The sequence below is a fragment of the Rhodococcus sp. NPDC078407 genome, from assembly GCF_044542515.1.
In the GTDB taxonomy this organism is placed as follows: domain Bacteria; phylum Actinomycetota; class Actinomycetes; order Mycobacteriales; family Mycobacteriaceae; genus Rhodococcoides.
In genome coordinates this window covers 343,717-401,387 of record NZ_JBITUQ010000001.1, presented here as the reverse complement: position 1 = coordinate 401,387, position 57,671 = coordinate 343,717, and the positions used below count along the sequence as shown (strand labels likewise).

At 64.6% G+C, this 57,671-nt stretch carries 52 protein-coding genes, 2 tRNA genes and 1 pseudogene (2 of these 55 only partly in view); 34 read left to right on the top strand and 21 right to left on the bottom strand.

Annotated features, from left to right (window positions below):
• Positions 1–973, bottom strand: partial view of an aminopeptidase N gene (pepN, locus tag ACIGGF_RS01900; protein ID WP_397519732.1) — the start only. 1,601 nt of this gene lie to the left of the window's left edge; 973 of the gene's 2,574 nt are visible here — the first part of the coding sequence; the start codon lies at positions 971–973; its stop codon lies off the left edge, out of view.
• Between the two features lie 157 nt (positions 974–1,130).
• Here pepN and ACIGGF_RS01895 point away from each other — a divergent pair, with 157 nt between their 5' ends.
• A complete protein-coding gene (locus ACIGGF_RS01895) occupies positions 1,131–1,748 on the top strand; it encodes a DsbA family protein (RefSeq protein ID WP_397519731.1) in 618 nt (205 codons plus the stop codon).
• Positions 1,749–1,807: 59 nt separating this feature from the next.
• Here ACIGGF_RS01895 and ACIGGF_RS01890 read toward each other — a convergent pair whose 3' ends face one another.
• Entirely contained in the window at positions 1,808–2,470 is a 663-nt protein-coding gene (locus ACIGGF_RS01890) for a DUF429 domain-containing protein (RefSeq protein WP_397519730.1), read from the bottom strand.
• A 16-nt stretch (positions 2,471–2,486) separates the two neighbouring features.
• On the opposite strand from ACIGGF_RS01890, the gene ACIGGF_RS01885 reads away from it, so the two are divergent.
• Together ACIGGF_RS01885 and ACIGGF_RS01880 are read left to right on the top strand one after the other, a co-directional pair.
• A complete protein-coding gene (locus ACIGGF_RS01885) occupies positions 2,487–2,966 on the top strand; it encodes a ribose-5-phosphate isomerase (RefSeq protein WP_397519729.1) in 480 nt (159 codons plus the stop codon).
• Positions 2,967–3,761, top strand: a complete 795-nt coding sequence (locus tag ACIGGF_RS01880) for an Fpg/Nei family DNA glycosylase (RefSeq protein WP_397519728.1) — start codon at positions 2,967–2,969, stop codon at positions 3,759–3,761.
• Here ACIGGF_RS01880 and ACIGGF_RS01875 read toward each other — a convergent pair.
• Complete coding sequence (locus ACIGGF_RS01875) at positions 3,758–4,531, bottom strand: DUF1542 domain-containing protein (protein WP_397519727.1); 774 nt, start codon at positions 4,529–4,531, stop codon at positions 3,758–3,760. The two genes, ACIGGF_RS01880 and ACIGGF_RS01875, sit on opposite strands and share 4 nt — an antisense overlap.
• Positions 4,532–4,639: 108 nt before the next feature.
• Positions 4,640–4,713, bottom strand: a tRNA-Gly gene (locus tag ACIGGF_RS01870).
• A gap of 170 nt (positions 4,714–4,883) precedes the next feature.
• Between ACIGGF_RS01870 and ACIGGF_RS01865 the strand changes: the two genes are divergently transcribed.
• The 6 genes from ACIGGF_RS01865 (at position 4,884) to clpX (ending at position 9,448) form a co-directional block, all read left to right on the top strand.
• Positions 4,884–4,957, top strand: a tRNA-Pro gene (locus ACIGGF_RS01865).
• A gap of 112 nt (positions 4,958–5,069) precedes the next feature.
• Entirely contained in the window at positions 5,070–6,449 is a 1,380-nt protein-coding gene (tig, locus tag ACIGGF_RS01860) for a trigger factor (protein WP_397519726.1), read from the top strand.
• 83 nt (positions 6,450–6,532) lie between these two features.
• Positions 6,533–7,183, top strand: a complete 651-nt coding sequence (locus ACIGGF_RS01855; protein WP_397519725.1) for an ATP-dependent Clp protease proteolytic subunit — start codon at positions 6,533–6,535, stop codon at positions 7,181–7,183.
• Between the two features lie 47 nt (positions 7,184–7,230).
• Entirely contained in the window at positions 7,231–7,872 is a 642-nt protein-coding gene (locus ACIGGF_RS01850; RefSeq protein WP_008715342.1) for an ATP-dependent Clp protease proteolytic subunit, read from the top strand.
• A 206-nt stretch (positions 7,873–8,078) separates the two neighbouring features.
• Positions 8,079–8,201 (top strand): hypothetical protein, encoded by a 123-nt coding sequence (locus tag ACIGGF_RS01845; RefSeq protein WP_397519724.1) that lies wholly within the window; start codon positions 8,079–8,081, stop codon positions 8,199–8,201.
• Complete coding sequence (gene clpX, locus ACIGGF_RS01840; RefSeq protein ID WP_032379220.1) at positions 8,168–9,448, top strand: ATP-dependent Clp protease ATP-binding subunit ClpX; 1,281 nt, start codon at positions 8,168–8,170, stop codon at positions 9,446–9,448. Before ACIGGF_RS01845 ends, clpX begins: the two co-directional genes overlap by 34 nt.
• Positions 9,449–9,520: 72 nt before the next feature.
• Here clpX and ACIGGF_RS01835 read toward each other — a convergent pair whose 3' ends face one another.
• Genes ACIGGF_RS01835 through pcaH form a run of 6 tightly spaced genes read right to left on the bottom strand, consistent with a single transcriptional unit; the run spans position 9,521 to position 15,420 of the window.
• Entirely contained in the window at positions 9,521–10,732 is a 1,212-nt protein-coding gene (locus ACIGGF_RS01835; RefSeq protein WP_397519723.1) for an acetyl-CoA C-acetyltransferase, read from the bottom strand.
• Complete coding sequence (locus tag ACIGGF_RS01830; protein ID WP_397519722.1) at positions 10,725–11,543, bottom strand: IclR family transcriptional regulator; 819 nt, start codon at positions 11,541–11,543, stop codon at positions 10,725–10,727. The genes ACIGGF_RS01835 and ACIGGF_RS01830 overlap by 8 nt, the downstream gene beginning before the upstream one ends.
• Positions 11,540–12,703: a 3-oxoadipate enol-lactonase gene (pcaD, locus tag ACIGGF_RS01825; protein ID WP_397519721.1), complete on the bottom strand. Its 1,164-nt coding sequence runs from the start codon at positions 12,701–12,703 to the stop codon at positions 11,540–11,542. Before pcaD ends, ACIGGF_RS01830 begins: the two co-directional genes overlap by 4 nt.
• Entirely contained in the window at positions 12,700–14,049 is a 1,350-nt protein-coding gene (gene pcaB / locus ACIGGF_RS01820; RefSeq protein ID WP_397519720.1) for a 3-carboxy-cis,cis-muconate cycloisomerase, read from the bottom strand. The genes pcaD and pcaB overlap by 4 nt, the downstream gene beginning before the upstream one ends.
• A gap of 23 nt (positions 14,050–14,072) precedes the next feature.
• Positions 14,073–14,711 carry a protocatechuate 3,4-dioxygenase subunit alpha gene (gene pcaG / locus ACIGGF_RS01815; RefSeq protein WP_397519719.1) on the bottom strand — a complete coding sequence of 213 codons (639 nt, stop codon included), beginning with the start codon at positions 14,709–14,711 and terminating at the stop codon, positions 14,073–14,075.
• Positions 14,704–15,420: a protocatechuate 3,4-dioxygenase subunit beta gene (pcaH, locus tag ACIGGF_RS01810; RefSeq protein ID WP_397519851.1), complete on the bottom strand. Its 717-nt coding sequence runs from the start codon at positions 15,418–15,420 to the stop codon at positions 14,704–14,706. Before pcaH ends, pcaG begins: the two co-directional genes overlap by 8 nt.
• A 109-nt stretch (positions 15,421–15,529) precedes the next feature.
• Between pcaH and ACIGGF_RS01805 the strand changes: the two genes are divergently transcribed.
• The gene (locus tag ACIGGF_RS01805) at positions 15,530–16,279 is read left to right on the top strand and encodes a CoA transferase subunit A (RefSeq protein WP_397519718.1); all 750 of its coding nucleotides are present in this window, start codon (positions 15,530–15,532) and stop codon (positions 16,277–16,279) included.
• Positions 16,276–16,923, top strand: a complete 648-nt coding sequence (locus tag ACIGGF_RS01800; protein ID WP_397519717.1) for a CoA transferase subunit B — start codon at positions 16,276–16,278, stop codon at positions 16,921–16,923. The genes ACIGGF_RS01805 and ACIGGF_RS01800 overlap by 4 nt, the downstream gene beginning before the upstream one ends.
• Here ACIGGF_RS01800 and fdhD read toward each other — a convergent pair.
• Positions 16,900–17,745: a formate dehydrogenase accessory sulfurtransferase FdhD gene (gene fdhD / locus ACIGGF_RS01795; protein WP_397519716.1), complete on the bottom strand. Its 846-nt coding sequence runs from the start codon at positions 17,743–17,745 to the stop codon at positions 16,900–16,902. The two genes, ACIGGF_RS01800 and fdhD, sit on opposite strands and share 24 nt — an antisense overlap.
• 60 nt (positions 17,746–17,805) lie before the next feature.
• Complete coding sequence (gene malQ / locus ACIGGF_RS01790; RefSeq protein ID WP_397519850.1) at positions 17,806–19,950, bottom strand: 4-alpha-glucanotransferase; 2,145 nt, start codon at positions 19,948–19,950, stop codon at positions 17,806–17,808.
• Positions 19,951–20,165: 215 nt separating this feature from the next.
• On the opposite strand from malQ, the gene ACIGGF_RS01785 reads away from it, so the two are divergent.
• The 12 genes from ACIGGF_RS01785 to proB all read left to right on the top strand — a co-directional run bounded on the left by ACIGGF_RS01785 (position 20,166) and on the right by proB (position 35,902).
• On the top strand, positions 20,166–20,597 hold the full coding sequence (locus tag ACIGGF_RS01785) for an ATP-binding protein (RefSeq protein WP_397519715.1): 432 nt from the start codon (positions 20,166–20,168) through the stop codon (positions 20,595–20,597).
• On the top strand, positions 20,597–21,379 hold the full coding sequence (locus ACIGGF_RS01780) for a SigB/SigF/SigG family RNA polymerase sigma factor (RefSeq protein ID WP_397519714.1): 783 nt from the start codon (positions 20,597–20,599) through the stop codon (positions 21,377–21,379). Before ACIGGF_RS01785 ends, ACIGGF_RS01780 begins: the two co-directional genes overlap by 1 nt.
• Positions 21,380–21,423: 44 nt before the next feature.
• Positions 21,424–23,415, top strand: a complete 1,992-nt coding sequence (locus tag ACIGGF_RS01775; protein WP_397519713.1) for a prolyl oligopeptidase family serine peptidase — start codon at positions 21,424–21,426, stop codon at positions 23,413–23,415.
• Positions 23,416–23,424: 9 nt separating this feature from the next.
• Positions 23,425–26,094 (top strand): valine--tRNA ligase, encoded by a 2,670-nt coding sequence (locus ACIGGF_RS01770; protein ID WP_397519712.1) that lies wholly within the window; start codon positions 23,425–23,427, stop codon positions 26,092–26,094.
• Positions 26,095–27,525, top strand: a complete 1,431-nt coding sequence (locus tag ACIGGF_RS01765) for a bifunctional folylpolyglutamate synthase/dihydrofolate synthase (RefSeq protein ID WP_397519711.1) — start codon at positions 26,095–26,097, stop codon at positions 27,523–27,525.
• Entirely contained in the window at positions 27,522–27,911 is a 390-nt protein-coding gene (locus ACIGGF_RS01760) for a DUF4233 domain-containing protein (protein WP_397519710.1), read from the top strand. The genes ACIGGF_RS01765 and ACIGGF_RS01760 overlap by 4 nt, the downstream gene beginning before the upstream one ends.
• 68 nt (positions 27,912–27,979) lie before the next feature.
• Entirely contained in the window at positions 27,980–28,399 is a 420-nt protein-coding gene (gene ndk / locus ACIGGF_RS01755; RefSeq protein ID WP_397519709.1) for a nucleoside-diphosphate kinase, read from the top strand.
• Positions 28,400–28,888: 489 nt separating this feature from the next.
• Positions 28,889–32,302: a translation initiation factor IF-2 N-terminal domain-containing protein gene (locus tag ACIGGF_RS01750; RefSeq protein WP_397519708.1), complete on the top strand. Its 3,414-nt coding sequence runs from the start codon at positions 28,889–28,891 to the stop codon at positions 32,300–32,302.
• A gap of 199 nt (positions 32,303–32,501) precedes the next feature.
• Positions 32,502–32,813 carry a 50S ribosomal protein L21 gene (gene rplU / locus ACIGGF_RS01745; protein WP_032394581.1) on the top strand — a complete coding sequence of 104 codons (312 nt, stop codon included), beginning with the start codon at positions 32,502–32,504 and terminating at the stop codon, positions 32,811–32,813.
• A 59-nt stretch (positions 32,814–32,872) separates the two neighbouring features.
• Positions 32,873–33,136, top strand: coding sequence for a 50S ribosomal protein L27 (gene rpmA, locus ACIGGF_RS01740; protein WP_032379202.1), 264 nt, complete (start codon positions 32,873–32,875; stop codon positions 33,134–33,136).
• Between the two features lie 172 nt (positions 33,137–33,308).
• A complete protein-coding gene (gene obgE, locus ACIGGF_RS01735; protein ID WP_057479882.1) occupies positions 33,309–34,760 on the top strand; it encodes a GTPase ObgE in 1,452 nt (483 codons plus the stop codon).
• Positions 34,761–34,762: 2 nt separating this feature from the next.
• Positions 34,763–35,902 carry a glutamate 5-kinase gene (gene proB, locus ACIGGF_RS01730; protein ID WP_397519707.1) on the top strand — a complete coding sequence of 380 codons (1,140 nt, stop codon included), beginning with the start codon at positions 34,763–34,765 and terminating at the stop codon, positions 35,900–35,902.
• Here the strand turns inward: proB and ACIGGF_RS01725 are convergent.
• The 5 genes and pseudogenes from ACIGGF_RS01725 to ACIGGF_RS01705 all read right to left on the bottom strand — a co-directional run bounded on the left by ACIGGF_RS01725 (position 35,875) and on the right by ACIGGF_RS01705 (position 41,443).
• Positions 35,875–36,741, bottom strand: coding sequence for a Sir2 family NAD-dependent protein deacetylase (locus tag ACIGGF_RS01725; RefSeq protein WP_397519706.1), 867 nt, complete (start codon positions 36,739–36,741; stop codon positions 35,875–35,877). The two genes, proB and ACIGGF_RS01725, sit on opposite strands and share 28 nt — an antisense overlap.
• A gap of 147 nt (positions 36,742–36,888) precedes the next feature.
• Complete coding sequence (locus ACIGGF_RS01720; protein ID WP_397519705.1) at positions 36,889–37,287, bottom strand: ectoine synthase; 399 nt, start codon at positions 37,285–37,287, stop codon at positions 36,889–36,891.
• Positions 37,288–37,325: 38 nt separating this feature from the next.
• The gene (ectB, locus tag ACIGGF_RS01715) at positions 37,326–38,585 is read right to left on the bottom strand and encodes a diaminobutyrate--2-oxoglutarate transaminase (protein ID WP_397519849.1); all 1,260 of its coding nucleotides are present in this window, start codon (positions 38,583–38,585) and stop codon (positions 37,326–37,328) included.
• A 66-nt stretch (positions 38,586–38,651) separates the two neighbouring features.
• Positions 38,652–39,152, bottom strand: a pseudogene (ectA, locus tag ACIGGF_RS01710) (diaminobutyrate acetyltransferase); the annotation flags it as partial.
• Between the two features lie 173 nt (positions 39,153–39,325).
• Complete coding sequence (locus ACIGGF_RS01705; protein WP_397519704.1) at positions 39,326–41,443, bottom strand: RecQ family ATP-dependent DNA helicase; 2,118 nt, start codon at positions 41,441–41,443, stop codon at positions 39,326–39,328.
• Positions 41,444–41,550: 107 nt separating this feature from the next.
• Here ACIGGF_RS01705 and crcB (ACIGGF_RS01700) point away from each other — a divergent pair, with 107 nt between their 5' ends.
• Positions 41,551–41,970 (top strand): fluoride efflux transporter CrcB, encoded by a 420-nt coding sequence (gene crcB, locus ACIGGF_RS01700; RefSeq protein ID WP_397519848.1) that lies wholly within the window; start codon positions 41,551–41,553, stop codon positions 41,968–41,970.
• On the top strand, positions 41,967–42,341 hold the full coding sequence (crcB, locus tag ACIGGF_RS01695) for a fluoride efflux transporter CrcB (protein WP_397519703.1): 375 nt from the start codon (positions 41,967–41,969) through the stop codon (positions 42,339–42,341). Before crcB (ACIGGF_RS01700) ends, crcB (ACIGGF_RS01695) begins: the two co-directional genes overlap by 4 nt.
• 22 nt (positions 42,342–42,363) lie before the next feature.
• On the opposite strand, the gene ACIGGF_RS01690 is transcribed toward crcB (ACIGGF_RS01695), so the two are convergent.
• The 3 genes from ACIGGF_RS01690 to ACIGGF_RS01680 are packed head-to-tail and all read right to left on the bottom strand — an operon-like array spanning position 42,364 to position 44,105.
• Entirely contained in the window at positions 42,364–42,768 is a 405-nt protein-coding gene (locus ACIGGF_RS01690; RefSeq protein ID WP_397519702.1) for a VOC family protein, read from the bottom strand.
• A gap of 9 nt (positions 42,769–42,777) precedes the next feature.
• Positions 42,778–43,236 (bottom strand): helix-turn-helix transcriptional regulator, encoded by a 459-nt coding sequence (locus ACIGGF_RS01685; protein WP_397519701.1) that lies wholly within the window; start codon positions 43,234–43,236, stop codon positions 42,778–42,780.
• The gene (locus tag ACIGGF_RS01680) at positions 43,233–44,105 is read right to left on the bottom strand and encodes a ribokinase (protein WP_397519700.1); all 873 of its coding nucleotides are present in this window, start codon (positions 44,103–44,105) and stop codon (positions 43,233–43,235) included. The genes ACIGGF_RS01685 and ACIGGF_RS01680 overlap by 4 nt, the downstream gene beginning before the upstream one ends.
• Before the next feature lie 92 nt (positions 44,106–44,197).
• On the opposite strand from ACIGGF_RS01680, the gene ACIGGF_RS01675 reads away from it, so the two are divergent.
• The 9 genes from ACIGGF_RS01675 to ACIGGF_RS01635 all read left to right on the top strand — a co-directional run bounded on the left by ACIGGF_RS01675 (position 44,198) and on the right by ACIGGF_RS01635 (position 56,997).
• Positions 44,198–45,463, top strand: a complete 1,266-nt coding sequence (locus ACIGGF_RS01675; protein ID WP_397519699.1) for an aspartate aminotransferase family protein — start codon at positions 44,198–44,200, stop codon at positions 45,461–45,463.
• Positions 45,460–48,372: an FAD-binding and (Fe-S)-binding domain-containing protein gene (locus ACIGGF_RS01670; protein WP_397519698.1), complete on the top strand. Its 2,913-nt coding sequence runs from the start codon at positions 45,460–45,462 to the stop codon at positions 48,370–48,372. The genes ACIGGF_RS01675 and ACIGGF_RS01670 overlap by 4 nt, the downstream gene beginning before the upstream one ends.
• Complete coding sequence (locus ACIGGF_RS01665) at positions 48,369–49,844, top strand: NAD-dependent succinate-semialdehyde dehydrogenase (protein ID WP_397519697.1); 1,476 nt, start codon at positions 48,369–48,371, stop codon at positions 49,842–49,844. The genes ACIGGF_RS01670 and ACIGGF_RS01665 overlap by 4 nt, the downstream gene beginning before the upstream one ends.
• 15 nt (positions 49,845–49,859) lie before the next feature.
• Complete coding sequence (locus ACIGGF_RS01660; protein WP_397519696.1) at positions 49,860–50,573, top strand: GntR family transcriptional regulator; 714 nt, start codon at positions 49,860–49,862, stop codon at positions 50,571–50,573.
• A gap of 223 nt (positions 50,574–50,796) precedes the next feature.
• The gene (locus ACIGGF_RS01655; protein WP_397519847.1) at positions 50,797–51,975 is read left to right on the top strand and encodes a M24 family metallopeptidase; all 1,179 of its coding nucleotides are present in this window, start codon (positions 50,797–50,799) and stop codon (positions 51,973–51,975) included.
• Positions 51,976–51,977: 2 nt separating this feature from the next.
• Entirely contained in the window at positions 51,978–53,237 is a 1,260-nt protein-coding gene (locus ACIGGF_RS01650; RefSeq protein ID WP_397519695.1) for a PLP-dependent aminotransferase family protein, read from the top strand.
• Entirely contained in the window at positions 53,234–54,496 is a 1,263-nt protein-coding gene (locus ACIGGF_RS01645) for a M20 family metallopeptidase (RefSeq protein ID WP_397519694.1), read from the top strand. Before ACIGGF_RS01650 ends, ACIGGF_RS01645 begins: the two co-directional genes overlap by 4 nt.
• 114 nt (positions 54,497–54,610) lie before the next feature.
• Positions 54,611–56,038 (top strand): MFS transporter, encoded by a 1,428-nt coding sequence (locus ACIGGF_RS01640; RefSeq protein ID WP_397519693.1) that lies wholly within the window; start codon positions 54,611–54,613, stop codon positions 56,036–56,038.
• 2 nt (positions 56,039–56,040) lie between these two features.
• Complete coding sequence (locus ACIGGF_RS01635) at positions 56,041–56,997, top strand: D-2-hydroxyacid dehydrogenase (RefSeq protein ID WP_397519692.1); 957 nt, start codon at positions 56,041–56,043, stop codon at positions 56,995–56,997.
• A 52-nt stretch (positions 56,998–57,049) separates the two neighbouring features.
• Here ACIGGF_RS01635 and ACIGGF_RS01630 read toward each other — a convergent pair whose 3' ends face one another.
• A protein-coding gene (locus ACIGGF_RS01630) for an NADH:flavin oxidoreductase/NADH oxidase (RefSeq protein WP_397519691.1) crosses the window boundary here: on the bottom strand, positions 57,050–57,671 show its 3' portion. Its footprint extends 491 nt past the window's final position; only the last 622 of its 1,113 coding nucleotides appear in the window; its start codon lies beyond the right edge, outside the window — the gene reads right to left on this strand; its stop codon occupies positions 57,050–57,052.

The following is a 57,671-nucleotide window of genomic DNA, read 5'->3' as shown; positions in this document are numbered from 1 at the left end:
ACGATTCGTTGAGCCACAGGTCGTCCCACCACGTCATGGTGACCAGGTCGCCGAACCACATGTGCGCCATCTCGTGCAACACGGTCTCGGCGCGACGTTCGTACGAGGCGCGCGTCACCTTGGACCGGAAGACGTAGTCCTCCAGGTAGGTGACCGCGCCGGCGTTCTCCATCGCGCCTGCGTTGAACTCCGGCACGAAGAGCTGGTCGTACTTGCCGAAGGGATAGGGGGTGCCGAAGTTCTCGTGGTAGAAACCGAAACCCTGCTTGGTCTCGGTGAACAGGCGCTCGGCGTCCATGTGATCGGCCAGCGTTGCGCGGCAATAGATCCCGAGCGGAATGGTGCCGTGTTCGTCGGTGTACGAGTCGGTCCACTCCGCGTAGGGACCGGCGATCAGCGCGACGAGGTAGGTGCTCATCACCGGGGTCGTGTCGAAGACGTGCTCTCCGGCAGCAGGCTCGGCTCCGTGCGCGGCATTGGAGATCACGGTCCAGCTCTCCGGAGCGGTGACCTTCACGTCGAAGGTGGCCTTGAGATCGGGCTGATCGAAGCAGGCGAACATGCGCTTGGCATCGGCAGTCTCGAACTGCGAGTACAGGTACACGGACGCGTCGGACGGGTCGACGAATCGGTGCAAGCCCTCGCCGGTGTGCGAGTACAGGCAATCCGCGTCGATGACGAGTTCGTTGTGCTCGGTCAAATTCTCGAGCGTGAGGCCCGTGGACTCGTCGTAATCCGCGGTGTCGATGTCGGTGCCGTTGAGGGTCGCCGATCGAATTGTGCTCGCGATGATGTCCACGAAAGTCGACGCTCCGGCGGTGGCCGCGAACGTGATGGTGGTGAGCGAGCGGAACGTCTTCTCGCCGGGATTGCCCTCGCCGTCGGTGAGATCGAGAACGATCGCGTACTTCGTTTCCCCGATGATCGCCGAACGTTCGGAGGCTTGGTCACGCGTCAGGTTGGGAGCAACCACTTCAGTCGACACCTCTTCGTGTAGTTATGGGTAGTGCTGTCCATCCCATCACGTCGGCCGTGTCGCGCGCTGGCTGACGGGTCGCGCGGAATGTCCGCGCGGTGGACGGTTGTTACGACAAGATGAGACAGCGACCTCGACTTTCAAGGAGCAGACAGTGGCCGGTTCAGGACAGAAAGACACTGCGGATTTTTGGTTCGACCCACTGTGCCCATGGTGCTGGATCACCTCGCGCTGGATTCTCGAGGTGCAGCAGGTGCGCGATATCGACGTGAATTTCCACGTCATGAGCTTGGCCGTACTCAACGAGGGCCGCGATCTGCCCGAGGAATACGCCGCAATGATGAAGAAGGCGTGGGGCCCGGTGCGAGTGGCGATCGCCGCAGCCAAGCTGAAGGGCAACGAGATTCTCGCTCCGCTGTACTCCGCGATGGGAACGCGGATTCACAACGAGGGCAACAAAGAATTCGACGTCGTGATCCGAGAGTCCTTGGCCGAACTCGAGTTGCCTGCCGACCTCGCGTCGGCAGCCGAGAGCACCGAGTACGACGATGACTTGCGCACCAGCCACCATGCGGGCATGGACAAGGTCGGTCCCGATGTGGGCACCCCGACCATCCACGTGAACGGTGTCGCATTCTTCGGCCCTGTGCTCTCGCGCATTCCCCGTGGCGAAGAAGCAGGCAAGTTGTGGGACGCGTCGGTGATCTTCGCGTCGTACCCGCACTTCTTCGAGCTCAAGCGCACCCGCAACGAAGACCCGCAGTTCGACTGATCGCGTCACCCTCGTGCGTGGAATTTCGTAGCAGGAGTCGAACTTTCGTGCACGAGGGGCTAGGCGACGATTCGATCCGAGCCGTCCGCGGTACCGAACGTCAGATGCTCGCCGAGGTGGAACCGCCTGGCCGACCACGCCGCCGCGGCCGCGTCGAGAAAGTCGTCGACGGCGGGTCCGGCCGGTAGATCGGCCAAGTCGAGAGGTTCGCTCCACCGCGCCAGGGCGGCCAGTCGTTGCCCGACGCCGCGGCCGGTCTTCTTCGACGAGAAGACCGTCGTCGGCGACATCGCTCGAAACGAGCATTCGGGATGTACTTCGACGTACCGGTCCCGATCCACATCCGCATGCCGCCACGCCTTCACCGACGGCAGGATGTGCCACGTTTGCTTGCTGATCGCCTTGCCGGTGAGCTGGCGAGAAATGGCGCACGCGTCGGGGTACGACTCGGCATCGAGGACGCCGAGTACGGGCGTGTGGAATATCGAGCTGCGCGCCGGACCGAGGAACTTCTTGGCCTGCAGTTCGCTGATGCGATAGCCGTCTTCGGGCAGAGACAGTGGCATGTCGACACCCACACGAGTGCAGTCTCGTGTGTGCTTCAACACCTCGGCGACCGAGCTGCAGCCGGTCCACGTCATTCCGGTGCCGTCGAAAACAGCGACCACCCACGCACCCTTGGCACCGTCCACGCCGGCGAATTTCTCGGCTCGTGAGTTCACCTGTCAGACTCTAGGCATGCGCGTATACCTGGGTGCCGACCATGCCGGCCTCGAGTTCAAGAACCAGATCATCGAACACCTGACGGCAACCGGGCACGAGCCCGTCGACTGCGGTGCCTTCGACTACGACCCCGTCGACGACTACCCGGCCTTCTGCATCGACGCGGCCCTGCGTGTGGTCGCCGATCCGGGCAGCCGCGGACTCGTGCTCGGCGGATCCGGGAACGGCGAGCAGATCGCCGCGAACAAAGTGCCGGGTGCGCGCTGTGCCCTCGCGTGGAGTGTCGAGACTGCGAAGTTGGCTCGCGAGCACAACGACGCGCAGCTAATCGGCATCGGTGGCCGTATGCACACGCTGCCCGAAGCACTGGCCATCGTCGACGCATTCCTCGCAACCCCGTTCTCGGGCGAAGAGCGTCACCAGCGCCGCGTCGACATCCTGTCCGAGTACGAGCGCAGTGGCGACGCACCCGAGGTTCCGGGAAAGCCCGCGTAGGTGCCCGAAGGCCACACCCTGCACCGACTCGCTCGGCTGCATCAACGACGGTTCGGCGGGGCACCGGTGGAGGCGAGCAGTCCTCAGGGACGGTTCACCTCCGGTGCTGCGTTGATCGACGGCCTCGTGCTGGAGAAAGCAGAGGCCTGGGGAAAGCATCTGCTGCACCGCTACGAGACCGATCTGATCGTGCACATTCACCTGGGTCTGTACGGGAAGTTCACCGAACAAGCTGTGCCACTGGACGGTCCGGTGGGTGCGGTGCGTCTGCGCATGGTGGGGGAGAAGTACGGCGCGGATCTTCGCGGCCCGACTGCCTGCGAGATCTACACCGAGGAACAGGTCGACGCACTCGTGGCGCGACTCGGTCCGGACCCGTTGCGTAAGGATGCAGAACCGGACAAGGCGTGGGTGCGAATCTCCAAGTCGCGCACCGCGATCGGGACGCTGCTCATGGATCAAACCGTGCTGGCCGGCGTCGGCAACGTCTATCGAGCCGAGATTCTGTTCAGACACGAGATCAACCCGATGCGACCGGGCAAAGACCTCGACCGAGCCGAATGGGATGCGATCTGGTTCGACCTCGTCGAACTGATGAAGATCGGAGTTCGGCGCGGGCGCATCATCACCATCCGGCCCGAGGACGATCACGGCGACACCTACGGTGCTCGCCGACCCCGCTCGTACGTGTACCGCCGAGAAGGCCTGCCGTGCCGAGTGTGCGGCGCCGAAGTGTTGCACTCGACGATGCAGGCGCGAAACCTGTTTTGGTGCCCCGTGTGTCAGGCGTCCTAGAACCCGCCGAAGTCCATGCTTCCGCCGTCGCCGCCGAACATCCCGTCGTCCCCGCCGAACATCCCGTCGCCACTGTCTCCGGCGTCGCCGCTGTCGTAATCGTCACCGGCACCCCCGTCGGAACCGTCGGCACCCAGGTCGCCGCCGGCCGCGGTCTCGGCCGGAACCCCGGCCATGCCGGAGAACATCGCCGAGAACAAGAACATCGATCCCATTCCCCACGCGCCGGCGACCAGGGCAGGACGCCACCACGGCTCCGAGTACCAGCCCGCGGGAACCGGGCGACCGGCCACTCGGCCGCCCGGGTAGTAGTTCGGGGTGCGGTCGGACGGATCGGGTGACGCGGTGACCTCGCGGCCCTCGAAGTCGACCTTGCGTTCCTCGGTGACCCTGCCTGCTTGTTGCTGGCCGTCGATGCCTTGGACTTCCGGTCCGGGATCCATGCCCATGGCCAGGCGGGCGGCGCGGATGTAGTACAGGCCCTCGAGTGCCGTTTGCTTCGCCAGTCTCGCCTGCTCGGGAGTGGTGGCCTGGTCGATCTGCGATCCGGCGGCGATGTTGCGCTCGGACGCGTCGGCCAGGGCCTGCTTCGACGGAGTGTCGGTGCCGATCAGGTTGTAGACTTGGCCGCCGAGGCGTTCGATGGATTGGCGAGCGTCGGCCTTGGCGTCGGCGAGAGCCGTGGCGGCGGCCTCCGCCGATTTCTTCTTGCTTCGCAGTACCAACAGCGCGACCGCAGCAATGACGAGAACGATCAGGACTATTTCCACTCCGGGCCTTTCGCCGACGTTGTGTGTCCGATCTCCGGACAATTCGGACCGACTTCAGGGTACGCGGACACGAAAAAGCCCCGCACTCGCGAGTGCGGGGCCTTTCGGTGGAGCCGATGACGAGAATCGAACTCGCGTAGCCTGTTTGGAAGACAGGGGCTCTACCATTGAGCTACATCGGCATGCAAACAACAGTCGTGGGATCGCCAGTTCCGTCGCCTGCGTTTCAAGACTGTACCCAAAGCCGTCGCCGGATTCCAAACCGGCATGCCGCGCCGGGTTCACCCGAACGCCATCGGTGGGGCGCCGATGAGGGGCTACTATCGGTTGCTGTTCAATGGTGTGGGTACGACGGGGTGTGGCGCAGCTTGGTAGCGCATCCGCTTTGGGAGCGGAGGGTCGCAGGTTCAATTCCTGTCACCCCGACAAATGAGGGCCGCAGGCAGGGTTCGCCGTGTTCGCGGCGAGCGAGTCAAGACCGCAAGCCAGCACCGTAAGCACCACCGGCAAGCAAGAATTACCAGAAGGAGCATGTCCCGTGAAGAGCACCGTCGAGCAGCTGAGCCCGACGCGAGTCCGTATCAACGTTGAGGTGCCCTTCGAGGAGCTCAAGCCTGATTTCGACCGCGCGTACAAGGCTTTGGCTCAGCAGATCCGACTTCCCGGATTCCGTCCCGGCAAGGCTCCGGCCAAGTTGCTGGAGGCTCGGGTGGGTCGTGGTGCGGTTCTCGAGCAGGTAGTCAACGACGCTCTTCCCGCTCGTTACTCCGAGGCCGTGACCAACGAGAAGGTCAAGGTCATCGGCCAGCCCGAGATCGAGATCACCAAGATCGAGGACGGCACCGAGCTCACGTTCACTGCCGAGGTCGACGTGCGGCCCGAGATCGATCTGCCCGACTACTCGACCATCAGCGTCGTCGTCGATCCGCTCGAGATCAAGGACGAGGCCGTCGACGAGCAGCTGCAGTCGCTGCGCCAGCGTTTCGGCACCCTGACCGGCGTCGATCGTCCCGTGCAGACGGGCGACTTCGTCTCGATCGACCTCTCGGCCACCGTCGACGGAGAGAACGTCGAAGAAGCCACCGCAAGCGGACTGTCCCACGAGGTCGGCTCCGGCCAGCTCATCGAGGGCCTCGACGATGCGATCATCGGTGTCTCCGCGGACGAGTCCAAGGAGTTCACCTCGACTCTGGTCGCCGGCGAGTACGCAGGTAAGGAAGCCGTCGTCACCGTCAAGGTCGTCTCCGTCAAGGAGCGCGAACTGCCCGAGGCAGACGACGAGTTCGCGCAGTTGGCCAGTGAGTTCGACACGTTCGACGAGCTGCTCGAAGACCTGAAGGCACGCGTGGAGCGCGTCGCGAAGGTCGAGCAGGCCGGCCAGATCCGCGACAAGGTGCTCGAGACGCTGCTCGAGACCATCGAGATTCCGGCTCCCGAGGCCGTCGTCAAGGCCGAGGTCGATTCTCAGGTGCACGAGGCCATCCACGGCCTCGATCACAACGAGGAAGCGCTCGCCGAGTTGCTCGAGTCGCAGGGTTCGAGCCGCGAGGAGTTCGACAAGGACGTCAAGGAAGGTGCCGAGAAGTCGGTGCGGACCCAGCTCCTTCTCGATGCGATCGCCGAGGCCGAGAACACGCAGGTCGGCCAGGACGAGCTGACCGAGCGGATCATTTTCCAGGCCCAGCGCTACGGCATGCCGCCCGAGCAGTTCATTCAGCAGGTGCAGCAGGCCAACCAGCTCGGTGCCGTCTTCGCCGACGTCAAGCGTGGCAAGGCGCTGGCTTCGGTCGTCGAGCGCGTCACCGTCACCGACACCACCGGTGCGAGCGTCGACACCGCCGAGCTGTTCGGTAGCCCCGCCGATGCTCCCGACGAGGTCGAGGCAGCGGATTCTTCCGAGGGCGAACAAGAGAAGTAACGCTCACAGCGAACGACGGCGGTTCCGGGACTCCGGAGCCGCCGTCTTTCGTTAGTGTCTGTGTCAGGAACCAACGATTTGTTATGGAAAAGGCAGGTACCGTGACTGTTCAGAATCCGGCGGCTTCGCACCAGCAGAGTCCCGTCATGACTTCGGCCGTATCCGGGCTGAATCTCAGCGACTCCGTGTACGAGCGTCTGCTTCGCGAGCGCATCATCTTCCTCGGTACTCAGGTCGACGACGACATCGCGAACAAGCTCTGCGCACAGATTTTGCTGCTTTCGGCAGAGGATCCCACCCGCGACATCTCGCTGTACATCAACTCGCCCGGTGGTTCGGTCACCGCGGGCATGGCGATCTTCGACACCATGGAGTTCGCCGAGTGCGACATTGCGACCTACGGAATGGGCCTGGCCGCCTCGATGGGCCAGTTCCTTCTCTCGGCCGGCGCAAAGGGCAAGCGTTACGCCCTGCCGCACGCGCGCATCATGATGCACCAGCCTTCGGCGGGCATCGGCGGTAGTGCTTCCGACATCGCCATCATGGCCGAGCAGTTCGCGCACACCAAGCGTGAGATGGCCGAGCTCATCGCCGAGCACACCGGTCAGACCGTCGAGCAGATCACCGAGGACTCCGACCGTGACCGCTGGTTCACGGCGCAAGCGGCCAAGGAGTACGGGTTCGTGGATCACGTCGTCAGCCGCGCGCGGCAGGCCGGCGGAGTCGGCGAGTAATTCGGCCGCTACCGGCGACCCTCGATCACTCACATCTTGGAGAAACGATGACAAACCTGTTCGATCCCAACCAGTTGCCGTCCTCGCGGTACATCCTCCCGTCCTTCGTCGAGCACTCGAGCTACGGCGTCAAGGAATCGAACCCGTACAACAAGCTGTTCGAGGAGCGCATCATCTTCCTCGGCGTCCAGGTCGACGATGCGTCGGCCAACGACGTCATGGCGCAGCTGCTGGTGCTCGAGGGTCTCGACCCGGACCGTGACATCACGATGTACATCAACTCGCCCGGTGGCTCGTTCACCTCGCTGATGGCCATCTACGACACGATGCAGTACGTTCGCGCCGACGTGGCGACCGTCTGCCTCGGTCAGGCAGCCTCGGCCGCCGCAGTACTGCTCGCCGCCGGAACCCCCGGTAAGCGTGCGGCTCTGCCCAACGCCCGTGTCCTGATCCACCAGCCGTCCAGTGGCGGAATCCAGGGGCAGGTGTCCGACCTCGAGATTCAAGCTGCCGAGATCGAGCGCATGCGTCGCCTGATGGAGACGACGCTCGGTCGCCACACCGGCAAGGATCCCGACGTCATCCGCAAGGACACCGATCGCGACAAGATCCTCACCGCCGAACAGGCCAAGGACTACGGCATCATCGACACCGTGTTCGAGTACCGCAAGCTCTCTGCTCAGAAGTAGTGGGGCGAGTGCTCCGGTCGGACCGCTGAGGTCCGGCAGAGAAATCCGGCGCCGGGCGCGAGTCGAAGACTCCGCCCGGCGGTCGTGATCGACGACCCGATCGTGACGATCGGTGAAATCGGTCGGCGAATCACCGGAAACAACCCGCCCATGTTCGGCGAACACGGGTAGCGTCGCACCCAAGAACTCGGGTGAACGGAATCGGCATGGCGAAAGCCCGAGAAGTAGCCCACGACGGTCTCGGCACAGCCGGGCAGCGTGGGGTGTATGCGGACAAGGAAGTAGGAACCTCCGAATGGCACGCATCGGTGACGGTGGCGATCTGCTGAAGTGCTCCTTCTGCGGCAAGAGCCAGAAGCAGGTCAAGAAGCTCATTGCTGGACCAGGGGTGTACATCTGCGATGAGTGCATCGACCTGTGCAACGAGATCATCGAAGAGGAATTGGCCGAATCGAGCGAAGTCAAGCTCGACGACCTCCCCAAGCCCTCCGAGATCAAAGATTTTCTCGAGAATTACGTCATCGGCCAGGACGCTGCCAAGCGCACATTGGCCGTGGCTGTCTACAACCACTACAAGCGCATTCAGGCCGGAGACAAGGCCCGCGACGTGCGGGGCGAATCCGTCGAGTTGGCCAAGTCGAACATCTTGATGCTCGGTCCGACGGGCTGCGGCAAGACGTATCTGGCTCAAACCCTCGCCAAGATGCTCAACGTGCCGTTCGCGATTGCCGACGCAACCGCGTTGACCGAAGCCGGTTACGTCGGCGAGGATGTCGAGAACATTCTGCTGAAGCTGATTCAGGCCGCAGACTACGACGTCAAGCGGGCCGAAACCGGCATCATCTACATCGATGAGGTCGACAAGATCGCACGCAAGAGCGAAAACCCCTCGATCACCCGGGACGTGTCCGGTGAAGGTGTCCAGCAGGCGCTGCTGAAGATCCTCGAAGGAACTCAGGCCAGCGTTCCGCCGCAGGGTGGACGCAAGCACCCGCATCAGGAATTCATCCAGATCGATACCACCAACGTTCTCTTCATCGTCGCCGGCGCGTTCGCCGGTCTCGAGAAGATCGTGTCCGATCGCGTCGGCAAGCGTGGTCTCGGTTTCGGAGCCGAGGTGCGTTCCAAAGCAGAGATCGACACGCAGGATCACTTCGCCGAGGTCATGCCCGAGGACCTGATCAAGTTCGGTCTCATCCCCGAGTTCATCGGTCGTCTTCCGATGATCGCGTCGGTGACGAACCTGGACAAGGAATCACTCGTCACTATCTTGTCCGAGCCCAAGAATGCCTTGGTCAAGCAGTACCGTCGGCTGTTCGACATGGACGGTGTGGAACTCGAATTCACCGCCGAGGCTCTCGACGCCATTGCGGATCAGGCCATTCTTCGCGGTACCGGTGCTCGCGGACTGCGCGCCATCATGGAAGAAGTCCTTCTTCCGGTGATGTACGACATCCCCAGCCGCGACGATGTGGAGAAGGTCGTCGTCACTGCGGAGACCGTCAACGACAACGTGCTACCGACGATCGTGCCGCGCAAGCCCGAACGCCCGGAGCGCCGCGACAAGTCGGCCTGACAGTTTCTCGAACACCACGAGCCCCGATCATCGAAGGTGATGATCGGGGCTCGTGCTCGTCGTCGGGGACAATCAGGCGAGGCGCTCGAATACCGCGGCCAGCCCCTGCCCGCCGCCGATGCACATGGTCTCGAGTCCGTAGCGGACTTCGCGGCGGTCCATCTCGCGGAGGAGGGTTGCCAGAATTCGGGCACCGGTCGCTCCGACGGGGTGTCCCAGCGAGATACCCGAACCGTGGGGGTTGAGTCGCGTGTCGTCGGGCTCGATGCCCCAGGAACGGGTGACTGCCAGCGTCTGTGCGGCGAAGGCCTCGTTGAGTTCGATGACTCCCATGTCGTCCAGGCTCAGTCCGAGGCGTCCGAGTGCTTTCTCGGTGGCGGGTACCGGTCCGATTCCCATGGTGCGCGGCGCAACTCCAGCGACACCCCATCCGGCGAGCCGGGCCAACGGTCGAAGGCCCATTGCTGCAGCCTTGTCCGGGGTCGTGACGATCGCGATCGCGGCACCGTCGTTCTGGCCGCTGGCATTTCCCGCCGTCACCGTCGATTCGGGATCGATCGACGCGCGGATGGCCTTCAGCTTCGCCAGTGACTCCACTGTGGTGTCGGCGCGGGGATGTTCGTCGGTGATGATGAGCAGTGGGTCCGACGTACGTTGAGGCACCGATACGCCGACGATCTCTTGGGCGAACACGCCGTTGTTCTGAGCGGCGACCGCGCGCTGGTGGGACTGGACCGCCAGCGCGTCCTGATCTGCACGGCTGATGGCGAACTCCTCGCGAAGGTTCTCCGCGGTCTCGATCATGCCGCCGGGTACCGGGAAGTTCTTGCCGCCCGCAGTCACTCGCGCCCTGGCGAGTCGGTCGGAGAGGGCGACCGCCTCGGCCTTGATGCCCCAGCGCATTCCGGTCGCGTAGAACTCGGTCTGGCTCATACTTTCTACACCGCCCGCCAGAACCAGCTCGTTGCCGCCGGACTGCACCTGCATACAGGCCTGAAGTACTGCCTGCAGGCCGGAGCCGCAGCGTCGGTCGACCTGCATGCCGGGTACGTCGATACCGAGATCGGCGTCGAGGGCGGCGATGCGGCCGATGGCCGGTGCATCGCCGTTCGGTGATGCCTGGCCCAGGATGACATCGTCGATGTCGGATCCGGAAAGGCCAGTTCGTGCAACCAGTTCGCTGATGATCGTGGCGGCGAGTGTCTGTGCGGAGATGTCGCGGAACTGGCCACCGAAACGACCGACGGGAGTGCGCAGGGGCTCGCAGATCACGGCTTCAGGCATGGGTGTTTCCTCGCTTGTCGTTGGGTCCGGTACTCACCCGGAGCAAATCGGTCTCGATGGCGCGGGTGGCGTCGAGCAAGGCCGGTAGTAGTTCGGTACGCACTGCATTCGCGGAATGACGGGCCGCTTGAGTCGAGACATTCGCCGCGGCGACAACCGTTCCGTTGTTGTCGTGAATGGGTGCGGCGATCGAGCGCAAACCCTCTTCGAGTTCCTGATCGACCAGACAGAAGCCGTCGAGACGTACTCGTGCGAGTTCACGTTCGAGCGAGTCTGCAGTGGTGATGGTCTTACCCGTCAGCGGTGTCAGCTGCACTCGCTGCAGGTAGGCGTTCAGCTCTCCCGCGGGGAGGCCCGCCAGCAGTACCCGACCCATCGACGTGGCGAACGCCGGAAATCTGGTGCCGATGTTGATGCCGACGGTCATGATGCGGCTCACCGGAACGCGCGCGACGTAGACCACGTCGTCACCGTCGAGGATCGAGACCGAGGACGACTCGCGCACCCGCTCGGCGAGCGCCTCGAGATGCGGGCCCGACACCTCGGGGAGCGAGAGGCTCGACAGATAGCTGTACCCGAGTTCGAGCACCCTCGGGGTGAGCCAGAACATGGATCCGTCGGTGCGCACGTATCCGAGTTCTACGAGTGTGAGCAGAAACCGTCGAGCCGTGGCGCGGGTCAGGTCCGTCGCTCGTGCCACATCGGCCAATGTTCGACGCGGATGCTCGGCGTCGAAGGCCCTGATCACCGCCAGTCCGCGTCCGAGGGACTGAACGTAGTCCGACGAGGGCGGCGTGTCCGCGGAACTCACGAGGTTCCGCTCTCGTCGATGGCGGCTTGGGCCAGCGCAAAAGCGTTGTTGCTGTTCGGTACTCCCGCATAGACCGCGGTGTGCAGGAACACCTCGGCCAGTTCTTCCGGTGCAGTTCCTGCGCGTAGAGCCGCGCGAATGTGCATGTCGAGTTCGTGCTGATTGCCCAGAGCCGTCAACACGGCCAGCGTCAACAGTCGTCGCGTGGGGTGATCGAGACCGGGTCGATTCCAGATGTCGCCCCATGCGGTCCGGGTGATGAAATCCTGGAACGGCGCGGTGAACTCGGTTCGAGCGGAGACGCTGCGGTCGACGTGTGCGTCGCCGAGGACGCTGCGTCGCACCGCCATTCCGGCGTCGTGGGCAGCCGAGCGTCCCGTGGAATATGCATCCGCTCCGATGTGCGCGGATATCGCAGCGGTGACGCGGCCGGCCTGTTCGACGTTGGCCAGATGCGCCGCCGGGTCGAGCACCAGGTAGGTAGACCCGGCGATGCCGTCGGCGATGAGGCGAAGATCGTCCGGTGTCGTGGACGGATCCTGGCGGCCCGCGATCACAAGAGTGGGGGCCGTGATTCTGGCAAGGTCCGCGCGAGAATCCCACTCGGACAACGCCTCACAGCATGCCGCGTAGCCTTCGTCGGAAGTACGGTCGATCATGCGACGGTGGCGCTCGACGAGATCGGTGTCGCGCGAGGCGAGTTCGGGTGTGAACCAACGCGCGAGGACGGCGTCGGCCAGTGCGGCGGTTCCGGATTCCCGCACTGCTCGTGCCCGATCGAGCCACTGTGCGGGCTCGCCGAACTTGGCCGAGGTACACAGCAGCGTCAGAGTCCGCACTCGCTCCGGACGATGGATGGCGATCCACTGTGAGACCGCGCCGCCGAGCGAGAGACCGACGATGTGAACGCGCGGTAGGTCCAGTGAATCCAGCAGTGACAGCACGTCTTCGGCCAGCTCGGCAACCGAGTACGGTCCGGCGGGAATCGGCGACGCGCCGTGTCCGCGGAGATCGACGGCGAGTACGTGGACCGACGCGGAGAGCGGACCGATCTGTGGATTCCACATCGATCGGTCGGAGCCCAGTGAGCCGATCAGCACGACGGTCTCTGCATCGGTGTGCGGCCCTTCGACATGCCGGTGAGCCAGTGCGACGGTCATCGTGAGCCTTTCGGGTGTCGGGTGTGGTCGATATCGAGAACGAGCTCGTTCAGGATGGTGTCGACCAGTTCGGGCGCGTGGCCGAGATACGTTGCCGGATGCAGCAACTCGCGCACCGTCGACGGTGCGAGAAATTCGGTGATTGCCGGGTCGGTGTCCAGCGGGGCTCCGGCAGCGCATCGAGCGGTCACGATGTCGCGTGCGTCCTCGGTGTGTCGCGACAGGGCTGTCGTGACGCGTTCGGCGAGAAGGGCCCCGCCCGTCGCATCGAGGTTGCGAGCCATGACCTCGGGATATACGTGCAGACCACCGAGGCTGGTGGAGATTCGATTCGCCGCGCCCCCGGTGAGACGGAGCAGGTCTGTGATCGTCTCCCACTCGGCGTGCCACGCTCCCGCAGCACGCTGATGTTCGTGGTCCATGTTCGACAGCACCGTCGATACTGCCCCCGGCACCCGTCGGGCTGCAGCGCGGGCCGTGACGGCCGCAACGGAGTTCCGCTTGTGCGGCATCGCCGAGGACCCGCCCGGGGCGTCCTCGGAGACCTCCCCGACCTCGGTGGCCGACATCGCCACGATATCTCCGGCGATCTTGCCGATGGTGCCTGCGGCCGTACCCAACGCACCGGCGAGGTCGGCGACGACGACACGCTCGGTGTGCCAGGGTGCGAGCTGGGGAGCCAGGGACAGTTCGGCGGCCAATGCGGCCGCGATCGCCGGGCCGTGCGGGTGGACTGCCGCCAGAGTGCCTGCGGCTCCGCCGTACTGCACCGAGCATGCCTGCCGGACAGCTGTCAGCCGTGTGCGGGCACGGCGGAGCCCCGATGCCCAGTTCGCGGCAGCGATGCCGAAGGTGGTGGGCAGAGCCTGCTGACCGAGGGTGCGCGCCGCCATGGGTGTGGTGCGATGTGCGTGCGCCAGATCCCTTGCAGCGCTACATGCGTCGTCGAGCGAGGCTTCGATGGCGACCAGCGCATCGCGCGAGACGAGCATCAGCGCAGTGTCCATGATGTCCTGGCTGGTGGCTCCGGGATGGACGGCACCGGCGGGAACTCCGGACGCGGACACTGCGGCCCGAATCATCGTCACCAGCGGAATGACGGGGTTTCCGCCGGCTGCCGCATCAACTCCCAGCTGGGTGATGTCGAGCGTTGCTGCGAGGACTTCGGCGGCCGCGGTGACGATGTGCGCGTGTTCGGCGTCCACCAGGCCCACCGAGGCCGCGGCGCGGGAGAGTGCAGCTTCGACGTCGCACATCGCAGTCACCCAGGCGCGATCACCGACCAGCGGTGCGATGGTGCCGCCGCCGAACGTGGGATCGAACAGTGCGCCTCGCTCGGAATCCATCGTCCTCCTTCGCGCGTCGTCCTTCACAGTGCGAAGAACGGAGTCTCGTCGCCGTCCGGATCGGTGTTCTGCAGCACGATGTCGAGGTGATATCCGCCGTCGACCGACGTTGCGACGAGTCTGGCACGCTTGCGCTCCGGCAAGGCGCACAACACCGGATCGGTGGCATTGGCTGCTGCCTCGTCCGGGAAGTAGACGCGGGTCACCACTCGCTCGAGCATGCCACGAGCGAAGATTCCGACGTCGACGTGCGGCGCTTCGACGGCGTCGTTCTCGGCCGGTAGCGGACCCGGCTTGACCGTCCTGATCGTCATCGTTCCGTCGGAGTCGGCAAAGGCGCGACCGAACCCACGAAAGCCCTCGATTCTGGGTGTCGCCGCGCCCCGCGGATCGTCCGGATGGTCGAAGCGTCCATCGGCATCGGCCTGCCAGGTCTCGATCATGGCGTCGGAGACCGGTTGACGAGCTCCGTCGAGGACGGTGAACGACAGGCTGACCGCGTCGGCCGTGCCCGGGGGCACCACGTCCGCGCCGTCCGGCCAGAGCAACCCGATGTGAACATAGGGCCCGACCGTTTGAGAGGGCGTCTGGCCGAACGACGCGGTGCTGTGATCGGCTCCGAGCACCACCGGGTACCGGGGAGCGAACTCGCTGTCAGTCATCGTGATCGTCCTCCTCGAACGGGGTGGCATTTCGTCCGCGCAGTACGATGTCGAACTTGAACCCGAGGGCCCAGTTCTGCTGTGTCGCTTCGTAATCGAAGGAGCTGATCATGCGTGCGCGGGAGTCTTCGGGGGCGGCGTTGTAAATCGGATCCTGAAAGAACATGGGGTCGTCCGGGAAGTACATCTGGGTGACCAGCCGCTGGGTGAACGCATGGCCGAACAGTGAGAAGTGGATGTGGGCCGGCCGCCATGCATTGTGGTGGTTGCCCCAGGGGTAGGCCCCCGGCTTGATCGTGGTGAACCGGTACCGGCCGTCGGCGTCGGTGAGGACTCGCCCGACGCCGTCGAAATGGGGGTCCAGCGGAGCCGGCCAGCGGTCGCCTGTATGCCGGTACCGCCCGCCCGCATTCGCTTGCCACACCTCGACGAGGGTGTTGGGGATGGATCTGCCGTCGCTGTCGAGTACGCGCCCGTGCACGATGATGCGTTGTCCCTGCGCTTCACCGCCGCGCGCGAGTGTGAGGTCGGCATCGGAGGCGGTGACCCGTCCTTCACCGAGCACGGGTCCAGTGATTTCGGTGAGTCGCTGGGGGAGGAGTGTCAACGGTTGTGCCGGATGACGCAGGGCGGTGGTGCGGTACTCCGCGAAGTCGCGCGGGGCATGGACACCCGACTGATCCCGGTATTCGGGTGGGAGGTGAAGCATCGACGGCTCCTGACGATCGTGGTGATCACGCACACAGGTCACCGTACAGATGTGTTCGCATGGTGGCAACCTGTTCACATCACGCACAATCTCGGGTACCGTCGCTGCCATGTTGGACAAAGTCGTGGCCAGTGCCACCGAAGCGGTAGCGGACATCCCCGACGGGTCCTCGATCGCTGTGGGCGGGTTCGGGTTGGTAGGAGTACCGGAGATCCTGATTGCGGCAGTGCTCGCGCAGGGTGCGACCGATCTCGAAACCATCAGCAACAACTGCGGAACCGACGGGTTCGGTCTCGGCGTTCTGTTGGCGCAGCACCGTATTCGTAGAACGATCAGCTCCTACGTGGGGTCGAACAAGGAATTCGCACGGCAGTACCTCGGCGGTGAACTCGAAGTGGAGCTCACTCCCCAAGGCACCCTGGCCGAGCGACTACGTGCCGGTGGTGCCGGCATCCCGGCGTTCTTCACCCCCGCCGGCGTCGGGACGCAGGTTGCCGACGGGGGTCTGCCACTGCGCTACGACGGCAGCGGGGGCATCGCCGTGGCGAGTCCGCCGAAGGAGACTCGCGAATTCGACGGGGTCGCCTATGTGATGGAACGCGGCATCGTGGCGGACTACGCCCTGGTCCACGCGTGGAAGGGCGACAGGCACGGCAACCTGGTGTTTCATGCCAGCGCACGAAACTTCAACCCGCCCGCCGCCGCATCGGGTCGGATCACGGTGGCGCAGGTCGAGCACCTGGTCGAACCGGGGGAGATCGGTCCGGACGAGGTACACACTCCGGGTATCCACGTGCAGCGAGTGGTGCACGTCGGCCCGGTCGAGGTCGGCATCGAGCAGAGGACGGTACGAGCATGAGCGCGAAGATGACCCGCGAACAGATGGCCGCTCGGGTGGCGCAGGAACTCGGCGACGGGCAGTACGTCAACCTCGGAATCGGCATGCCGACCCTCGTGCCCAACTACATTCCGACCGACGTCTCGGTGATTCTGCACTCCGAGAACGGTGTGCTCGGTGTCGGCCCGTATCCCACCGAGGACGAGCTCGATCCCGAGATCATCAACGCGGGCAAGGAAACCATCACCGTGCTGCCCGGCTCCTCCTACTTCGACTCCGCGCAGTCGTTCGGAATGATTCGCGGCGGTCAGGTCGACGTTGCGGTGCTGGGCGCGATGCAGGTCAGCGCCACCGGTGACCTCGCGAACTGGATGATCCCCGGGCACATGGTCAAGGGGATGGGCGGCGCGATGGATCTGGTGCACGGCGCGCGTCGCGTGATCGTGATGATGGAACACGTCTCGCGCACGGGTGAGCCGAAGATCCTCGAGCAGTGCACTCTGCCGTTGACCGGAAAGGGGTGCGTGCACAGGATCATCTCGGACATGGCCGTGCTCGACGTCACCGAGCACGGTCTGCGACTCGTCGACACTGCTCCGGGTGTCTCCGTCGACGAGGTGCGAAACGCCACTGCGGCCGAACTACTCGTCGACGCCACCGTCTGAGATGTGTACGCGGTCGGTGTGCGAGTAGAGATTCATCGAGTGCCCGCGGAGGAAGCCGACGACCGTCAGTCCCGCTTCGCTCGCGAGATCGACAGCAAGAGACGACGGCGCAGAGACGGCGGCAAGGATCGGAATCCCCGCCATGACCGCCTTCTGCGCGAGCTCGAACGAGGCTCGGCCACTGACCATCAGCACCGTGCCGCGCAACGGAATCCGATCGTTGGTCACAGCCCAGCCGACCACCTTGTCGACGGCGTTGTGGCGCCCGACATCCTCGCGCAGTACCAACATCTCACCGTCGGCGGTGAACAGTGCTGCGGCGTGCAGACCGCCGGTCGCGTGGAACACCTTCTGCGCAGCGCGCAACGTGTCGGGTAACCCGGCAAGAGTCTCGGAGGTGACGACGACCGTGTCGGCCGCGGGGGAGTGCTTGGTGCGCAGCCGAATTGCGTCCAAGGATCCCTTGCCGCACACCCCGCACGACGACGTCGTGTAGAAATTCCTCTCGACACCCGTCTCGGGCGGCGCGACACCCTCGGCCAGCGTCAGATCCAGGACGTTGTACGTGTTGGCACCCTCGTCGTCGACCCCGTCGCAGTAACGAGCGGCAGCGATATCGGCTCCCGAGGCGATCACGCCTTCCGTCAGCAGGAAGCCGTGTGCAAGCTCGACATCGTGCCCGGGCGTGCGCATGGTCACGGCCAAAGCCTTGCCGTCCGTCCGCAATTCGAGCGGCTCCTCCACCACGAGGGTGTCCGGGCGGTCGACACGGTGCCCGCCCCGCAGCCGAACGACCGGTCTGCGCGCAGTGATGCGACCCATCAGTGCCGGCCGTCGTCTGGTCGAATTCGATAGTTCATCCTTCGATTGTGGACCTTCGTGTCACCCATCCGTCGACTCGGTGGCCATAGCCGCCACCAACGACACCATCCGAGGATGGTCGACCAGATCCTCGACCAGCACCCGCTTGCCGTCAGCATCGGCCAGCGGAACCTTCCAGTTGCGGTACTGCGTCTCGTCGGTACCTGGCTGGTTCTGGATGCGGTGCTCCCCGACGGCGTCCACCAGCGCGACCCCGATCAGCAGCGATGGGCTCCGCTGGACGAGACGATGAAGTGCTTCCACGGTCGCGCGCGCATCGGCGTCGGACGGGAGCACACCGCGCTCGCGCGCCAAGTCGAGCACGGCCTCGCGTTTGCGGGCGTCGCCTTCCTTTTCGGCCTCGATGTCGCGCTCGAGAAGCCCGAGACGTGATCGCAGATCGATGTGCTCACCTTCGAGATACCCCGCCGTGGGTGGCAGGTCGTGCGTGGTCACCGAGGTCAAGCACAGGCTCCGGTACTTCTCGGGCGGAATCGGCCCGGATTCGTCGGCTTCGAACCACAGGATCGAGGTGCCGAAGATGCCGCGTTCGGTGAGGTACTCCTGCACCATCGGCTCGAAGACGCCGAGATCCTCGCCGACCACCACTGCACCCGCACGCTCGGCTTCGAGGGCCAAAATGCCGATCAGAGCTTCGTGGTCGTATTCCACATACGTTCCGCCACCGGCATTTTCGGCTTCCTGCGGAATCCACCACAGACGGAACAGGCCCAGGATGTGGTCGACGCGAATGCCCCCGGCATGGCGGAGCACAGTGCGCAGCATGTCGCGGTAGGGGATGTAGGCCATCTCGCGAAGACGGTCGGGATCCCACGGCGGTTGGTTCCAGTTCTGGCCCTGCTGGTTGAAATCGTCCGGCGGTGCACCCACCGTCACACCGGAGGCGAGTACGTCGCCGAGTGCCCAGGCATCGGCCCCGCCCCGCGCGACGCCCACGGCGAGGTCGTGCATGATGCCGATGTCCATTCCGGCGTCGAGAGCAGCGCGCTGCGCATCGGCGAGTTGCTCGTCGCAGATCCACTGCAGCCACATGTGGAAATCGATGCGGTCGGCCAACTTCGCGCGTTGCTCCTGGACGAAGTCGGTCCGCGGATGCGCTGCCCGATCGGTCCACGCCGGATCCCGGGGACCGAACTTCTCGGCCAGCGCACTCCACACAGCGAAGTCGCGCAGGCCGGATCCCTCGCGCTCGATGAACGCTCGAAATGCAGATTCACGTGCCGGGCTGCGTTCGACCTTGTGAACCCGTTCCAGAGCACGAAGTTTGGCCGAGAAGGTCCGGTCGCGATCCAGCTTCTTGGTTCGTGTGTTCGCCTTGTCGAACCGTTCCGCTGCGTCGCGGACCTTGCCGAACTGTTTCGGCGACAGCTGTGCGGTCTCGCGAATGTTCTCGACTCGAATGTAGAGCGAGTTGAAGAACCGGCGCGTGGTCGGCAGATACGGTGACGCCTCGACCGGGATGGTCGGCCGGTCGGCGTGCAGCGGATTGACCAGCAGGTAGTCGAATCCGTGCTCGCGGCCCGCGATATCGGCCATGTCCGCGAGATCCCCGAGATCGCCGATGCCCCACGACCGTCTCGAGCGCACCGAGTACAGCTGGGTGAGCAGTCCGGTCCGCTGCCGATCCGCCAGTTCTGCGTTGGGAGACAGCGATTTCGGCGTGACCACGACGACGGTGTCCGAGGTGCGCACGGTGTTGTCCTCCCCGATCGTCGTCGCGGTGAGGCTGTGCCAGCCCAGCGGGGCATGACCGGGAACGACGAACGTGGCGCGACCGATCAGGCGACCGTCGACCTCACGCGGATCGACCCACACATCGGCCTGGGTGACGTCGATGGTGTCGCCGTCCTCGGAGACCATCGACACCTCGACCGGATTGCCGTGGGGCACGTGTACCCACACCACGGCATCGGTGCCCTGCGTGGCCACCACCACCGGTGGTAGCAACCGTCGCCACGGAGCGTCGTCGATGTCGGCCAATGCACGGGTGACGTCCTCCGGGGACTCGGTGGCGTAGCCACGTGCAGCGAGCACCCGAGCCAGGGTGTCGTCGCTCACTTCGTGTTCGGTGTCGTCCCACCCCTTGTACGAGGTCGACGTTCCGAGACGTCGGGCGAGAGTGCGAAGTGCCTGCGAGTAGTCCACATCCGAGTAATCCACACCGTCGATCGTGCCAGTTCGCCGTCCCCGCGTCATGCGGGCCACCGGGTCGCTGATCGGCCGTTCGTTCGGTCGCGGTGTCGCGCGACTTCGGCGCGTGAACCGCGAGGATTGAAACGTGGTCGGCTGGGTAGTCTTGCTCGGCAAACGGTAATCTCGGCAAACGTAATTGAAGTGCTCGGCGACGATGGGAAGTGCGGATGGCTGGGGTCAGCAAGATCGAAGAACTGGAGCGAGGTTCCGGTGCACCGGTCGAGCTGAGGGTGCGCGCCGAGGCGGACCAACTTCCGGTGGTGCGCGCCGTCGCGGAAACCCTCGTGGTTCTGAGCGACTTCACGCTCGACGACATCGCCGACGTCAAGCTGGTCGTGGACGAAGTGTGCTCGCAACTGATCAAAGGTTCGGTTGCGGACTCCGAGCTCTCGTGCTTGTTCTCGGTCGGTGACTCCGGAATTCGGATCGTCGTCACGTCCACGCTGGCTGCCACGTCCGTGCCGAAGAAGGACAGCTTCGGCTGGCACGTTCTGCAAACCCTGACCGACTCCATCGAACTGCGCGCAGACGACGCAGCAGAGCACGATGCAGTCCGCACGGTTGCCATCGACGTGGTCAAGCGGAGGAGCACGGTCTAGTGCCGGTGCACGAACGAAGCACGCGGCGAGAGTCCGACGACTACAGCGACGTGGTCGCGCTCATTCAGCAGATGCAGGCGCTCGACGAGAATTCACCGCAGCGCCGAGTCCTGCGTGATCGCATCATCACCCGGTGCCTCCCGCTCGCCGAACACATTGCGCGCCGCTTCGGTGGTCGTGGCGAAGCTCACGAAGATCTGCTGCAGGTTTCACGGCTCGGCCTCGTCAATGCGGTCGATCGATTCGACATCGAGCGTGGATCGGATTTCGTGTCGTTCGCCGTGCCCACGATCATGGGCGAGGCCCGCCGCTACTTCCGCGACGCGGGATGGTCGGTGCGGGTACCGCGGCGCATGAAGGAACTCAACTCGATGATCTCCCAGGCGGTGGGATCGCTGTCGCAGAAGTTGGGTCGCGCCCCTACCGCCACCGAAATCGCCGCCGAACTGGGAATCGATGTGAAGGAAGCATCGCAGGCGCTGCTCGCGCGCAGTGCGTACCAGACGGTGTCGGTCGACTCGGTGGTGAGCGAGGATCGGCTTCCGTTGATGGACACCCTCGGTGCCGACGATCCCGAACTCGAGAAGATGGAGAGCTATCTCGCCGTACGCCCAGCGCTCGAGAAGTTGCCCGAACGGGAGCGGCGCATCGTGGTGCTCCGGTTCTTCGGGTCGATGACTCAGACTCAGATCGCCGAAAAGGTGGGCATCTCTCAGATGCACGTGTCTCGAATTCTTGCCCGTACGCTGACCCAGCTGCGTGAGGATCTCGGCGAGGACTGAGGATCTTCACGGGGTCCGGCCGGCCCTGTGGCTAGGCTCGGTGCATGAGCATCTTCGACGACCTCGACTCCTACATCGGAGCCCGGCGGGTGACCGATCTGGCCGTGAGTCCGGACTTCACGCGCGCGGTGATTGCCGTTGCTGCACTGGATGATTCGCGCACAGAGCATCGAACGGCGTTGTGGGAGCTCGCTGTCGATGGCAGGTCACCTGCTCGGCGCATCACGCACGGGGAGTGGGGCGAGAGTGCGCCGGTGTTCACCGGTGGCGGCGACCTGTTGTTCTTGCGTAGGACGAGCAAGGACGATCCGGCCCGGCTGTGGATTCTGCCTGCAGCGGGCGGCGAGGCGCGAGTGCTCGAGACGCGATCTGCAGGAGTCACCGGAATTCGGCCGGCTCTTTCGGGGGCCGCATTCGTCGGGTTCTCGCCGGTGTTCGGCTCGTCGAACACCGACGAGGATGACGACGCTCTGCGCACCGAACGGACCGCCAACAAGGTGGATGCGATTCTGCACACCGGTGTTCCGGTGCGGTACTGGGATCACGATCTGGGGCCGGCGACTCCACATTTGTTCGCGGGATCGGCAGAGGTTCGGACCGGATTACGTGACCTCACCCCGGACGCGCGCGCAGAATTGCACGAAGCGGCTTTCGACGTCAGCTCCGACGGTTCGTTCGTCGTATCGACCTGGTCGATACCCGGAGCTTTGGCGACGGTGCGCACAGTGTTGGTTCGCATCGACACCGCGACGGGGGAGCGCACCACGATCGTCGACGACGTCGATGCCGACCTGGGTTCGCCGGCGATCTCGCCCGACGGCGCGTCCGTGGTGTTCGTACGCGAATCGCTCTCCACTCCCGAGGACGCTCCGCGAATGACGCTGCAGCGCTTCGATTTCGAATCTTCGTCGGTCGTCGATCTCGCGCCCGGCTGGGACCGGTGGCCGATCGACCCGGTGTGGCTCCCGGATGGATCGGGCGTGCTCGTGACCGCGGACGACGACGGCCGGTCACCGATCTTCGTCGTCCGGGCCGGCGCGCAACCACGTCGGCTCACGCACGCGAACGATGCTTACACCCGCGTGCACGTCTCCTCGGACGGTTCCAGGGTGCTGGCGCTTGCCGCCTCGTATCTGGCTGCGCCCCATCCGGTGTCGATCGACCTGTCCGACGGCACCGCCACCTCGCTCGACACCGGCGTCGAGCACGGCCCGCTGCCCGGCACTCTCACCGAGGTCGACACGATCGTGGCCGACGGTGCCCGGGTGCGAGGCTGGCTGGCGTTGCCGGAGGGCGCGTCCGAGGCCGTACCCGCGCCGTTGCTGCTGTGGGTGCACGGTGGGCCTCTGGGTTCGTGGAACACGTGGTCGTGGCGATGGAATCCGTGGCTGATGGTCGCGCGTGGATACGCGGTGTTGCTGCCCGATCCGGCGTTGTCCACCGGTTACGGCCAGGAGTTCGTGCAGCGAGGGTGGGGCGCGTGGGGCAAGGCCCCGTTCACTGATCTGATGGCGTTGACCGACGTTGCCGTGGAGCGACCCGACATCGACGACACCCGCACCGCTGCGATGGGCGGATCCTTCGGCGGATACATGGCCAACTGGATCGCGGGCCACACCGACCGCTTCGATGCCGTGGTCACCCATGCGAGTCTGTGGGCTCTCGATCAGTTCGGACCGACGACCGACGCCCCGTGGTACTGGGCGCGGGAGATGTCGCCGGAGATGGCCGTGGAGAATTCCCCGCACCTGTTCGTCGCGGACATAACGACCCCGATGCTGGTGATTCACGGCGACAAGGACTATCGCGTGCCGATCGGCGAGAGTCTGCGGCTGTGGTACGAATTGCTCAGCGAGTCGGGTCTGCCCGCCGACGACGAGGGCAACACAGAGCATCGATTCCTCTACTTCCCGGCCGAGAATCACTGGATCCTGAGCCCGCAGCACGCGAAGGTCTGGTACGAGGTGGTGCTGGCATTCCTCGCCCAGCACGTACTGGGTGAGAGCGCATCGATGCCGCGAATCCTGGGCCACTAGAATCGCCCGGTGACGAGTTCCGTGCCAGAGACCCCCGCCAATCCAGCAGACCGCTTGCCCAAGAACTGGGACCCGAGCGAGGTAGAGGCCGAGCTGTACCGATCCTGGGTGGACGCCGGGTACTTCGAGGCCGATGCCTCCAGCGACAAGCCGCCGTACTCCATCGTGCTGCCCCCACCCAACGTCACGGGCAGCCTGCACATGGGCCACGCTCTCGACCACACGCTGATGGACGCGCTGAGCCGTCGCAAGCGAATGCTCGGGTGCGAAGTTTTGTGGCTTCCGGGCATGGATCACGCGGGTATCGCGACGCAGACCGTCGTGGAGAAACAGCTCGCTGCAGACGGAAAGACCAAGGAAGAGTTCGGCCGCGAGCAGTTCATCGACAAGGTCTGGGACTGGAAACGCGAATCCGGTGGCACCATCGGCGGCCAGATGCGACGCATCGGCGACGGTGTCGACTGGAGCCGAGAGCGTTTCACGATGGACGACGGTCTGTCCGAGGCCGTGCAGACCATGTTCAAGCGCATGTTCGACGACGGGCTGATCTACCGCGCGGAACGACTGGTCAACTGGTCTCCGGTGCTGCAGACCGCAATTTCCGACATCGAGGTCAAGTTCGAGGACGTCGACGGTGAACTCGTGTCGCTGCGGTACGGCTCTCTCGACGATTCCGAACCGCACGTGATCGTCGCGACCACGCGTGTGGAGACGATGCTGGGCGACACTGCGGTTGCGGTACATCCGGACGACGAGCGATACAAGGCTCTGGTCGGTACCACTCTCGAACATCCCTTCACCGGACGCCGGATTCCGATCATCGCCGATGACTACGTCGACCCCGAATTCGGCACGGGTGCGGTGAAGATCACGCCCGCACACGACCCGAACGACTTCGAGATGGGCGTGCGGCATTCGCTGCCGATGCCGTCGATCATGGACAAGGCCGGCCGAATCACCGACACCGGAACGCAATTCGACGGTATGGACCGCTTCGAGGCGCGCGTCAAGGTTCGTGAGGCCTTGGCCGAACAGGGTCGCGTGGTCGCCGAGAAGCGGCCGTACCTGCACAGCGTCGGACACTCCGAGCGCAGTGGTGAGCCCATCGAGCCGCGTCTGTCCCTGCAGTGGTGGGTCAAGGTCGACGGCCTCGCGAAGGCGGCCGGTGACGCAGTTCGAGACGGCGATACCGTGATTCACCCCAAGAGTCAGGAACCGCGCTGGTTCGCGTGGGTCGACAACATGCACGATTGGTGCATTTCGCGTCAGTTGTGGTGGGGCCATCGGATTCCCATCTGGTACGGACCGGACGGCGAGACCGTCTGCCTCGGACCGGGCGAGAGCGCACCCGAGGGCTGGGAACAGGATCCCGACGTCCTCGACACCTGGTTCTCGTCCGGATTGTGGCCGTTCTCCACCATGGGGTGGCCCGAAGCCACGGCCGATCTGGAGAAGTTCTATCCCACCGCCGTTCTGGTGACCGGCTACGACATCCTGTTCTTCTGGGTCGCTCGAATGATGATGTTCGGCACCTACGTCGGCAACGACGACGCGATCACAGCGGGCAAGCAAGGGCCGCAGGTGCCGTTCCGGGATGTGTTCCTGCACGGACTGATTCGCGACCAGCACGGCAAGAAGATGTCCAAGTCGCGGGGAAACGGAATCGATCCGCTCGATTGGGTCGAACGGTTCGGTGCCGATGCACTGCGCTTCACGCTCGCTCGCGGGGCGAATCCCGGTGCCGACATGTCGGTCGGTGAGGACCACGCTCAGTCGTCGCGAAACTTTGCCAACAAACTGTTCAACGCCACCAAGTTCGCGCTGATGAACGGCGCGGCACCAGCCGATCTGCCGGCGCGTTCCGAGCTCACCGATGCCGACCGGTGGATACTGGACCGGCTCGAACAGGTTCGAGCAGAGGTGGATTCGGCGTTCGAGCGCTACGAGTTCAGTAAGGCCTGCGAAGCGTTGTACCACTTCGCCTGGGACGAGGTGTGCGACTGGTATCTCGAGATCGCGAAGGTGCAGTTCGCCGACGAGGCCATCGCGCTCACCACCCGTGGAGTGCTCGGTAACGTCCTCGACGCCCTGTTGCGATTGCTGCATCCCGTCATCCCGTTCGTCACCGAAACGCTGTGGAAGGTGCTCACCGGCGGCGAATCGCTGGTGGTCGCGTCGTGGCCCACTCCCGCCGTCGAGTCGCTGGATCCTGTTGCGGCACAACGTATCGAGGACATGCAGCGACTCATCACCGAAATCCGTCGGTTCCGTAGCGATCAAGGACTCAAGCCGTCTCAGAAGGTGGCGGCCCGCATCGTCAGAGTCCCCGAATCCGATCTGGACGGGCAGATCTCGGCGGTCACCGCACTGGCGCGACTGACCGAACCCGCCGAGGATTTTGCCGCTACGACCTCGGTCGAGGTGCGACTGAGCAAGGCCACCGTGGTCGTCGAACTCGATACCTCGGGCACCGTCGACCTCGTCGCCGAGCGGGCCCGACTGGTGAAGGACCTGGCCGCTGCGGAGAAGGAGCTGGCGCAGACCACCGGCAAGCTCGGCAACGAAGCGTTTCTCGCCAAGGCGCCGGATGCGGTGGTGGACAAGATCAGAACGCGACAGTCGATCGCTCAGGAAGAGATCGTCCGGATCAACGCGCGCATCGAATCGATGGGGAACTAAGTGACCGAACCCGACGAAGCACTGCCGACGCCGCCACCGAGTCCGGTCGACCTCGCCGAGCTGGCGTTGGTCGAAGCGGAGCTCGACAAGCGCTGGGGCGAAACGAAGATCGAGCCGTCGACCGCCCGGATCTCTGCACTGATGGATCTCCTCGGATCGCCGCAGAAGGCGTATCCGTCCATTCACGTGGCCGGCACCAACGGCAAGACCTCGGTCACTCGCATGATCGACGCCCTGCTCACTGCCTTCCATCGACGCACCGGCCGCACCACCAGCCCGCACCTGCAGATGGCTACCGAGCGGATCAGCATCGACGGTCGTCCCGTCTCGCCCCGTCTCTACGTCGACACCTACAACGAGATCGCACCGTTCGTCGAGATGATCGACGCGCAGTCCGTGGCAGCCGGTGGACCGCGGATGAGCAAGTTCGAGGTGGTCACGGCCATGGCCTTCGCAGCGTTCGCCGAGGCTCCGGTCGAGGTCGCCGTCATCGAGGTCGGACTCGGCGGTCGCTGGGACGCCACCAATGTCGTCGACGGTGAGGTGGCCGTCATCACCCCTATCGGGCTCGATCACGTCGACTTCCTCGGCGACGATCTCGCCGGAATCGCGGGGGAGAAGGCAGGGATCATCAAGAAGGCACCGGAATCGCTCGTGCCCCGCGACACCGTCGCGATTCTGGCGAAGCAGAAGCCCGAGGTCTCCGAGGTTCTGCTTCGGGCAGCGGTGCAGGCCGACGCAGCGGTGGCGCGGGCGGGATCGGAATTCACCGTGCTCGGCAGGCAGATCGCGGTGGGCGGTCAGCAGTTGGAACTGCAAGGTCTCGGCGGGGTCTACACCGACATCTTTCTCCCTCTGCACGGTGAACATCAGGCGCACAATGCGTCTCTCGCACTGGCTGCGGTCGAAGCGTTCTTCGGTGCCGGTCCCGATCGTCAACTCGATGAGGACACCGTCCGCGCCGCATTCGCGACGATCGTCAATCCTGGCCGGTTGGAGCGGGTCCGCAATGCGCCGACCGTGTTCCTCGACGCCGCCCACAACCCGCACGGAGCCGCAGCCCTAGCTGCCGCCCTGGAAGACGAGTTCGACTTCCGCAAACTGGTCGGCGTGGTGAGCGTCATGGCCGACAAAGACGTCGGAGCCATTCTCGACGAACTCGAGCCGGTCTTCGACGACATCGTCGTGACCCACAACGGGTCGGCACGGGCGATGGATGTGGACGCCCTGGCCGACATCGCCGTGGCCAAGTTCGGCGACGAACGAGTCGTGGTGGCGTCGACGCTGCCCGATGCCCTCGAGACAGCCATCGGACTGGCCGAGGAAGTTGCCGAACCAGGAGAAGCGGTGTCCGGTGCGGGCGTCGTGGTGACCGGCTCGGTGGTCACGGTCGGAGCAGCTCGCACCCTGTTCGGAAAGGATCCCGCGTGAGCGACACCGAGTTCGGACCGCCTACCAACGACCCGTGGAAGGGATTTCGCGGCGTCAGTGCAGGCACGCTGGTACTCGAAGCCATCGTGGTTCTGCTCTCGCTGCCTGTGGTCGCCGTCGTGGGCGGCGGGGCGACGTGGTTCTCCACCACCTACATCGTTCTACTCGCCGTCGCGATGATCGCCGGTGCGGGCAAGCAGGGTGAGCCCTGGGCGATGAAGTTCAACCTGATACTGCAGGTCTTCGTTCTGCTGGGAACGGTATTCCATCTGTCCATCGGCATCGTGGGCCTGATCTTCATCGCGGTCTGGCTGTATCTGCTCTACCTGCGGCGGGACATCACCGAGCGGATCCGGCGCGGAATGCTGCCGGGGCAACGCGACTGACGAATCGACCCGTCCGTTTCGGCGATCCGACGCGCGCGGCTGCGCTTCGGTCCACTACTGTCGTCGACGTGACCGACCGCACCCTTGTACTGATCAAGCCCGACGGAGTTGCCCGGCGTTACGTAGGAGAGATCCTCGGCCGCGTGGAGAAGAAGGGTCTGAGCATCGTCGCACTCGAGCTCAAGACCGTCTCGCGTGAACTGGCCTCGGCTCACTACGCAGAGCACGAGAGCAAGCCGTTCTTCCCCGACCTCCTCGAGTTCATCACATCCGGACCCGTGGTGGCCGCAGTTCTCGACGGCCCCCGCGCGATCGAGGCTTTCCGTCAGATCGCCGGCGGCACGGATCCGGTCGCCAAGGCAGTTCCCGGCACCATTCGAGGTGACCTCGCACTCGACGGTCAGCAGAACCTGGTACACGGATCCGATTCGGTGGAATCCGCAGAGCGCGAGATCGCTCTCTGGTTCCCCGACCTGACCACCTCCTAGACGCCCGACGAACAGCAGCTGTAGCGGCCACGCCGTACCGATCGAGGTCCGATCGGTGCGGCGTGGCGAGTACGCATCCACACGTGTGGGATACTCGACGAAGATCGACTCCACAGCACTGGCACGTACAGGTTTCACGCTCCACCGAAGTCAAGGCTTCACCGAAGTTCGCTAGAACGGTGTCGTGGATTCGATCGGATGACTGTCGTCTATCCGCTGCCCGTCATCGCAGATGCTCGAACGAGAGACAGGCTCGTTCGCGTTCTTGCTTGATGATCAGGCGCTCGGATCGCCGGGACACCACCATCCAGCCAGGCACTGCACACGCTGTCGTCGACCACCGAGAAGTCCGACGTGGTCACCGGCTCGGGTGCGGAGCGAGACAGAACAGCTGACGTCCAACCCGACGTGAGTACACAAGGATTGCCCTCGCGTGGCCGCGTCCCACCCGATATCGGATGAACGCGCCCGGGGGCCCGAGGAGACTACGTGGCCGATCAAAGCCCGCCCGAAGATGTACGGAACGAGAACGCAGGAGGTCTCGAGCGCGACGAAGCGGTGACGCCTCCGGAAACACCCGCCGAGCCGTCGCAACCCGACACCATCGAGTTGCCCACCAGATTGCGCGTACACGCTCTGGCGAAGATCCTCGGTCTCACCAGCAAGCAGCTGCTCGTCACACTGGGCGAACTCGGCATCGAAGCGCGGAGTGCCCAGTCGAGCTTGAGCCGCGACGTCGCTGAATCCGTTCGTGACTCGGTGAACGGGCCGGTCGCACCGGCAATGGATTCCACGTCCGCCACGCAGCCGGAGCCGAGCGCTCCGTCCGAGGCAGTTTCCGCCGATGTGGCGTCCGACGAGACCTCGTGGTCCGACCCACAGCTGTTCACCAGCGCACCGGCGGCCGATCCCGAGGCCACCCCGACCACTGCCACTACCTTCGCCACTCCACTGTTTCTGCAGCCCGCCGCCGTCGACGCTGCTGCGCCGGAGTCAGCGGAGTCGCCGGCGGAGCCCCCGACCCGTCGTCGGCGCAGTCGCAAGGCAGCGCCCAAGGACGACGTTGCGCAGGCCGAGAACACCGAGTCGACGACCGAAATTGCAGATGCTCGCATCGACGAGCCCGAGGCATCCCCGAGCGCAGTTGATCGGTCCACGTCCTCCGAGGCCGACGAGTCGACATCCTCCGACCGTTCGTCCGACGACGACGGCGACGACGATCAGTCCCAGCCGCGCCGCCGCCGGCGAGGGCGTCGCGGCCGGGGTCGAGGCCGCGGGGAACAGTCCTCGGATGAGAACTCGACGGACGAGAACTCGAACGACAATTCGGACAACGATTCCGTCGACGACGCCGACAACACCGACACCGCCGACGCGGAGTCCTCCGATGGTGCCGACTCGGACTCCGACGAGACCACCGGCGACGACCAACAGTCCGGCTCGGGCAGGCGTCCGCGACGGTCACGCACTCGCAACCGATCCTCGGATCGCCAGAACTCCGACTCGAACGACTCCTCGGACGACTCCCGCACAGGGGACGCCTCGGCCGAGGACAAGGACGACGAATCGGATTCGGATGCGCAGGACACCTTGGACGACTCGGACAACGGTGGTTCGGAGGGCGACGGCTCGAGTCGTCGTCGCCGTCGTCGTCGCCGTCGTAAGACCGGAGCCGAGGTAGCTGCCGAGGCTGCGGCGTCCGAGGACGATCCGCCCAACACCGTCGTGCACGAGCGGGAGCCGCGGAACAAGAGCCGCGCCCCCAGGGACGAGGTTCAGGGCATCTCGGGTTCGACCCGCTTGGAGGCCAAGCGTCAGCGTCGCCGAGACGGCCGTGACGCCGGTCGTCGTCGTCCGCCGATTCTGACCGAGTCCGAGTTCCTGGCACGACGTGAGTCCGTGGACCGGGTCATGGTCGTGCGCGAGAAGGCGACCCCCGAGCACCCGTTGACGACGCAGGTTGCTGTGCTCGAGGACGGCGTGCTCGTGGAGCACTTCGTCACCAGCAGCGCCACGGCATCGATGGTCGGCAATGTCTATTTGGGCCGTGTTCAGAACGTGCTGCCCAGCATGGAAGCTGCGTTCATCGATATCGGCCGTGGCCGTAACGGTGTGCTGTACGCCGGTGAGGTCAACTGGGACGCTGCCGGCCTCGGTGGAAGCGCCCGCAAGATCGAGCAGGCACTCAAGCCGGGCGATCAGGTTCTGGTCCAGGTGAGCAAGGACCCGGTGGGGCACAAGGGTGCTCGTTTGACGACCCAGCTCTCGCTCGCAGGACGCTTCCTCGTCTACGTGCCCGGAGGTAGCTCCACCGGTATCAGCCGAAAGCTTCCCGATACCGAGCGCAAGCGCCTGAAGGACATTCTCCGAGACATCGTTCCTCCCGAGGCCGGCGTCATCATACGCACCGCGGCGGAGGGCGTCAGCGAGGAAGAACTCGCGCGCGACGTGACCCGGTTGCAGGCACAGTGGGCCAGCATCGAAGAGCGCTCGGCCAATGCCGAAACCGGCAAGGGTGTGCAACCGCAGACTCTGTACGAAGAGCCGGACATGCTCGTCAAGGTCATTCGGGACCTGTTCAACGAGGATTTCTCGAAGCTCGTCATCGAGGGCGACAAGGCATGGACGACGACGTCCAACTACGTCGAAACAGTGGCCCCGGACATGATGGAACGTCTACACCGATACGAGGCCGACGGCAGCTCGGTGGACGTCTTCGCCGCGCACCGCATCGACGAGCAACTGGCGAAGGCCCTCGATCGCAAGGTCTGGCTGCCCTCCGGCGGCACCCTGGTGATCGATCGCACCGAGGCCATGACCGTCGTCGACGTCAACACCGGTAAGTTCACCGGCTCGGGTGGAAATCTCGAAGAGACGGTCACGCGCAACAACATCGAGGCAGCCGAGGAAGTCGTACGCCAGATGCGTCTGCGCGATATCGGCGGAATGATCGTCGTCGACTTCATCGACATGGTGCTCGAATCCAACCGCGATCTGGTGTTGCGGAGGCTCACCGAGGCGTTGGGCCGTGACCGGACCCGTCATCAGGTGTCGGAGGTGACCTCGCTGGGGCTGGTGCAGATGACTCGAAAGAAGCTCGGCACCGGGCTCGTCGAGGCGTTCTCCACGACGTGTGAGCACTGCCAGGGGCGCGGCATCCTCGTCCATCCGTTCCCGATCGACGCCAAGCCGGACAACGAGGGCGGCCGCTCGAGTTCGTCGCGCTCGGAGTCGAGCAACTCGGGCACGAGCAATCGGCGTCGGCGCGGCAAGGACAACAAGGCGGACGGGAACGACAGCAACGAGCGCTCCTCCTCGAACGGCCAGCAAGGAGCGGCTCAATCGGCCGAGCATCCGGTGGTCGACCCGTCGATCAAGCGGGCGCACCCGGTCGCGTTGGCGATGGCGGCGCACCACGACGACGTGGTGGCCGACGTCAGCCCCGCTGATGTGGAGGCATCTCCCTCGAGTCCGACCCCGGACGGCGATGCCGAGGTGACAGTTGTCTCTGTCGAGGATGTGGACGTTGCTTCCGCGCCGTTCGCCGACGCGGAGTCGAACGGCGCTGCCGAGACCACCGAGCCGGAGGTCGATCGGCCTGCTGTCGAGCCGTCCGTCGAGATCGACGCAGTGGCACCGAAGGCGCGGCGTGGACGGCGAGTAGCACGCAAGGCGGCCGCACCGACCAGCGCGGCACCGGATGCCGGTGTGGTTCTCGTGGTGCCGGTGTCGGACGAGACCTCGGACGACGCGGTTGCAGAGACGGCCGAAGCCGAGGCTTCGGCGCCGCTGACGTCGGCCGCGGAGCAGTCCGCCGAGCCGGTGGAGGTGCCGACGGCACGTCCTCGTAGACGACGGGCAGCGGCGCGGCCGGCAGGTCCGCCGGTGGATATCGACGTATAGCGGATGAAGGCAGTTTGACCCTGGCCGTCACTCTGCCGTAATCTTGCTAAGTCGCTCCCGGTGACACTGTCTTGCTGTGCCCAGTGGTACTGCAAGGGGATCAGTTCTCGAGTGGGAGCAAGCAAACACGTTCTACCAGACCAGTCGCGTTGTCATGTGCAGCGCGAGCAAGTTCGAAGAAGCAAGGGGTAGCCCTCCGATGGCAACGTACGCGATCGTCAAGACCGGCGGAAAGCAGTACAAGGTCGCTGTTGGTGACCTCGTCAAGGTCGAGAAGATCGAGGGAGCGCCCGGCACTGCTGTCTCGCTTGCTCCGGTCCTCGTCGTAGACGGATCCGACCTGACCACAGATGCAGACAAGCTGGCGAAGATCTCGGTCGCCGGTGAGATCGTCGAGCACACCAAGGGCCCGAAGATCCGCATCCACAAGTTCAAGAACAAGACCGGATACCACAAGCGTCAGGGACACAGGCAGAAGCTCACTGTCCTCAAGGTCACCGGCATCAAGTAACCAGGTCTATTCGGACCCGCGTTCTCTCAAGCTGATTCACCCCGAGGAGGGTATGCAACATGGCACATAAGAAGGGTGCATCAAGCTCCCGTAACGGTCGCGACTCGAACGCTCAGCGCCTCGGCGTCAAGCGTTTCGGCGGCCAGACCGTAGGCGCAGGCGAGATCCTGGTTCGTCAGCGCGGCACGCACTTCCACCCCGGCGTCAACGTCGGCCGTGGCGGCGACGACACCCTGTTCGCACTCGCGCCGGGCGCAGTCGAATTCGGTGCCAAGCGCGGCCGCAAGACCGTGAACATCGTTCCGGTCGCTGTAGAGGCCTAGTCCTTCTGCAGCGCTCGCGCTCGCAGATGTAGACCCGAGCAGCACTCGCTCGATCGAACATCCACGGCGTACGTTCACAGCTCCCGATAGGGGCGGACCAGGGTCATGAGACCGGTCCGCCCCTATCGCTTTTTTTCACCGGTTTTTCTTTCAGAAAGGATCGAAGACAGCTATGTCACGATTCATCGACCGCGTGGTGCTGCACGTCAGCGCCGGCAAAGGTGGCAACGGCTGCTCTTCGGTTCACCGCGAGAAGTTCAAGCCTCTCGGCGGCCCGGACGGCGGCAACGGCGGTCAGGGCGGCGGAGTGATCTTCGTCGTCGACAGCAACGTCCACACTCTGCTCGACTTCCACTTCTCCAGCCATGCCAAGGCAGGCAACGGAACTCAGGGCATGGGCGGAAACCGTGAAGGTGCCAACGGCGAGGACCTGATTCTCAAGGTTCCCGACGGCACCGTCGTGCTCGACAAAAAGGGCAACGTGCTCGCCGACATGATCGGCGAGGGAACGCGATTCGACGCGGCACCGGGCGGACGCGGTGGGCTCGGCAATGCAGCCCTGGCGTCCAAGGCTCGTCGGGCACCCGGGTTCGCGCTGCTCGGCGAAGAGGGTATCGAGCGTGAACTCGTCCTCGAACTCAAGTCCGTCGCCGACGTCGGCCTCGTCGGTTTTCCGTCGGCGGGCAAGTCCTCGCTGGTCTCGGTGCTGTCCGCGGCGAAGCCGAAAATTGCCGACTATCCCTTCACCACTTTGGTACCGAACCTCGGAGTCGTCTCCAGCGGCGACACCACGTTCACCGTCGCCGACGTCCCGGGGTTGATCCCCGGTGCGAGCCAGGGACGCGGTCTCGGTCTCGACTTCCTGCGGCACCTCGAGCGTTGCGCTGTGCTGGCACACGTGGTCGATTGCGCGACACTGGATCCGGGCCGTGACCCGATCTCGGACGTGGACGCACTGGAAGCCGAGTTGGCGGCCTACAAGCCTGCATTGTCCGGCGATGCCAGTCTCGGCGATCTCGCCGACCGGCCCCGCATCGTGGTGCTGAACAAGGCCGACATCCCCGAGGGTGCCGAACTGGCCGAGATGGTCACTGCGGAATTCGAGTCTCGAGGTTGGCCGGTGTTCACCATTTCAGCGGTGACCAGGGCCGGCTTGAAGCCGTTGACCTTCGCTCTGGCGAAGCTCGTCGAGGACTACCGCACCGCGCACCCGGCACCCGAGCCGCGACGTCAGGTGCTTCGTCCGGTCGCTCGTAACGACGACAGCTTCAAGGTCGTCAAAGATCCCGACATCCCCGATGGCTTCATCGTTCGAGGCACGCGTCCGGAGCGGTGGGTGCGCCAGACGCAGTTCACGAACGACGAGGCCGTCGGCTACCTCGCAGACCGGCTCGCGCGCCTCGGCGTCGAGGACGCGTTGATCAAGGCCGGCGCGCAACCGGGAGCCTCGGTCACCATCGGTGAGGTCTCGTTCGACTGGGAGCCGCAGACCCCGGCCGGTGTCGAGATCACCATGACCGGCCGCGGCACCGATGCTCGTCTCGATCAGGTCGAGCGCATCGGCGCATCCGAACGCAAGCACGCCCGCCAGGTACGTCGCGGGCTCGATACCGAACAGGAGTAGACGTGGTGTCGGTGCGTGAATCCAGTTCGCCCGCAGAGGCTCTCACCGATACTCGTCGTACGATTGCCGATGCCAAGCGCATCGTGGTCAAGATCGGATCCTCGGCGCTGACCAGTCTCGACGCCGGGTTGGATCTGGGCCGGCTCGATCTGCTCGCCGATGCCATCGAGTCGCGGATGCGTAGCGGGACCGATGTGGTGGTCGTATCGTCCGGCGCGATCGGTGCGGGAATGGCACCGCTCGGCCTCACCCGACGCCCGCGCGATCTCGCAACCAAGCAGGCTGCAGCGAGCGTCGGTCAGCTTGCCCTCGTGCATGCGTGGAGCTCGTCCTTCCATCGATACGGACGGACGGTGGGGCAGGTCCTGCTCACAGCCGAGGACATCGCTCGTCGAACCAACCACCGCAACGCCCAACGCACGCTGGATCGCTTGCGATCGCTCGGGGCGGTCGCCATCGTCAACGAGAACGACACCGTCGCCACCGCAGAGATCCGCTTCGGTGACAACGATCGCCTCGCCGCTCTGGTGGCACATCTCGTCGGTGCGGACGCACTGTTCTTGCTGTCGGACGTGGACGGGTTGTACGACGGTGATCCCCGCAAGGGTTCCGCCACGCTCATCCCGGAGGTGACCAGCCCGGAGGACCTCGACGGAGTCGTTGCCGGTTCCGGGGGAGCGCTCGGTACCGGCGGTATGGCGTCCAAACTGTCCGCTGCGCGTCTCGCGGCCGATGCCGGTGTTCCGGTGCTGCTGGCTGCGGCGTCGGATGCCGCACACGCACTGACGACGTCCGAGGTGGGGACTGCCTTCGCCGCTCGGCCGACGCGGTTGTCCGCTCGCAAATTCTGGGTTCGACATGCCGCCGATGCGGCGGGCGAACTGCACCTGGACGCGGGTGCCGTCCGAGCTGTCGTGGAGCGGCGGAGGTCGTTGCTGTCCGCGGGCGTCACGTCGGTGACGGGAGCTTTTCACGGGGGAGATGTGGTCTCGCTCGTGGACCCGGCCGGAACCCTGGTTGCCCGCGGGGTCGTCGCATACGATTCGGGAGAGTTGGCCGGAATGCTCGGACGGTCGACGGGTGAGCTGGCCGCGGAGCTCCAGCGCCCGGTGGTTCATGCCGACGATCTGGTTCCCGCCTGATCCGCGGTGTCGGCCAGCGCCGTCGCGGTCTCCGAGCAACCCGCATGCACGGTCAGGGAGGCGAATTCGTCGCCCCGAGTGGTCCCGCGATTGACGATGACGATGGGCTTGCCGGTCTTGGATGCGTGCCGGACGAAACGTAGTCCGGACATGACGGTCAACGAAGAGCCGAGCACGAGCAGTGCGTCACTGTGGTCGACCAGATCGTAGGCCTCGGCAACGCGCGGTTTGGGTACGCTCTCGCCGAAGTAGACGATGTCGGGTTTGAGTATGCCGGAACACTTTTCGCAATCGACCATTCTGAAATGTGCGGTCGAAGAGATGATGGCATCGGCATCCGGCGCGATTTCGACGCCGTCTGCGGGTGCCACGGATTCGAGGAACCCCGGATTGGCTCGATCGAGCCTTCGGGCCAGCTCGAAGCGCGAGATCAATCGCTCGCAGTTCAGGCACCGAACGCGGGCGTAGACGCCGTGCAGGTCGATGACGTTCCGGCTGCCGGCCTTGGTGTGCAGCATGTCGACGTTCTGGGTGATGATGCCGGTGACCACGCCTGCCCGCTCGAGTCGGGCGAGTGCTCGGTGGCCGTCGTTGGGCACCGCGGCGTCCATGTGTCGCCATCCGACGTGGTTGCGTGCCCAGTAGTGCCGTCGAAATTCGGCATCTCCGATGAACTGTTGGAAGGTCATCGGGTTGCGTGGTGGTGACTGCGGACCGCGGTAGTCGGGAATCCCGGAGTCGGTGGACATGCCCGCACCGCTGACAACGGTGACCGTCCTGCCGTCGAGCAGAGACGTCAGTTGCTCGTTCGGTGTAACGGACTCGGGGGAAGCTTTCACTTCGTCCAGGATAGCGATCCGTCGCCGGATGAGCACTGTATCGACATGGGTACCGGATCGACCTTCAATACCGTACCGACGCCGACGCCGACGGCCCGGCACCGACGCTGGGAAGCGTCGTTACCGGGCCGTGAGAACATTCTGGCGTTACGCGGGTACCTCGATGAGCGGGTACACACCGTTTTCGTCGTGCGTCTCGTTGCCGACGACCGGTGGGTTGAACACACACAGCATCCGCATCGTCGTGCGCGGCTCGACGGTGTGACGCTCGTGCCCGTTGAGCAGGTACATCGATCCCGCACCGAGCTCGTAGGTCTCCCCGGTTTCGCGGTCGGTGAGCGTTCCCTCGCCCTCGATCAACCAGACGGCCTCGACGTGGTTGGCGTAGTGGAAGTTGTTCACCGTGCCCGCTTGGATCGTGGTCTCGTGAAACGAGAATCCGACCTTGTCGCCGCCGAGAATGATTCTCTTGCTGCGCCAGTTGCCGTCTTCGCTCGAGATGTCACGGTCGGTCCCGGTAATTTCCTGCGTGGTGCGAACGATCATGCGATGTCCTCCTTCGATATCGGTGCGTACGAACGGGTCTAGAAAAGCACCTTCGCCACTGCACTTTCGATGATGTCCAGGCCGCGGTTGAGCTCATCCATCGTGGTGGTCAGCGGGGGAAGCAGTTTGACTACCTCGTCCTTGGGGCCTGCGGTCTCGACGAGTAGGCGATCGTCGTAGCACAGCTGCGCCACCTTGCCTGCCAGGTCGGCATCGTCGAACACGAGCGCCTGGACCATCCCGCGTCCGCGGGTGGAGATGCCGTCGAACTTGGCGCACAATTTCATGAAACGGTCCTGGACGTGCTCACCCTTGGCGAGCGTTTCCTTCTCGAACTTGTCGTCGGACCAGTAGTGGTCGATGGCGGCCTTGGCGGTGACGAACGAAGGGTTGAAACCGCGGAACGTGCCGTTGTGTTCGCCCGGGGACCATACGTCCAGCTCCGGCTTGAACAGGGTGAGCGCCAGCGGCATGCCGTAACCGCCGATGGACTTGGACAGGGTCACGATGTCCGGGGTGATTCCGGCCTCCTCGAAGGAGAAGAATTGCCCGGTGCGACCGCAGCCCATCTGGACGTCGTCGACGATCAGGAGGATCTCACGTCGCGAGCAGAGTTCGGCCAGCGCGCGAAGCCATTCGGGGCGAGCGACGTTGATGCCGCCCTCTCCCTGGATGGTTTCCACGATGACTGCGGCCGGGCGATTGAATCCACTGCCCGAATCGTCGAGAACGCGCTCGAACCATTGGAAGTCTTCGGTGACGCCGCCGAAGTAGTTGTCGTACGGCATCGGGGTGGTGTGCACCAAGGGAATTCCGGCGCCAGCTCGCTTCATCGAGTTGCCGGTGACCGACAACGCGCCGAGTGTCATGCCGTGGAAAGCGTTGGTGAAGTTGATGATTGCCTCGCGCCCGGTGACCTTACGAGCCAACTTCAGCGCCGCCTCGACGGTGTTGGTGCCGGTCGGTCCGGGGAACTGAACCTTGTAGTCCAAGCCTCGGGGATCGAGGATGTTCTTCTTGAAGGACTCCAGGAACTCGCGCTTGGCCACGGTGGACATGTCCAGTCCGTGCGTGATGCCATCGTTGGTGATGTAGTCGACCAACGCGCTCTTGATCTTGTCGTTGTTGTGGCCGTAGTTGAGTGCGCCTGCGCCACCGAAGAAGTCGAGGTATTCCACGCCGCTCTCGTCGGTGATGACCGAGTCTTTGGCGGTGGTGAACACAGCGGGCCACTGGCGGCTGTAGCTACGAACTCCGGACTCGACGGTCTCGAACACGTCGGGCTTCTCTGTTGTCACAGTGTTCTTTTCGGTCACGTTGTGCTTGTTCCTTTCATAACTCCGCGACGCGTCGGGGCCTACTGTGTAGAGCTCCTCCGCTTCGTGGCTATCGGGGAAATCGTTGGGTGCGAACAGGTCTGACCTGACGATTTCGGTGCCCCGCTTGCGTGCGAGGCTGGTGAAGGTTGCGATGGACGCTTCGTTGTCCGGGCTAATCGTCGTTTCGAGATGCGTGATGCCCTGTGGCTCGAGGCGGTCGAGCAGCTCCATGAGCATGCGACCGGCAAGTCCCTTGCCGCGCTGGTCCGCATCTACGGCGACCTGCCACACGAACAACGTGTGCGGAGCGTCCTGGCGGATGTATCCGGTGACGAAACCGACTGCGCGGCCGTCGATGTCGGATACGACAGTGGTGGCCGCGAAATCGCGACACCACAAAACGTACGAGTAGCTGGAGTTCAGATCCAGAACTCGCGAATCACGTGCGATCTCCCAGAGCCGGACTCCGTCGGAGATCTTGGGCTTACGAAACTTCACTGCGTCCGGCGCAGTGACTGGGGTACCTCTCAGCAATGCGGGGTTCATGGGAATACAAACGTAACAAGGTCGTCGAGGCATATCGAGCGCGTCCGAAAATCGACCCCCGAATCGGACATGCATCCCCAGGTTAACCAGCGAGTGTGATGATGGTCACATCGACCGTGACCGGCAGGCGGTACCCAGAAACGCGCGCTGTAAACCCGATCTGCCGAAAATCGCTATTTCGGCGTTGCAAGCGCAAACGGCAAGACTGCCGTCGCGCCTGCCGACATCAGAGCGGATGTGGCGCAAGTGAACGTCCACCCGGTGTCGGTCTGCAGATCGATCAACAGAATCGGCCCTGCCACGGACGATACGTCCGGAACCTCCCAGGAGTCCACCAGCCCGGCGACCCGAAACGCCGAATTGGCCGCCGAGACCGGCGGGTGACCTGCCCTGACCTGCATGACGCCGAGATCACTCAATTTTCCGATCGAAGCCAATCGCTCGGCTATCGACCGCACCAGCACAGGATGGGTGGGGGAGTCGAGAGCGAGAACGGCAGTGGGACGTTCCTTCCAATCCCAGTTGGCCAGCACCGTGATGCAGGCCTTCTCGAGAGCATCGGTGGCGGGGGCATCCGGCGCGTCGAGCATGGCACGCAAGCGTCCACCCCAGCCCAGGTCGGTCAGTCGACCCAGGACGCGGCCGGGCTCGTGCGGCTGGTCGATCTTGCCCGAGAGTGAGACACCCAGCTTCTTCATACCGCTCGGCCATTGCTTTCTGGGCTGGAGGTCGATGCCGGGCCGATCCAGTCGTGCCCTCGCCGAGTCGACCGAGGCTGCATCCACCGACGCGGACAAATGCTCGCCCGTGCAGTTGTCACACCGCCCGCACCGGTCGGACTCGCTACCGGGTGCGCTCAGATCGGGGTCGTCGAGTTGCCTCCGCAGGAACTCCATCCGGCAGCCGTCGGTGCCCTGGTAGTCGATCATCGCCTGCTGTTCGCGGTCCCTGGCCTGTTCGAGACGCTCATAGCGCGCCGCGTCGTACGTCCATTGCTCCCCGGTGGCCATCCAGCCGCCGCGAACGCGCGTAACCGCTCCGTCGACATCGAGGACCTTGAGGACCATCTCGAGCCTGCTGCGGTTCAGCTCGACCATGGGCTCCAGAGCCTGAGTGGACTGGGCCTTGTCGGTGTTCAAGGCGTCGATGACCTGACGCACCAGGTGTTCGCGGGGGAAGGCGACGGAGGCGAAGTAGCTCCAGATCTGTCGGTCCTCGTGACCGGGGAGCAACACCACATCGGCGCGTTCCGTCGCGCGCCCGGCGCGTCCGACCTGCTGGTAGTACGAGATCGGAGACGACGGTGCCCCCATGTGCACGACGAAGCCGAGATCGGGCTTGTCGAAGCCCATACCCAGTGCGGAGGTTGCGACCAGGGCTTTGACTCGGTTGGCCAGCAGGTCGCCTTCCAGTGATTCGCGCTCCGTGGGGTCCGTCTGGCCGGTGTAGGAGGCAACGGTGTGGCCCTGATCGGTCAACAGCGCCGCCAGGTCCTTGGCTGCAGACACCGTCAGGGTGTAGATGATTCCCGAACCGGGCAGCGTCTTCAGATGTTCGCCGAGCCATGCAGCCCGTTCGGTGGCGTTGTCGATCTTCACCACCGCCATACGCAGCGAATCGCGGGCGAGCCCGCCGCGCAGCACCAAGGTATCGCCGCCGCCGACGCCCAGCTGAGCTGCGACGTCGTCGACCACGCGGTCGTTTGCCGTCGCAGTGGTCGCGAGCACGGGTATACCGTCCCGTAGCTCGGCGATCAGGGTTCTGATGCGCCGGTAGTCCGGCCGGAAGTCGTGGCCCCAGTCGGAGACGCAGTGTGCTTCGTCGACCACGACAAGGCCCGCATCCCCGGCCAGAGACGGCAGCACCTGATCGCGGAAATCCGGATTGTTCAATCGCTCGGGACTGACCAGCAACACATCGAGCTCACCCGATGCGACCTTTTGGTGGATGTCGTCCCACTCGGTCATGTTGCCGGAGTTGATGGTCGCCGCACGCACGCCTGCTCGCTCGGCGGAGGCAACCTGGTTGCGCATCAGCGCCAACAACGGGGAGACGATGACGGTCGGACCCAAACCCTGTGCGCGCAGCAGCTTCGCCGCGATGAAGTAGACCGCCGACTTGCCCCAGCCGGTCCGTTGCACGACCAGTGCCCGTCGCCGGTGCACGACCAGCGCCTCGATGGCTGTCCACTGGTCTTCCCTCAGGACTGCATTCGGGCCGGCGAGTTCGCGCAACAACTCCTCGGCGCTCTCGCGCAAGTTCCCGGTCGTGGGCTCGGTGGTCGTTGTCATAGGCTCCATCGTGCAGTAAGCATCCGACATCACACTCGGGCCGGTCGGAAACGGTCGGACCGTGCAGCCCGAGAGGATCAGCGGTGGTCGATCCCGATTCCGATTCGATGCCGGCCGACCAGGGGCCCGTGCACCGTCACGTGTGGGCACTGGCAGTGGTCTTCATCGGCGGAGCCGCGGGTACGGCAGTCCGCTGGGTGATCGAGGAGCAGCTCCCGCATTCGGCGTCGCAGTGGCCGACGGCAACCTTCGGTATCAACATCGCCGGTGCATTCGTGCTCGGCCTTCTGCTCGAGTCATTGGTACGCGGCGGACCGGATGCCGGTGTTCGGCGCAGGCTGCGGTTGCTGCTAGGGACCGGTTTCTGCGGCGCGTTCACCACGTACAGCACCTTCGCCCTCGAGACGGTGGAAGCGTTCCGGAGTGGGTTCGCCGGGCTGGCAGTGGCCTACGCAGTGGTCAGCGTGATTCTCGGGCTGCTCGCGGCCTGGGCCGGAATTGCACTGGCGACGAGGATAATTCGTTGATCGCGCTGTGGATCGCGTTGGCCGGCGGACTGGGGGCAGTCGTTCGCTTCGTCGTCGATGCCGAAATGAAGTCACGTCTCGCGACGCGGACGAGCTTTCCCTGGGCGACGGTCGGCATCAACGTGTCCGGATCGTTCCTGCTGGGTCTACTGGCCGGGTGGGTGATGTTCCGAGCCGGCTCGACCGACATCCACGCCGTCGTCGGCACCGGGTTCTGCGGTGGGTACACCACATTCAGTACGGCGAGCGTCGAGACCGTGCGGCTACTGCAGCAAGGGCGTCGACGCGATGCCGCCGTCAACGTAGTGGTCACCCTGCTCGCGTCCGTACTGGCGTGCGGCGGCGGCCTGGCGCTCGCGTCCTCGATGTAGGACTGTCGACGTCGAGACGGGCTCACGCCTGACTGACGCGCACCATGTTGCCGGCGGGGTCACGGAATGCCGCGTCGCGCACACCCCAGGGCTGACTTGTCGGTTCCTGAAGAATCTCGGCGGTGCCTGCCGCGCGAATTCTTTCGAAGGCCGCGTCGAGGTCGTCGGCTCGAAACAGCAGGCCCGGAAGCTCGCCCTTGGCGAGCAGGGCTGCGATCTGATCGCCGAGTTCCTGCGAGCGGCCCGCGTGGGGTTGCGAGAGAACGATCTCGATCTCGGGTTGATCGTTGGGGGACAGAGTGATCCAGCGGTAGCCGTCGCCCTCGACTTCGCTCTTGACCTCGAGTCCCAGAGCATCGCGGTAGAACGTCAACGAGGCATCGGGGTCGTCGGTGTAGACGTGTACGTGGCTCAGTGAAAGTGTCATGGACAAAGGCTAGGACGCCCCGGCCGTCGATGCTTCTTCGATTCTGCTCGGTTCGGTGGCAGCAAGGGTGCCTCGCATCGGCCGACCCAGCATCATGGCAGTGCACGTCGGCACCGCCTGGCTGTCCCGGTGGTCGCGGGCGCGGTACGCGCTCGGTGTCTCGCCGACGATCTCGGTGAATCGCGAACTGAACGATCCGAGACTGGTGCATCCGACCGCGAAGCACGCCTCGGTGACGGTCACATCGCCGCGACGCAGCAGGGCCTTGGCGCGTTCGATCCGTCGCGTCATCAGATGCGCGTACGGCGTCTCGCCGTAGGCCTCGCGGAAGCGGCGGCTGAAATGTGCGGTGGACATCAGTGCCGTGCGGGCCAGAGTGGGGACGTCGAGCGGCTGGGCGAATTCGCGATCCATCCGGTCGCGCGCCCGACGCAGAAGTCGGAGTTCCTCGAGGTTGTGGTCGCTCATCCTGTGGCCGCATCTCGCAGTGCGTCGATGTCCGCGCGGGTACCCGAGGACGTGCTCGCACCCGGCCTCGTTGCGGCGAAAGACCCTGCAATGCAAGCCCACTCGACTGCCGAGCGCGGGCCGTCGAACCAGCAAGCGGCCAGAGCTCCGGCGAATGCGTCGCCGGCCCCGGTGGTATCGACGGCGTCGACACTCGGTGCGGCGACCTCGAACGATTCCGAGCCGCGGTATCGAGAGCCTCTGGCACCGAGGGTGGTGATCACGTGCGCCACCTCGTTCACTCGGCCGCCGAGACGGGTTTCCTCGGCTTCGTTGACCACGAGCACGTCGGTGGCCGCCACCAGGGCGTCGGGCAAATCCTGAACCGGTGACGGGTTCAGCATCGTCACCACGCGGTGAGAGCGTGCGTACTCGAAGGCGATCACCACCGTGTCGACGGGGATTTCCAACTGACACAGAAGAATGTCGGCGTCGGCGATGACGGCGAGGTCGTCGGCGGTGAGGTCGCGAACGCGTTCGTTGGCCCCGGCAACCACGACGATGCTGTTCTCGGCGTGATCGTCGACGGTAATGGCGGCGATGCCGCTCGACCCTGCTGCTGTGCGCAGCGCGCGGTCGTCGACGCCCGCGCCCGTCAGTGTCCGGCGCAGTGTCTTCCCGAATTCGTCGTCTCCGACTGCTCCGATGAACGACACCGCAGCACCTGCCTTGGCGGCGGCAATCGCCTGATTGGAGCCCTTTCCGCCCGGTGAAGTGGTGAACGCTGTGCCGAGCACCGTTTCGCCGGGATCGGGCAGAGAGGGCGTCCGGGTGATCAGATCCATGTTGACGCTACCGAGAACGACAATGCGGGGATTCGAGGCGGACATCGACGAACTGTATCGCTTCGCAAATTCCGCCCATCCGAATTGCCAATTGCAGATTGTTGACAATCAGAATTCGGTGAGTGACGATGGCTGGCATGACAGCGTCGACTCGCACCCAGCTCAGCCCGGCACTCAAGCAGGCGACCCCGATCGTCGTCGATCACGGAAAGGGCAGTTGGATCATCGGCACGGACGGGCGCAAGTACCTCGACTTCACCACCGGTATCGGCGTCACCAGCACCGGGCACTGCCACCCCCGCGTGGTCGAGGCCGCCCGTGAGCAGGTGGGCAAGATCATTCACGCGCAGTACACGACCGTCATGCATCAGCCACTGCTGGCGCTGACCGACAAGCTCGGCGAGGTACTACCTGCCGGTCTCGACAGCGTCTTCTACGCGAACTCCGGTTCCGAGGCCGTGGAGGCATCGATTCGGTTGGCGCGCATGGCGACCGGACGGCCCAACATCATCGCGTTCCACGGGGGATTCCACGGACGCACGGTGGCGGCGGCGTCGCTGACCACCGCGGGCACCAAGTTTCGTTCCGGATTCTCGCCGATCATGGGCGGCGTGCACATCGCGCCGTTCCCGTACGCCTTCCGGTACGGCTGGGACATGGACACCGCAGTCGCGTTCGCGCTCAAGGAACTCGACTACCTGCTGATGACGATGTCCAGCCCTTCCGATACCGCTGCGTTCATCATCGAACCGGTGCTCGGTGACGGTGGCTATCTGCCGACGCCTCCGGCGTTCCTCGAAGGGCTTCGCGAACGTGCGGACACCCACGGCATCGTCCTCATCGTCGACGAGGTGCAAGCAGGCGTCGGACGCACCGGAAAGTTCTGGGGGCACCAACACTCCTCGATCACGCCGGATGTCGTCATCACTGCGAAGGGACTCGCCAGCGGATTTCCCATCTCGGCTATCGCCGCATCGACCGAGCTGATGAGCAAGGCATGGCCAGGATCGCAGGGCGGCACGTACGGCGGCAATGCCGTCGCCGCTGCGGCGGGTGTCGCGACGCTCGACGTGGTGCGTGAGGAAGGGCTGGTCGCCAACGCAGCTACCCAGGGCGACGTGCTGCTGGACGGTTTGCTGGCACTGAAGTCCGAGCACTCTGCCATCGGCGATGCACGTGGACTGGGCTTGATGCAGGCACTCGAATTCGTCGACAGCGCAGGTAGTCCCGATGTGGCGGCCGCCCTGCGCGTGCAACAGGGTGCGATCGACGAGGGGTTGTTGCTGCTCACCTGCGGCGCGCTCGGCAACGTGGTCCGGATCATTCCGGCACTGATCGTGAGCGACGACGAGATGCGGCAGGGCCTGGACGCGTTGTCGCGCACGCTGAAGAACGTGCTGTGACAACTGCGTCCGTTCGGTCCCCGGTGCCCGCACTCGTTCAGCGAGTGCGGGAACTGGGAATCGACATCGACGACTCGTCGCGGCGGCTCGCCGAGTACTCCTACGACGCCTCCAATTACCGCATCCCGCCTGCTGCCGTCGTGTTTCCTCGCAGTGCCGACGACGTGTCCACTGTGGTGTCGCTGTGCGCTGGTGCAGGAATCGCTGTCGTGGGCCGCGGCGGCGGAACGTCCATGGCAGGCAACGCGATCGGCCGCGGCATCGTGCTCGATTTTTCCCGTCACATGAACCGCGTCATCTCCGTCGACACCGACTCTCGGACTGCTGTGGTGGAACCGGGCATCGTGATCTCGGAGTTGCAGCGTGAGCTGGTGGCGCGCACCGCTGGGGCATTCACGTTCGCACCCGACCCGTCCAGCAAGACACGCGCGACGGTCGGCGGGGCTGTCGGCAACGACGCGTGCGGCAACCACTCGGTCCGCTACGGTCGAACATCGGACCACACGGTGGCCATGGACGTCGTGACCGCCGACGGGCACCTACTTCGAGTGACCCGTACCGGTGTGCGGGCAGTGCACTCGCAGGATGTGGCGGCAACCGAAGAGGCCGAACGTATCTCGCGTGAGCTGCACTCGCTGGCGGCCGACCACCTCGCGCTCTTCAGAATCGAGCTGGGCCGTATTCCGCGTCAGGTGTCCGGATTTCACCTGTCTCATCTGTTGCCCGAGAACGGATTCGACGTTGCTCGTGCACTTGTCGGAAGCGAGGGCACGTGCGCGGTGATCGTCTCGGTCACCGTTGCCGTCGTGCCCGTACCGCCGGCTGCGCTGTTGCTCTGTCTCGGCTACGAGGACGTGGTTGCTGCGGCCGCCGACGTGATGGCGATTCTCGAGTTCTCGCCGGCCGCGGTGGAAGGGATCGACAACAACATCGTAGAGACGATGGAGTACCGGCGCGGACCGGACTCCGTTCGCTCGTTGCCCGCGGGAAACGCCTGGCTCTACGTCGATCTCGACGGAGCCGATACCGCCGAGGTGGAGAACAAGGCCGCCCGTCTGCTCGAGGCGCTCGGTCTCCTCGGCCGTGTCAAGGAAGGTCGCATCGTCACCGACCCGGCCGATCGAGCGGCACTGTGGCGGGTACGCGAGGACGGAGCGGGCCTGGCCACGCGATTGGCGAGCGGAGTCGAGTCCTGGGGTGGATGGGAGGACGCGGCCGTTGCACCGGAGAACCTGTCCGCCTACCTCGCCGACCTCAATGTGCTTCTGGCCGAACACAATTTGACCGGCGTGATGTACGGGCACTTCGGTGCCGGCTGCATGCATGTGCGCATCACGTTCGATCAGCGCACCGACGCCGGTCGCCGGGTGATGTACGACTTCCTGCGCGCCGCCGCGCGGGTGGTCGTCGAGCACGGCGGAAGCCTGTCGGGCGAGCACGGCGACGGCAGGGCTCGTTCGGAACTGCTGCCGGTGATGTACTCACCCCGCATGCTCGACGCGTTCGCGCGGTTCAAGCGCATCTGGGATACTCGCGAGATTCTGAACCCGGGGTCGATCATTGATCCGGAACCCATGATGGACAACCTCATGCTGCAGGGCATTCCGCAGCGGGAATGGAAGACGAGCTTCGATCTGCACCAGATCGGAACGCGGGCAGATCTGGATCCGTTCGTGCACGCAACCCAGTCGTGTGTCGGAGTGGGCAAGTGTCGCACCACCTCCGGTGGCGTCATGTGTCCCAGCTTCCGCGCCACCGGCGATGAAAAGGATTCGACGCGGGGCCGCGCGCGAGTGCTGCAGGAGATGGTGCGCAGTTCGCCGACCGTGGCCGACGGGTGGGCCTCGAAAGATGTCGCCGAATCGCTCGACCTGTGTCTGTCCTGCAAGGCCTGTTCGTCGGATTGTCCTGTCGGCGTGGACATGGCGACGTACAAGTCGGAGTTTCTCGATCATCACTATGCGGGTCGGCTGCGGCCGTTCTCGCACTATTCGTTGGGCTGGTTGCCTCGCTGGCTGAAGGTGACGCAGCGAACGGCACCGCTGCTCAACCGTCTGCTCACTCCGCGCATCGCGGCACTGGCGGCTCGGCTCGGCGGATTGACCACCGAGCGGGCCTTGCCGCGTTTCGCATCGGCGAAGGAATTGGCACACGAAATACGGATCGGCGGCGGCCGCGAAGCCGACGTGGTGTTGGTCGTCGACACGTTCACGCAAGGCTTCCGCCCCGAGGTCGCGGGCGCGGCGCAGCGCGTGCTCGAGGATTCCGGGCGCAGCACCGAATGCCGCACCGACGTGTGCTGTGGTCTGACCTGGATCTCGACGGGCCAGCTGACGGCCGCTCGTAAGCACCTCGCGAAAGCCGTTGCAGCACTGGACGACGGCACCGACCGACCCATCGTCGTGACCGAACCGAGCTGCGCGGCGGCGTTCCGCAAGGACATGCCGGAGCTGGTTCCCACTGCGGCTGCGAGACGGGTCGCAGCGCGGGTACAGAGTTTCGCGGGCGCGGTGATCGATCAGGCCGCCGCCGGGTGGGTGCCCTCGGCCGAGGTTCCCGGTTCGGTGACGGTACAGACCCACTGCCACGAATACGCGGTGTTCGGCAACGCCACCCAGCGCGCGGCACTGGCGGCCGTCGGTATCGACACGGTACGGGAGGCCACCGGATGTTGCGGGGTCGCTGGAAACTTCGGCTTTGAGTCTCGGCACTACGAGCTCAGCATGGCCGTCGCCGAGCAGGCCCTGGCCCCGGCCGTTCGTGCCGCCGAGCCCGAAACCCCGATTCTGACCGACGGATTCTCCTGCCACATGCAGGTGCGTCAACTCACCGGTGACCTGACGAGCGATGCGTCGTCACACCTGGCGCAGATACTCGATCCACGTTCGACGAAAGGACCGCGGCCATGACCGCCAGTACGACCACCGGCCTCACCCGCCCCAGCATCACGGGTCCCACCGAGCTGTTCATCGGGGGTGCGTGGACTGCCGCAGCGTCCGAAGCCCGTTTCGATGTCGTCGATCCCGCCAGCGGTGAGGTCATCGCCAGGGTCGCCGACGGCAGCATCGACGATGCCGAGAAAGCTATGGCCGCAGCGGTCGACGCCGCCGCCGATTGGGCGGCGACGCCGCCCCGTGCACGAAGCGAAATCCTCCGCACAGCATACGAATTGATCATGGCGAGGCAAGAGGAGCTCGCAGCGATCATCACCGCGGAGATGGGAAAGCCGTTGGCCGATGCTCGTGGTGAGGTGGCGTACGGTGCCGAGTTCTTTCGCTGGTTCTCCGAGGAGGCGGTGCGCATCTCGGGCGATCACACCCTCACCGGAGACGGGAAGAACCGCATCGTGGTCACCCGCGCACCGGTGGGACCGTGCATTCTGGTCACTCCGTGGAACTTCCCGCTGGCCATGGGAACTCGCAAGATCGGCCCGGCGTTGGCGGCAGGGTGCACCGTGGTGTTCAAGCCGGCCGAGCAGACGCCGCTGACAGCACTGGCTCTGGCCGAAATCCTGCACGATGCCGGTGTGCCGGCGGGAGTGGTCAATGTCGTGACCACCACCGACGCGTCGGGTGTCGTGGGCTCGTGGATGAGCAGCGGCGATGCCCGCAAGATCAGCTTCACCGGATCGACTGCGGTGGGCAAGATTCTGCTCGAGCAAGCTGCATCGACAGTGATGCGCACCTCGATGGAGCTCGGCGGTAACGCGCCCTTCATCGTCATGGACGACGCAGATCTCGCCCGCGCCGTGGACGGTGCGATGGTCGCCAAGATGCGCAACATGGGTGAGGCCTGCACCGCTGCCAACCGGTTCTTCGTACACCGCAGTGTCACAGCGCAGTTCGCGGACACACTCGCCGAGCGCATGGGTGCGTTGTCGGTGGGGGCCGGTAGTGCGCACGGCACCGAGGTGGGTCCGTTGATCGACAATGCTGGCCGCAGCAAGGTACAGACACTCGTCGACGACGCCCTCGGACGCGGCGCACGGGCGATCGTCGGGGGAGTGGCCCCGGACGGACCCGGCTACTTCTACCCGCCGACGGTCCTCACCGACGTCGATGCGGCGTCGAACCTGATGTCACAGGAAATTTTCGGACCGGTGGCAGCGATCGTCCCGTTCGACACCGAGGACGAGGTGATCGCGCTGGCGAACGACACCGAATGGGGGCTGGTCGGGTACGTCTTCACCCAGGACATCGACCGGGCCCTGCGGATGGGGGAGCGCCTCGAGGTGGGCATGGTCGGCCTCAACACGGGTCTGGTGTCGAATCCGGCTGCCCCGTTCGGTGGCGTCAAACAGTCCGGACTCGGCCGAGAGGGCGGAAAAGTCGGAATAGACGAGTTTCTGGAGTACAAATACTTCGCCATTCCCCGAGGCTGAGAGAGGTTTTCGATCATGCCCAGTTCGAGACGACTGACGCCCATCGACGCACGCAACACGTCGATGGTCATTGCCGACCAGATTCGTGATCGCATCATCGATGGTTCCTATTCACCGGGGGAGCAGATCAACGAGGCCAACGTGGCCGCAGAACTGGAGATTTCGCGGGGACCGGTGCGTGAGGCGCTGCAGCGACTGAATCAGGAGGGTCTGCTCGTCAGCTTTCGCAACCGGGGCGTGTTCGTCGTAGAGCTGAGCAGTGACGACGTCACCGAGATCTACGAGTCTCGTGCGGCGATCGAGGTCGGTGCTGCGTGGACATTGGTGCACGGTGATCGCGGCCGGTTGATCACCGCTGCCGACGAGCTCAACGCCATCGTGATGCAGATGCAGCCGTTCATCGACAGAGCGGACTGGCGAGGTCTGGCCGAACGAGATCTCGCGTTTCACACAGCCCTGGTCGCGGCGACGCGCAACAGCCGGATGTCGCGTATGTACGCCACGCTCGCCGCAGAGGCGCGCATCTGCATGGCCAACCTCGAAACTGCGTACTACCGGCCCGAAGCTCTGGTGGAAGAGCACCAACTCATTGTCGATCTCTTGCTCGGAGACGATTGGGACGCGTTGGAAAGGGGCGTGCACGAGCACATGGACACCGCTATCCACGACTTGACCCGGGCGATGGTGGAGGAACAGACAGAGCACTCTGCTCTGGCCAGTCCGGGGTAAATCGGTTGGCGCGCAACACAGCATTTACATCTCGACCCTTGTGTACCTCTCGCGTCAGCGCATAACCTGATTGTCAACAATCTACTAAATGGACCCATCGAAGGGGGTGCCCGTGAACGACTCATCCGACTCCGCCTACGTCACCGCAATCGGACCCGAAGACACCGCAGGACGGGCTGCTCCCGGCCTCGCTCGGTACCCCGATGTACCGAACAGCACGCCGATCACGTTCACCGACGAGGAATACGCCGGCCGGCTTGCTGCCGTCCGAGAGCGAATGATGTCGCAGCACCTCACGGCGCTCATCGTCACCGATCCTGCCAACCTCTACTACCTGCTCGGATACAACGCGCTCTCGTTCTACACCCCGCAGATGCTGTACGTACCCCTCGAGGGCGAGATGTACTTCTTCGCCCGCGAGATGGACGCCAACGGCGCGTTTCGTACCTCGTGGCTGCCGCAGGATCGGACGTTCGGCTACCCCGAAACGTTCGTGCAGCGCAGTGACACTCACCCGTTCGTCTGGGTTGCCGCGAAGCTACGGGAATTGGGGCTGGTGAACAACTTCGAGCACGGCCAGGTCGGTCTCGAGATGGATTCGTACTACTTCAGCCCCAAAGCGTTCGAGGCGCTGGTGAAGTCGTTGCCCGAATACCGATTCACCGACTCCTACGAGCTCGTCAACTGGGTACGTGTGGTGAAGTCGCCCGCGGAGATCGCCCTGATGCGCGGTGCTGCGAAGGTCTGCGAGTCGGCGATGTCGGCTGCGTACCAGTCGATCTCGGTCGGTGAACGACAGTGCGACGCGGCCGCGGCCATCATGAACGCCCAGGTGCGCGGCACCGAGGAGTTCGGCGGCGACCATCCGGCCATCGTGCCGATGCTGCCCACCGGTGCCGGAGCCGACACCCCCCATCTGACCTGGTCGCATCAACCGTTCGTGCGGGGCGAGACGACCGTGGTCGAACTGGCCGGTGTGTTCCGGCGGTACCACATTCCGATGGCACGCACGATCGTGCTCGGAAAGCCCAGTCCACGTTTGGATTACCTCGCCAAATCCACCGGAGAAGCATTGAACGACGTGCTGGAGACCGTGCGGGCCGGCGTCACCGCTACCGACCTGGCACAGGTATGGAATACCAGCCTGGCCAAGCACGGTCTACACAAGCCGTCGCGTATCGGCTACTCGATCGGAATCGCCTACGCACCCGACTGGGGCGAGCGCACCGTGAGCCTGCGCACCGACGACGAGACGGTGCTCGCCGAGAACATGACCTTCCACATCATCGGCGGAATGTGGATGGACGACTACGGATATGAGGTGTCCGAGGCCGTTCGCGTCACCGAAACCGGCCTCGAAACCTTCACCGCATACCCCCGAGAACTACTGACGAAGGAGTGAGCATGACCGCATCAACTCGAGGTCGTTCCGCAGGCTCCACTCTCGGCATTCCGTGGGCCCTGCGCACCGACAAACTCGTCGGGTCGGTGATCGATTCCTCGACGTCGCTGCTCGCCGCGCAGAAACACGACATCGTGCGCTTTGCGATGGGATCTCCTGCCGCCGAAACGGTTCCGGCCGCTGCATTCACCGAGATCGCCGGCACCGTACTCACCGCCGACGCGTTCGATTACGGTGCCACCGAGGGAGACCCGGGCTTGCTCGACGCATTGCTCTCCTATCTTGCGTCCGTGGGCGAGCCCACGACCGAGGAGCGCGTGGTGATCACCTCCGGTGGCATGCAGGGTCTCGACATCGCTTGCAAGCTGTTCATCGATCCAGGCGACCTGGTGATCGTCGAAAGTCCCACATACACAAACGGAACCGCCACCGTACTGAGCTACGGTGGCGACATTCTCGAGGCACCGATGGACAGTGACGGCCTCATCGTCGAGGCGTTGCCCGAGCTCGTCGAGCGCGCGGGCCGGCTGCCGAAGATGATCTATGTCATCCCCAACTTCCAGAATCCCTCGGGGGTCACCCTGTCGCTCGAGCGTCGTCAGCTGCTCATCGAGCTCGCACACCGCTGGGGCTCGGTGATACTCGACGACGATCCGTACGGCCTGCTCCGCTTCTCGGGTGATCCAATTCCCAGCTTCGGAACGCTCAGCCCGAACGACCCGTTGATCTTCTCGGTGCGTACTTTCTCGAAGATGATCGCCCCCGGCCTGCGAGTGGGATGGGTCGACGCCGCGCCCGAGGCGCGGCAGTTGATCGTCAACGCCAAACAAGCCATGGACACGTGCACCAACCTGCCCGGGCAGCGCATGGTGGCCGAGTACATCCGGCGCGGCCTGCTCGACGAGCACCTTCGATCGTTGGCCTCGGTGTACCTGCCCCGCAAGGTCGCGATGCAGAACAGTATCGCCGAGCACTTCGGTGATTCGATGTCGACGACGGACCCCGAGGGAGGGTTCTTTCTCTGGGCGACGTTGCGCGGCAACGACGTCGACTTCTCGACGCAGGACCTGTTCGAGACTGCGTTGGCCGAGGGAGTTGCCTACATACCGGGGCCGGCGTTGTCGGTGGGTGGGAAGTTCCACGACTCCTTGCGGCTGTGCTTCGCCTCGTCCACGCCCGAACGCATCGACGAGGGAATCAGAAGGCTCGCGGCGGCGGTGGAGAAGTCCAAGCACCTGCTCGCCTCAGATCCCACCCGATGAGCGTTTCGAGAATCGAACGGGCCCTTCTCGATTCGATCGACGAGGCAGAAATTCTCTCTCTGACAGCAGCTTTGATCGACGCCGGCGGTGAGAACCCCGGGGATGTCGAGGAGAAGACGGCGAAGGTCCTTGCCGAACACTGCCGCGCATCGGGATTCGACGTTCGGACGGTCGAGGTGGCCCCGGGTCGGCCGAACGTCATCGTGTCCATCGGATCCGACGACCGGCCCGGAATCCTGTTCGTCGGGCATTCCGATGTGGTGCCCGCGGGAACCGGTTGGACCACCCATCCCTTCTCGGCCGTTGTTCGAGACGGACGAATTTTCGGTCGCGGCGCGTGCGACATGAAGGGCGGCCTCGCCGCTGTCGTCGCCGCGATGACCGCGGTGCAGCGAGCCGGGCTCGCCGACGAGTATCCGATGACGTTGGCGTGTCTGGTCGACGAGGAAGACACCGGTCTCGGCATCAGAGCATTCGTCGCCGAGCCGGAGCACCGCAACTACAGCCGCTGCGTGGTGGCCGAGCCGACGGATCTGGTCACCATCTTCGGGTGCCGAGGTGCGGCGAATCTGGAGATCGAGGTGCACGGCCGATCGGCACATGCCGGACAACCTCGCAATGGAGCCAACGCCATCTCCGCTGCCGCGCGCATCATCGCACTCATCGAGAACTCGCAGATCGAACTGGACGCCGATCCCGACCCCGACCTGGGTCCGGCCACCTGGAATGTGGGCACGATATCGGGCGGTACGGGAACATCGATGGTCGCCGATCACTGCGTACTCACCGTCGACCGTCGGCTGCTGCCGGGCGAGAGTGCTGCCAGTGTGGTCGACAACTTGCGATCGCGCATCGAATCGGCCGGCATCACGGGTTCCGGCATCGATGTCCGCATCGGAATCGCGATGGAAATGCCGGGCTTTCTGACCAGCGTGAACGACGGATTGGTCACCACCGCAGTGCAATCGGTTCTCGACACCGTATCCAAACCGAACAGCCATTCCACAAGCTTCCATCCTGTGCCCGATGGTCATTCCGCAGGCTCCAATCCTGCACATTTGACTGACATCTGGACCGCATCGTGCGATGGTGGTTTCGTTGCACAACGAATGGGTATCGAAACCGTCGTGCTGGGTCCGGGGGAGATCGAAAGCCAAGCACATCGGCCGAACGAATCGGTGGCCGTTCAACAATTGACCGACAGCGCAAGGGCGTACACGTTGTTGGCCACCAGAATGGCTGCGCTACCAGGGCTTTAGCGTTGTCTCAGGGGGTGGGCCGAACCGAATGTTCTGCACCGTCGTAGTGTCGAACGCTGCGAAGTACCACACCGACGCTCCACTTCGTCCTCGAAAGCGAGAGGTATTTCGACCGTGACCGAAACATCAGGGTCGGCAGCATCGCCGACCGGATATCCCCCGAGCACCGACACATTGAGCCCGGACGAGACCAAGATTCTGCATCGCGCGATCGGCGGATCCGCACTGGGCAACGCAGTCGAGTGGTTCGATTACGCGGTGTACGGCTATCTGGCCGTGTACATCGCCGCCAATTTCTTTCCGTCCGACGACGGGGGAGCGAGTTTGCTCTCCACCTTTGCCGTGCTGGCCGCGTCGTTCATCATCCGTCCCATCGGCGGCATCGTGCTCGGCCCACTCGGCGACCGCATCGGACGTCAGAAGGTTCTCGTTCTGACCGTCACGATGATGACGTTGGCCACGGCGACGATCGGTGTGCTGCCGACATTCGACACCATCGGCATCGCCGCACCGTTGTTGCTGCTCGTCTGCCGATTGGTGCAGGGCTTCTCCACCGGTGGTGAATACGGCGGGGCAGCGGTGTTCATGGCCGAGTACGCGCCCGACAAGCGCCGCGGATTCTTCGGGTCGTTCCTCGAATTCGGAACTCTCGCAGGAACCGTGGGAGGTGCCACGTTGTGCACCTTGCTCAACGTCGCGCTCGGCGACGAGACCATGGAGTCGTGGGGCTGGCGAATTCCGTTCCTGGTGACGCTCCCGCTGGGCATCGTCGCGCTGTGGCTGCGGACTCGTCTCGAGGATTCTCCGGTGTTCGCCGAGGCCAAGGAAGACGGCGGCACCGTCGAGGAGGGCGCAGGTGGAGCAATGGCTTCGCTCAAGACCACCATGACGTATTGGCAGCGCATCCTCATCCTGATGGGGTTTGTGCTGCTCCTGAATATCGCGTACTACACGGTGCTGACGTTCTTGCCCTCGTATCTCAGCGACACACTGGGGCACAGCACCACGCAGTCGAACTTCACACTCGTGGCGATCATGATCGTCATGATGGCGATCATCAATCCGATCGGTGCGCTGTCCGATCGGGTCGGGCGAAAGCCGTTGTTGTTGACGGCCTGCGTCGGATACTTCGTGTTCAGCGTGCCGTTGTTCCTGCTGATCATCAACGCCGGATTGATCGGCCAGACGATCGGATTGCTCGGCCTCGGACTGCTGCTGGTCATCATGACCTCGTGCGTCTCGTCGACGTTGCCTGCGCTGTTTCCGACGCAGGTGCGGTACGGAGCGTTCGCCATCGGGTACAACGTCTCCACGGCTCTCTTCGGCGGCACGGCTCCGCTCATCCTCACCTTCCTGATCGAACGAACAGGCTCCAATCTGATCCCGGGTTGGTACATGATGATCGCCGCGGCCATCGCGTTCGTACCGATCATGTTGATGCCCGAGACTGCCGGGCGTTCGATGCGCGGGACCCAGTGCCCCGGTGACAACGACGACGAAGTGGCTGCCTCCGGCGTCGAACTCGTCGGCTACAAGAAATAGCTGTGGCACCGGTTCTGGTCGTGCTGCACGCAGGCGACCTTCCCGATGGACTCGATTCCATCGCGGAGGTCGCCGACGTCCGCTACGCCACGGCCGACACGCTCGAGGATGCGGTGGACGGTGCCGATGCACTGTTGCTGTGGGACTTCTTCTCGCCTGCAGTCGAATCGGCGTGGCCGCGCTGTGGTTCGCTGAAGTGGATCCACATCGCCGCTGCCGGCGTCGACTCGTTGATGTTCGACGAACTGGTCGAATCCGATGTGGTGGTGACCAACTCGCGGGGAGTGTTCGACCGCCCGATCGCAGAATTCGTCCTCGGGCAAATCCTGGCGTTCGCCAAGGACTCCGAACGTTCACGCGCACTGCAGCAATCGAAGGTGTGGCAACACCGCGAGACCGAACGCATCGACGGTGCCCACGCGATGGTCGTGGGCACCGGAGCGATCGGACGTGCGATCGCGACTCTGCTGAGCGCGGTGGGCATGTCGGTCTCGGGTGTGGGTCGAACGGCACGGCAGGGCGACGGAGACTTCGGCACCGTTCATGCCAGTGCCGATCTGGCATCCGTTGTCGCGCAGGCCGACTACCTCGTTCTTGTTGCCCCGCTGACCGATTCGACGAGGGGGATGGTCGACGAGTCGGTGCTCGCCGCGATGAAGCCCGGTTCACGCATCCTGAACGTGGGCCGCGGGGAGTTGCTCGACACCGACGCCCTACTGGCTCACCTGGCGACCGGGCACCTCGCCGGTGCCGCACTCGATGTGTTCGAGACCGAGCCGCTCTCGGCCGACCATCCGTTGTGGACGGCCGAGAACGTGATCGTCACACCGCACATGAGCGGCGATGCCTCGGGGTGGAAACAGCGTCTCGCAGAGTTGTTCGTGGACAACGCATTGCGGCATTTCCGAGGCGAGCCACTGCGTAACGTCGTGGACAAGAAACTCGGTTTCGTGGTCTGAACCCCTCGTCGTCCGAACCCCTCGTCGTCCGAACCCCTCGTGATCCGACGCCTCAGTAGGCCCGCTCGTACTGCGGTGTCACGGCCGGCAGCATTTCCACTCCGAGTTCCCGGGCGGCGCGCCGTGGCCAGTACGGGTCACGAAGGAGTTCGCGCGCCAGCAGGACGGCCGTCGCCTCACCGAGCGAGACGATCTCCTCCGCCTGCTTGGGCTCGGTGATCATGCCGACCGCGGCGGCGGGCATGGTGGTCTCGTTCTGGATGCGCCGTGCGAACGGAACCTGGTAGCCGGGACCGACCGGAATGTGGGCCCTGACATTGCCTCCGGTCGAGGTGTCGACCAGATCCACCCCGTGCTCGGTGAGAAGCTGCGACAGCGCGACAGTTTGATCGGCGGTCCAACTCGTAGCCTCTGCTGCTACTCCGGGGTCGCTTGCTTCGTCCAGCCAGTCCGTCGCCGACAGGCGCACGAACACCGGCAGCTCGGCCGGCCACACCTCACGGACCGCGTCGACCACTTCGATCAGCAGCCGGGTGCGGCCCGCGAAATCGCCGCCGTAGGCGTCGGTCCGGGTATTGCTCGCCGGCGAGAGGAACTGGTGCAGCAAGTATCCGTGCGCACCGTGAATCTCGGCGACCTGGAACCCGGCGTTCAGTGCACGCTGAGCGGCCGTC

Excerpts from the sequence above, each read along its gene's own strand:
- ACIGGF_RS01885 (WP_397519729.1), top strand. The coding sequence starts at position 2,487 with ATGCGCGTATACCTGGGTGCCGACCATGCCGGCCTCGAGTTCAAGAAC.
- ACIGGF_RS01855 (WP_397519725.1), top strand. The coding sequence starts at position 6,533 with ATGGAAAAGGCAGGTACCGTGACTGTTCAGAATCCGGCGGCTTCGCAC.
- ACIGGF_RS01850 (WP_008715342.1), top strand. The coding sequence starts at position 7,231 with ATGACAAACCTGTTCGATCCCAACCAGTTGCCGTCCTCGCGGTACATC.
- ACIGGF_RS01845 (WP_397519724.1), top strand. The coding sequence starts at position 8,079 with ATGGCGAAAGCCCGAGAAGTAGCCCACGACGGTCTCGGCACAGCCGGG.
- clpX (WP_032379220.1), top strand. The coding sequence starts at position 8,168 with ATGGCACGCATCGGTGACGGTGGCGATCTGCTGAAGTGCTCCTTCTGC.
- ACIGGF_RS01835 (WP_397519723.1), bottom strand. The coding sequence starts at position 10,732 with ATGCCTGAAGCCGTGATCTGCGAGCCCCTGCGCACTCCCGTCGGTCGT.
- pcaD (WP_397519721.1), bottom strand. The coding sequence starts at position 12,703 with ATGACCGTCGCACTGGCTCACCGGCATGTCGAAGGGCCGCACACCGAT.
- pcaB (WP_397519720.1), bottom strand. The coding sequence starts at position 14,049 with ATGGATTCCGAGCGAGGCGCACTGTTCGATCCCACGTTCGGCGGCGGC.
- pcaG (WP_397519719.1), bottom strand. The coding sequence starts at position 14,711 with ATGACTGACAGCGAGTTCGCTCCCCGGTACCCGGTGGTGCTCGGAGCC.
- pcaH (WP_397519851.1), bottom strand. The coding sequence starts at position 15,420 with ATGCTTCACCTCCCACCCGAATACCGGGATCAGTCGGGTGTCCATGCC.
- ACIGGF_RS01805 (WP_397519718.1), top strand. The coding sequence starts at position 15,530 with ATGTTGGACAAAGTCGTGGCCAGTGCCACCGAAGCGGTAGCGGACATC.
- ACIGGF_RS01800 (WP_397519717.1), top strand. The coding sequence starts at position 16,276 with ATGAGCGCGAAGATGACCCGCGAACAGATGGCCGCTCGGGTGGCGCAG.
- fdhD (WP_397519716.1), bottom strand. The coding sequence starts at position 17,745 with ATGGGTCGCATCACTGCGCGCAGACCGGTCGTTCGGCTGCGGGGCGGG.
- ACIGGF_RS01785 (WP_397519715.1), top strand. The coding sequence starts at position 20,166 with ATGGCTGGGGTCAGCAAGATCGAAGAACTGGAGCGAGGTTCCGGTGCA.
- ACIGGF_RS01775 (WP_397519713.1), top strand. The coding sequence starts at position 21,424 with ATGAGCATCTTCGACGACCTCGACTCCTACATCGGAGCCCGGCGGGTG.
- rplU (WP_032394581.1), top strand. The coding sequence starts at position 32,502 with ATGGCAACGTACGCGATCGTCAAGACCGGCGGAAAGCAGTACAAGGTC.
- rpmA (WP_032379202.1), top strand. The coding sequence starts at position 32,873 with ATGGCACATAAGAAGGGTGCATCAAGCTCCCGTAACGGTCGCGACTCG.
- obgE (WP_057479882.1), top strand. The coding sequence starts at position 33,309 with ATGTCACGATTCATCGACCGCGTGGTGCTGCACGTCAGCGCCGGCAAA.
- ACIGGF_RS01720 (WP_397519705.1), bottom strand. The coding sequence starts at position 37,287 with ATGATCGTTCGCACCACGCAGGAAATTACCGGGACCGACCGTGACATC.
- ACIGGF_RS01705 (WP_397519704.1), bottom strand. The coding sequence starts at position 41,443 with ATGACAACGACCACCGAGCCCACGACCGGGAACTTGCGCGAGAGCGCC.
- crcB (WP_397519848.1), top strand. The coding sequence starts at position 41,551 with ATGCCGGCCGACCAGGGGCCCGTGCACCGTCACGTGTGGGCACTGGCA.
- ACIGGF_RS01690 (WP_397519702.1), bottom strand. The coding sequence starts at position 42,768 with ATGACACTTTCACTGAGCCACGTACACGTCTACACCGACGACCCCGAT.
- ACIGGF_RS01685 (WP_397519701.1), bottom strand. The coding sequence starts at position 43,236 with ATGAGCGACCACAACCTCGAGGAACTCCGACTTCTGCGTCGGGCGCGC.
- ACIGGF_RS01680 (WP_397519700.1), bottom strand. The coding sequence starts at position 44,105 with ATGTCCGCCTCGAATCCCCGCATTGTCGTTCTCGGTAGCGTCAACATG.
- ACIGGF_RS01675 (WP_397519699.1), top strand. The coding sequence starts at position 44,198 with ATGACAGCGTCGACTCGCACCCAGCTCAGCCCGGCACTCAAGCAGGCG.
- ACIGGF_RS01665 (WP_397519697.1), top strand. The coding sequence starts at position 48,369 with ATGACCGCCAGTACGACCACCGGCCTCACCCGCCCCAGCATCACGGGT.
- ACIGGF_RS01660 (WP_397519696.1), top strand. The coding sequence starts at position 49,860 with ATGCCCAGTTCGAGACGACTGACGCCCATCGACGCACGCAACACGTCG.
- ACIGGF_RS01650 (WP_397519695.1), top strand. The coding sequence starts at position 51,978 with ATGACCGCATCAACTCGAGGTCGTTCCGCAGGCTCCACTCTCGGCATT.
- ACIGGF_RS01645 (WP_397519694.1), top strand. The coding sequence starts at position 53,234 with ATGAGCGTTTCGAGAATCGAACGGGCCCTTCTCGATTCGATCGACGAG.